Origin of the sequence: Henriciella barbarensis (assembly GCF_003576345.1) — a bacterium.
Classification (GTDB): Bacteria; Pseudomonadota; Alphaproteobacteria; order Caulobacterales; family Hyphomonadaceae; genus Henriciella; species Henriciella barbarensis.
Genome location: NZ_QWGB01000005.1, coordinates 1,068,401 through 1,123,226 on the forward strand (window position 1 = coordinate 1,068,401; position 54,826 = coordinate 1,123,226).

General features: G+C 59.6%; 58 protein-coding genes (2 of these 58 cut by a window edge). 32 read left to right on the plus strand and 26 right to left on the minus strand.

All coding sequences use genetic code 11. The features are described 5' to 3' along the window. Positions 1-418, plus strand: partial view of an SDR family NAD(P)-dependent oxidoreductase gene (locus D1224_RS08230; RefSeq protein ID WP_119379404.1) — the final stretch only. 470 nt of this gene lie to the left of the window's left edge; only the last 418 of its 888 coding nucleotides appear in the window; the start codon falls outside the window, past its left edge; its stop codon occupies positions 416-418. Between the two features lie 4 nt (positions 419-422). Here D1224_RS08230 and D1224_RS08235 read toward each other — a convergent pair whose 3' ends face one another. Continuing rightward, on the minus strand, positions 423-713 hold the full coding sequence (locus tag D1224_RS08235) for a hypothetical protein (protein ID WP_119379405.1): 291 nt from the start codon (positions 711-713) through the stop codon (positions 423-425). On the opposite strand from D1224_RS08235, the gene D1224_RS08240 reads away from it, so the two are divergent. Then, positions 712-1,692: a DMT family transporter gene (locus tag D1224_RS08240; RefSeq protein ID WP_119379406.1), complete on the plus strand. Its 981-nt coding sequence runs from the start codon at positions 712-714 to the stop codon at positions 1,690-1,692. The genes D1224_RS08235 and D1224_RS08240 overlap by 2 nt on opposite strands. 83 nt (positions 1,693-1,775) lie before the next feature. Beyond that, entirely contained in the window at positions 1,776-2,546 is a 771-nt protein-coding gene (locus tag D1224_RS08245) for a hypothetical protein (protein WP_119379407.1), read from the plus strand. 33 nt (positions 2,547-2,579) lie between these two features. Here D1224_RS08245 and D1224_RS08250 read toward each other — a convergent pair whose 3' ends face one another. Further along, positions 2,580-3,449 (minus strand): SLC41A family transporter, encoded by an 870-nt coding sequence (locus D1224_RS08250; protein WP_182482216.1) that lies wholly within the window; start codon positions 3,447-3,449, stop codon positions 2,580-2,582. A 180-nt stretch (positions 3,450-3,629) separates the two neighbouring features. Between D1224_RS08250 and D1224_RS08255 the strand changes: the two genes are divergently transcribed. Continuing rightward, the gene (locus D1224_RS08255) at positions 3,630-4,646 is read left to right on the plus strand and encodes an SDR family oxidoreductase (RefSeq protein ID WP_119379409.1); all 1,017 of its coding nucleotides are present in this window, start codon (positions 3,630-3,632) and stop codon (positions 4,644-4,646) included. A gap of 15 nt (positions 4,647-4,661) precedes the next feature. On the opposite strand, the gene D1224_RS08260 is transcribed toward D1224_RS08255, so the two are convergent. Beyond that, positions 4,662-5,507: a hypothetical protein gene (locus tag D1224_RS08260; protein ID WP_119379410.1), complete on the minus strand. Its 846-nt coding sequence runs from the start codon at positions 5,505-5,507 to the stop codon at positions 4,662-4,664. Between the two features lie 181 nt (positions 5,508-5,688). Then, positions 5,689-5,874, minus strand: a complete 186-nt coding sequence (locus tag D1224_RS08265; protein ID WP_119379411.1) for a DUF1674 domain-containing protein — start codon at positions 5,872-5,874, stop codon at positions 5,689-5,691. A 108-nt stretch (positions 5,875-5,982) separates the two neighbouring features. On the opposite strand from D1224_RS08265, the gene htpX reads away from it, so the two are divergent. The 15 genes from htpX to tilS all read left to right on the plus strand — a co-directional run bounded on the left by htpX (position 5,983) and on the right by tilS (position 21,858). Continuing rightward, the gene (htpX, locus tag D1224_RS08270; RefSeq protein WP_119379412.1) at positions 5,983-6,891 is read left to right on the plus strand and encodes a zinc metalloprotease HtpX; all 909 of its coding nucleotides are present in this window, start codon (positions 5,983-5,985) and stop codon (positions 6,889-6,891) included. Then, positions 6,888-8,171, plus strand: a complete 1,284-nt coding sequence (locus D1224_RS08275) for an RsmB/NOP family class I SAM-dependent RNA methyltransferase (protein ID WP_119379413.1) — start codon at positions 6,888-6,890, stop codon at positions 8,169-8,171. Before htpX ends, D1224_RS08275 begins: the two co-directional genes overlap by 4 nt. Positions 8,172-8,287: 116 nt before the next feature. Next, positions 8,288-8,794, plus strand: coding sequence for an outer membrane lipoprotein (locus D1224_RS08280; RefSeq protein ID WP_119379414.1), 507 nt, complete (start codon positions 8,288-8,290; stop codon positions 8,792-8,794). A gap of 96 nt (positions 8,795-8,890) precedes the next feature. Beyond that, the gene (gene rpe, locus D1224_RS08285) at positions 8,891-9,559 is read left to right on the plus strand and encodes a ribulose-phosphate 3-epimerase (RefSeq protein WP_119379415.1); all 669 of its coding nucleotides are present in this window, start codon (positions 8,891-8,893) and stop codon (positions 9,557-9,559) included. Beyond that, the gene (locus tag D1224_RS08290) at positions 9,510-11,309 is read left to right on the plus strand and encodes a heparinase II/III family protein (RefSeq protein WP_233350457.1); all 1,800 of its coding nucleotides are present in this window, start codon (positions 9,510-9,512) and stop codon (positions 11,307-11,309) included. The genes rpe and D1224_RS08290 overlap by 50 nt, the downstream gene beginning before the upstream one ends. After that, a complete protein-coding gene (locus D1224_RS08295) occupies positions 11,306-13,189 on the plus strand; it encodes a polysaccharide biosynthesis protein (protein ID WP_147372352.1) in 1,884 nt (627 codons plus the stop codon). The genes D1224_RS08290 and D1224_RS08295 overlap by 4 nt, the downstream gene beginning before the upstream one ends. A gap of 81 nt (positions 13,190-13,270) precedes the next feature. Beyond that, positions 13,271-14,857 (plus strand): bifunctional phosphoribosylaminoimidazolecarboxamide formyltransferase/IMP cyclohydrolase, encoded by a 1,587-nt coding sequence (gene purH, locus D1224_RS08300; protein ID WP_119379418.1) that lies wholly within the window; start codon positions 13,271-13,273, stop codon positions 14,855-14,857. 4 nt (positions 14,858-14,861) lie between these two features. Continuing rightward, the gene (locus tag D1224_RS08305) at positions 14,862-15,305 is read left to right on the plus strand and encodes a YbgC/FadM family acyl-CoA thioesterase (RefSeq protein ID WP_119379419.1); all 444 of its coding nucleotides are present in this window, start codon (positions 14,862-14,864) and stop codon (positions 15,303-15,305) included. Positions 15,306-15,484: 179 nt separating this feature from the next. Beyond that, on the plus strand, positions 15,485-16,192 hold the full coding sequence (tolQ, locus tag D1224_RS08310) for a protein TolQ (protein WP_119379942.1): 708 nt from the start codon (positions 15,485-15,487) through the stop codon (positions 16,190-16,192). A 3-nt stretch (positions 16,193-16,195) separates the two neighbouring features. After that, the gene (gene tolR / locus D1224_RS08315; protein ID WP_233350458.1) at positions 16,196-16,642 is read left to right on the plus strand and encodes a protein TolR; all 447 of its coding nucleotides are present in this window, start codon (positions 16,196-16,198) and stop codon (positions 16,640-16,642) included. Positions 16,643-16,645: 3 nt separating this feature from the next. Then, positions 16,646-17,539 (plus strand): hypothetical protein, encoded by an 894-nt coding sequence (locus D1224_RS08320; protein ID WP_119379421.1) that lies wholly within the window; start codon positions 16,646-16,648, stop codon positions 17,537-17,539. A 25-nt stretch (positions 17,540-17,564) separates the two neighbouring features. Continuing rightward, entirely contained in the window at positions 17,565-18,923 is a 1,359-nt protein-coding gene (gene tolB, locus D1224_RS08325; protein ID WP_119379422.1) for a Tol-Pal system beta propeller repeat protein TolB, read from the plus strand. A gap of 131 nt (positions 18,924-19,054) precedes the next feature. After that, positions 19,055-19,612, plus strand: a complete 558-nt coding sequence (gene pal, locus D1224_RS08330) for a peptidoglycan-associated lipoprotein Pal (RefSeq protein WP_119379423.1) — start codon at positions 19,055-19,057, stop codon at positions 19,610-19,612. A gap of 114 nt (positions 19,613-19,726) precedes the next feature. Beyond that, the gene (gene ybgF, locus D1224_RS08335; RefSeq protein WP_119379424.1) at positions 19,727-20,680 is read left to right on the plus strand and encodes a tol-pal system protein YbgF; all 954 of its coding nucleotides are present in this window, start codon (positions 19,727-19,729) and stop codon (positions 20,678-20,680) included. Further along, on the plus strand, positions 20,668-21,858 hold the full coding sequence (gene tilS / locus D1224_RS08340; protein WP_182482217.1) for a tRNA lysidine(34) synthetase TilS: 1,191 nt from the start codon (positions 20,668-20,670) through the stop codon (positions 21,856-21,858). Before ybgF ends, tilS begins: the two co-directional genes overlap by 13 nt. 12 nt (positions 21,859-21,870) lie before the next feature. Here the strand turns inward: tilS and D1224_RS08345 are convergent, their stop codons facing one another. Further along, entirely contained in the window at positions 21,871-22,641 is a 771-nt protein-coding gene (locus tag D1224_RS08345; protein ID WP_119379426.1) for a formyl transferase, read from the minus strand. Positions 22,642-22,714: 73 nt separating this feature from the next. Beyond that, on the minus strand, positions 22,715-24,061 hold the full coding sequence (glmM, locus tag D1224_RS08350; protein WP_119379427.1) for a phosphoglucosamine mutase: 1,347 nt from the start codon (positions 24,059-24,061) through the stop codon (positions 22,715-22,717). Positions 24,062-24,307: 246 nt separating this feature from the next. Here glmM and glmS point away from each other — a divergent pair, with 246 nt between their 5' ends. Continuing rightward, positions 24,308-26,146: a glutamine--fructose-6-phosphate transaminase (isomerizing) gene (gene glmS, locus D1224_RS08355; protein ID WP_119379428.1), complete on the plus strand. Its 1,839-nt coding sequence runs from the start codon at positions 24,308-24,310 to the stop codon at positions 26,144-26,146. A 308-nt stretch (positions 26,147-26,454) separates the two neighbouring features. On the opposite strand, the gene D1224_RS08360 is transcribed toward glmS, so the two are convergent. After that, a complete protein-coding gene (locus D1224_RS08360) occupies positions 26,455-27,069 on the minus strand; it encodes a TetR/AcrR family transcriptional regulator (protein WP_119379429.1) in 615 nt (204 codons plus the stop codon). A 72-nt stretch (positions 27,070-27,141) separates the two neighbouring features. On the opposite strand from D1224_RS08360, the gene D1224_RS08365 reads away from it, so the two are divergent. Genes D1224_RS08365 through D1224_RS08375 form a run of 3 tightly spaced genes read left to right on the plus strand, consistent with a single transcriptional unit; the run spans position 27,142 to position 29,119 of the window. Continuing rightward, a complete protein-coding gene (locus tag D1224_RS08365; RefSeq protein ID WP_119379430.1) occupies positions 27,142-28,131 on the plus strand; it encodes an NAD(P)H-dependent glycerol-3-phosphate dehydrogenase in 990 nt (329 codons plus the stop codon). 1 nt (position 28,132) lies between these two features. Further along, positions 28,133-28,429, plus strand: coding sequence for a YciI family protein (locus D1224_RS08370; protein WP_119379431.1), 297 nt, complete (start codon positions 28,133-28,135; stop codon positions 28,427-28,429). A gap of 12 nt (positions 28,430-28,441) precedes the next feature. Beyond that, a complete protein-coding gene (locus D1224_RS08375) occupies positions 28,442-29,119 on the plus strand; it encodes a glutathione S-transferase (protein ID WP_119379432.1) in 678 nt (225 codons plus the stop codon). Here the strand turns inward: D1224_RS08375 and D1224_RS08380 are convergent. From D1224_RS08380 to D1224_RS08405, 6 genes are all read right to left on the minus strand, one after another. Beyond that, a complete protein-coding gene (locus tag D1224_RS08380; protein ID WP_119379433.1) occupies positions 29,097-29,912 on the minus strand; it encodes a sulfotransferase family protein in 816 nt (271 codons plus the stop codon). The two genes, D1224_RS08375 and D1224_RS08380, sit on opposite strands and share 23 nt — an antisense overlap. A 43-nt stretch (positions 29,913-29,955) precedes the next feature. Then, complete coding sequence (locus D1224_RS08385; RefSeq protein ID WP_119379434.1) at positions 29,956-30,486, minus strand: TerB family tellurite resistance protein; 531 nt, start codon at positions 30,484-30,486, stop codon at positions 29,956-29,958. Between the two features lie 75 nt (positions 30,487-30,561). Next, entirely contained in the window at positions 30,562-32,838 is a 2,277-nt protein-coding gene (locus D1224_RS08390; protein WP_119379435.1) for a PQQ-dependent dehydrogenase, methanol/ethanol family, read from the minus strand. Positions 32,839-32,957: 119 nt separating this feature from the next. Then, the gene (gene pyrF / locus D1224_RS08395) at positions 32,958-33,836 is read right to left on the minus strand and encodes an orotidine-5'-phosphate decarboxylase (protein ID WP_119379436.1); all 879 of its coding nucleotides are present in this window, start codon (positions 33,834-33,836) and stop codon (positions 32,958-32,960) included. Continuing rightward, positions 33,833-34,621, minus strand: a complete 789-nt coding sequence (locus tag D1224_RS08400) for a S1 family peptidase (protein ID WP_233350459.1) — start codon at positions 34,619-34,621, stop codon at positions 33,833-33,835. Before D1224_RS08400 ends, pyrF begins: the two co-directional genes overlap by 4 nt. Before the next feature lie 66 nt (positions 34,622-34,687). Further along, on the minus strand, positions 34,688-35,122 hold the full coding sequence (locus tag D1224_RS08405) for a DUF350 domain-containing protein (RefSeq protein WP_119379438.1): 435 nt from the start codon (positions 35,120-35,122) through the stop codon (positions 34,688-34,690). 75 nt (positions 35,123-35,197) lie between these two features. Here D1224_RS08405 and D1224_RS08410 point away from each other — a divergent pair, with 75 nt between their 5' ends. After that, a complete protein-coding gene (locus D1224_RS08410; protein WP_119379439.1) occupies positions 35,198-35,983 on the plus strand; it encodes a 3-hydroxybutyrate dehydrogenase in 786 nt (261 codons plus the stop codon). Between the two features lie 30 nt (positions 35,984-36,013). On the opposite strand, the gene D1224_RS08415 is transcribed toward D1224_RS08410, so the two are convergent. Genes D1224_RS08415 through D1224_RS08425 form a run of 3 tightly spaced genes read right to left on the minus strand, consistent with a single transcriptional unit; the run spans position 36,014 to position 38,993 of the window. Next, positions 36,014-37,285, minus strand: coding sequence for an HlyC/CorC family transporter (locus D1224_RS08415; RefSeq protein ID WP_119379440.1), 1,272 nt, complete (start codon positions 37,283-37,285; stop codon positions 36,014-36,016). 3 nt (positions 37,286-37,288) lie between these two features. Further along, complete coding sequence (gene aroB, locus D1224_RS08420; RefSeq protein ID WP_407647456.1) at positions 37,289-38,422, minus strand: 3-dehydroquinate synthase; 1,134 nt, start codon at positions 38,420-38,422, stop codon at positions 37,289-37,291. Then, on the minus strand, positions 38,412-38,993 hold the full coding sequence (locus D1224_RS08425; protein ID WP_119379442.1) for a shikimate kinase: 582 nt from the start codon (positions 38,991-38,993) through the stop codon (positions 38,412-38,414). Before D1224_RS08425 ends, aroB begins: the two co-directional genes overlap by 11 nt. 93 nt (positions 38,994-39,086) lie before the next feature. Here D1224_RS08425 and D1224_RS16745 point away from each other — a divergent pair, with 93 nt between their 5' ends. Continuing rightward, positions 39,087-39,221, plus strand: a complete 135-nt coding sequence (locus D1224_RS16745; RefSeq protein ID WP_267897085.1) for a hypothetical protein — start codon at positions 39,087-39,089, stop codon at positions 39,219-39,221. Next, positions 39,211-40,890, plus strand: coding sequence for a hypothetical protein (locus D1224_RS08430; RefSeq protein ID WP_119379443.1), 1,680 nt, complete (start codon positions 39,211-39,213; stop codon positions 40,888-40,890). Before D1224_RS16745 ends, D1224_RS08430 begins: the two co-directional genes overlap by 11 nt. Before the next feature lie 6 nt (positions 40,891-40,896). Here D1224_RS08430 and D1224_RS08435 read toward each other — a convergent pair whose 3' ends face one another. From D1224_RS08435 to lepA, 4 genes are all read right to left on the minus strand, one after another. Then, positions 40,897-41,703, minus strand: a complete 807-nt coding sequence (locus tag D1224_RS08435; RefSeq protein WP_119379444.1) for an enoyl-CoA hydratase/isomerase family protein — start codon at positions 41,701-41,703, stop codon at positions 40,897-40,899. Positions 41,704-41,727: 24 nt separating this feature from the next. Continuing rightward, positions 41,728-42,819 carry an alkene reductase gene (locus tag D1224_RS08440; protein ID WP_119379445.1) on the minus strand — a complete coding sequence of 364 codons (1,092 nt, stop codon included), beginning with the start codon at positions 42,817-42,819 and terminating at the stop codon, positions 41,728-41,730. Between the two features lie 81 nt (positions 42,820-42,900). Then, positions 42,901-43,872 (minus strand): toll/interleukin-1 receptor domain-containing protein, encoded by a 972-nt coding sequence (locus D1224_RS08445; protein ID WP_119379446.1) that lies wholly within the window; start codon positions 43,870-43,872, stop codon positions 42,901-42,903. Between the two features lie 270 nt (positions 43,873-44,142). Then, positions 44,143-45,948, minus strand: coding sequence for a translation elongation factor 4 (gene lepA, locus D1224_RS08455; RefSeq protein WP_119379448.1), 1,806 nt, complete (start codon positions 45,946-45,948; stop codon positions 44,143-44,145). A gap of 105 nt (positions 45,949-46,053) precedes the next feature. On the opposite strand from lepA, the gene D1224_RS08460 reads away from it, so the two are divergent. Both D1224_RS08460 and D1224_RS08465 read left to right on the plus strand, forming a co-directional pair. Beyond that, positions 46,054-47,166 carry an aromatic ring-hydroxylating oxygenase subunit alpha gene (locus D1224_RS08460; protein ID WP_119379449.1) on the plus strand — a complete coding sequence of 371 codons (1,113 nt, stop codon included), beginning with the start codon at positions 46,054-46,056 and terminating at the stop codon, positions 47,164-47,166. A 147-nt stretch (positions 47,167-47,313) separates the two neighbouring features. Beyond that, complete coding sequence (locus D1224_RS08465; RefSeq protein WP_119379450.1) at positions 47,314-47,946, plus strand: MarC family protein; 633 nt, start codon at positions 47,314-47,316, stop codon at positions 47,944-47,946. Positions 47,947-47,960: 14 nt separating this feature from the next. Here D1224_RS08465 and D1224_RS08470 read toward each other — a convergent pair whose 3' ends face one another. Continuing rightward, the gene (locus tag D1224_RS08470; protein ID WP_119379451.1) at positions 47,961-48,839 is read right to left on the minus strand and encodes a 3-hydroxybutyryl-CoA dehydrogenase; all 879 of its coding nucleotides are present in this window, start codon (positions 48,837-48,839) and stop codon (positions 47,961-47,963) included. A gap of 89 nt (positions 48,840-48,928) precedes the next feature. Further along, entirely contained in the window at positions 48,929-49,663 is a 735-nt protein-coding gene (locus tag D1224_RS08475; protein ID WP_119379452.1) for a TMEM175 family protein, read from the minus strand. Positions 49,664-49,741: 78 nt separating this feature from the next. Here D1224_RS08475 and D1224_RS08480 point away from each other — a divergent pair, with 78 nt between their 5' ends. Beyond that, positions 49,742-50,260: a DUF305 domain-containing protein gene (locus tag D1224_RS08480; RefSeq protein WP_119379453.1), complete on the plus strand. Its 519-nt coding sequence runs from the start codon at positions 49,742-49,744 to the stop codon at positions 50,258-50,260. Between the two features lie 4 nt (positions 50,261-50,264). Here the strand turns inward: D1224_RS08480 and D1224_RS08485 are convergent, their stop codons facing one another. Then, positions 50,265-50,669: a MerR family transcriptional regulator gene (locus D1224_RS08485; protein ID WP_119379454.1), complete on the minus strand. Its 405-nt coding sequence runs from the start codon at positions 50,667-50,669 to the stop codon at positions 50,265-50,267. Between the two features lie 106 nt (positions 50,670-50,775). Here D1224_RS08485 and D1224_RS08490 point away from each other — a divergent pair, with 106 nt between their 5' ends. Next, positions 50,776-51,531 (plus strand): MauE/DoxX family redox-associated membrane protein, encoded by a 756-nt coding sequence (locus D1224_RS08490; protein ID WP_119379944.1) that lies wholly within the window; start codon positions 50,776-50,778, stop codon positions 51,529-51,531. A gap of 20 nt (positions 51,532-51,551) precedes the next feature. Then, on the plus strand, positions 51,552-52,304 hold the full coding sequence (locus tag D1224_RS08495; RefSeq protein ID WP_233350461.1) for an SIR2 family NAD-dependent protein deacylase: 753 nt from the start codon (positions 51,552-51,554) through the stop codon (positions 52,302-52,304). A gap of 57 nt (positions 52,305-52,361) precedes the next feature. Here D1224_RS08495 and D1224_RS08500 read toward each other — a convergent pair whose 3' ends face one another. The 3 genes from D1224_RS08500 to D1224_RS08510 form a co-directional block, all read right to left on the minus strand. Further along, positions 52,362-53,291 carry an electron transfer flavoprotein subunit alpha/FixB family protein gene (locus tag D1224_RS08500; protein WP_119379455.1) on the minus strand — a complete coding sequence of 310 codons (930 nt, stop codon included), beginning with the start codon at positions 53,289-53,291 and terminating at the stop codon, positions 52,362-52,364. Then, on the minus strand, positions 53,291-54,037 hold the full coding sequence (locus tag D1224_RS08505) for an electron transfer flavoprotein subunit beta/FixA family protein (RefSeq protein ID WP_119379456.1): 747 nt from the start codon (positions 54,035-54,037) through the stop codon (positions 53,291-53,293). Before D1224_RS08505 ends, D1224_RS08500 begins: the two co-directional genes overlap by 1 nt. A gap of 162 nt (positions 54,038-54,199) precedes the next feature. Continuing rightward, positions 54,200-54,454 (minus strand): DUF3297 family protein, encoded by a 255-nt coding sequence (locus D1224_RS08510; protein WP_119379457.1) that lies wholly within the window; start codon positions 54,452-54,454, stop codon positions 54,200-54,202. A 148-nt stretch (positions 54,455-54,602) separates the two neighbouring features. Here D1224_RS08510 and D1224_RS08515 point away from each other — a divergent pair, with 148 nt between their 5' ends. Continuing rightward, positions 54,603-54,826 carry the 5' portion of a MarR family winged helix-turn-helix transcriptional regulator gene (locus D1224_RS08515; protein WP_119379458.1) on the plus strand. Its footprint extends 253 nt past the window's final position, so the window shows 224 of its 477 coding nt (coding positions 1-224); the start codon lies at positions 54,603-54,605; its stop codon lies off the right edge, out of view.

Sequence of the window (54,826 nt, forward strand, 5' to 3'; positions counted from 1 at the left end):
GAAAGGCGTCGCGCACTTCTCCAAGCTCGCCGCCGCAGAGCTTTCCAAATACAAGATCCGGGTCAATTCGATTCTGCCAGGCTTTATCGCAACGTCGATCTTTGGCGCTTCGCTGGGCCTGTCGCGCGAGCAGGCAGACCAGATGGCCGCCCTGGTCGAGCAGCAGGGTGGGCGTATGCAGCCAGCCGGACGCACAGGTGCGGCCAAGGACATTGCGGATATGGCGCTCTTCCTGGCGGGTGACCGGTCAGGCTTTGTCACAGGCGGGGAATTCCTCGTCGATGGCGGTATGACGGTCGGCCCGCGCCATAGCTGGGATGAGAGCGATGGCGGTCCGCTTCTGGATGCACTTGGCATCTCGATCGAACAGGCAGAGCAGATGCGTCTTGCCATGGAGGCCGGCCAGGCAGGCAGCTGACTGGTCAGCCCTTGGCGGCCTCGCTGGCGGCGAGGGCAGGGATGCTCTCGACCGCCGTCAGGAGGTCATCGAGTGAGGCCGCCTCGGCGACGGGGCGGTCCTTTTCATCAAACAGCGCGAAACCGTCATCTGTTTTACGAAGCGGGAATTTGCGCCAGTGCGCCCGCGTGCGGTAGAGCCAGACCTCTTCCGGCTCTGCGCCGGCTGCTGACCATCCGGCCCACATATGGTCGGCCGGGACGCTTCGCCATAGCTTGTCGATCTCGTCGAGGTCAGATTGGGAAAAGGTCTTCATGAGCCGTGAAACAGAAATGGAAACTGAGGACGAGCCTAGTACAGGCAAGCTGTCAGGCAATGCCCTCGGCGCGGTTTTCATGCTGTTTTCGGCGGTCGGTTTCACTGCCTATACGGTGCTGTCCAAGACGCTGACAGAGGAAGTCCACCCGGTTTTCCTGGCCTTCTGGCGCGCCTTCTTTGCCTGTTTCATGTCGGTGCCGATCATCATGCGGGTCGGCATTTCGAAGATGAAGACAAAGCATCCGGGCCTGTTGTTGCTGCGCTCGCTGTTCGGGACGCTGGGCTTCACGCTGGCGATTGTGGCGCTGTCAGCTGACTTCAATCTGACCTTCTCGCAGTTCAATGCGATCAGTTTCTCGCGGTCACTCTTCGTGACGGTTCTGGCGGCGATCTTCCTTCGCGAAGTGGTGGGGCCGCATCGCTGGGGCGCGGTCATAATCGGCTTTTTCGGCGTGCTGATCATGGTGGTGCCGGGGGTGTTCGTCTTCTGGATGCCAGTGGCGCCGGGCGCGGGCTTTCACCTTGATACGGGTACGATTTGCGCAATCCTGAGCGCCTTCTTCCTCGCCTTCGCCATCGTGCTTGTGAAAACGCTTTCGGCAGAGCTGTCGGCCGTCGCGCTGCTGACCTATGCGAACGTGCTCTCGTCCATCCTGTTGCTGCCCTTCGCGATCTATTACTGGTCGATGCCGTCGCTGGAGACATGGGGCTGGATCGTGGTTATGGCGGGCGTCGGGTTCGTGGCGCAGTTCTGCTATATCTCGGCGGTGAGTATTGGTGATGCGTCCTTCCTGTCGCCGCTCGACTATCTTCGCCTGCCAATGGCGACGGGCGCGGACCTCGTCATTGTCGGCATGTTGCCGGGCGTGAATGTCTGGGTCGGCGCCGGGATCATCATCGCCTCGGCGGTCTACATCACCTGGCGCGATCGCAAGAAGAAAGCCCAAAAAGTGACCGTGCTGGAGAAGCGGGGTTAAGGGCGAGAATTTCGGCCCAGTCGGCTTGCCGCGTTCCGAACCTTGTGCTCCGCTGATGACTTTCCGGGATTTGCGAGGCTGGCATGGAAAAGACACTCAATATTGGCGCGGTCATTGGCGAGACGTTCAGCGTTATCGGCCGAAAATTTGCGGACCTTGTCGTGCTCGGCCTCGTTTTCGTAGGTGTGCCGACCTTGCTGGTCGCGCTGTTTTCCTCGCAGATGCTGGAGCGGACGCTTGAGGGCGGCACGTTCGAGATGAATTTCTCGTTCGGCTACTTCCTGGCGAACCTGCTCTACGCGCTCTTCCCGTTCATGCTGCAGGCAGCCGTCGTGCATACAACTGTTACCTCTCTTAACCGAGGAACAAGTGACACGGGTGAGGCCATTGGTACGGCGCTGCGCGCCCTCGTGCCGCTCTTCATTGTCTCCATCCTGATGAGCATCGGCCTGACGATCGGCTTCCTCTTGCTGATTATCCCCGGCCTCATCCTGCTCACGGTCTGGGCCGTGGTGGTGCCAGCGCTCGTGATCGACAAGGCCGGGATCTTTGGCAGCTTCGGGCGCAGTGCAGATCTCACACGCGGCTCGCGCTGGCAGATCTTCGGCCTGATCCTGATCGGCTATGTAATCCTGTTCATTCTCGGCGCTGTGCTGGGGCTGCTATCGATCGGTGTCGGCGCAGCCGGCGTCATCGCCAGCGGCGGGATCAGCATGCCAGCAATGCTGATGAGCGTCGTCGTCGATACGGCGCTCGCCATTGTTGGCGCGGTTGGCGTCTCTGTTCTCTATGTGCACCTTCGCGAGCTTAAAGACGGCACGCGGGTCGATCATATCGGCGACGTGTTTTCCTGACATTGACTGAATGATGTCGCCGACGCCCCAGGCTTACTCTGGGAAGAACGTACCGCCATATAATTTCAGCTCGCGTTTGACCCGCATGCAGGCGGGGCTCTCCTCGCAGGTCGAGACATCGAGCCGGGAAAGATACGCCTCGCGGGTCTCTTCAATGTCGATACCAAAAGCCTGTTCAGCATAGGCGCCGCAGACCGACCGGCCGGTGCGTTCTGCTTCCTTGAGGGCGCCTCTGTTCTTGCTCAGCAGGGGGACACTGGCGTGCCCACCATTAACGCAGCGGGCCATGTAGCCGAGCCAGTCGCCATGCTGCTTTGCGATCTGCCTGTAGCTTTCCACGAAAGCCTTTTCGGTCATGTCGACGTCTGGTGTAGCCAGATAATAGACGTAGGAGGGATCGTATTTTTTGGTATCCACCCGTGAGACGAAGCGTTTGTTGCCATGGAAGTCGGGCCGGTCGGAAATACTGTTGCCGCCTTGTGAGCCGGGCGTGAACTCAGCCAGCCAGGCGTTCAGCGGGCCGGGGAAAAGCACGGCGTATGCCGGATCGCGCCCAGCAACGCCGACATAGGCCGCCCGCGCCTCGCTCCCATCGCCCTGCTGGTGCGCGATATAGGCCCCCGTAAAATTTGTGATGAGGAAACCCAGCGTGAAAAAGGCGATCACTTTCCAGCGGAAGAAGAGAAGCGAGATGATCGTGCCCAGAAGGAACGCGGCGATTACGATGGCGAGCCACTGATATGACGTACCCCAGAGCGAGATCATCGACCCGAAAAAGAAGGCCAGGATAACAAGCAGGAATAGTAGCCTGACGAGATTTGGGACAAATCCATTGCCCAGATGTGTGCCGCGTGAACCCATCTTAACCCCCAGTGTTGTCGTCGGCCCAATATGCCGGGCCAAGCTGAACGTGAGATAAACGAAGACGGGTCCTGCGAAACTTATTTGCAATCAAAACAGACTGGTAACCAACGCTGCCTGGTTGCATGCAGGCGATGCGGTGGCGCTGACGGGCATCGCGCACCGATTTCGCTTGCCAAAGTCCGGCCGGAGATCAACCTTTGCGCCTGGAAGGGGATTTTCATGGCAAAGGTTCTGGTTACCGGGGCGACGGGTTTTATTGCGTCGCATCTGATTCTGCAGCTGATTGAGCGGGGCTATGAGGTTCGCGGCACGGCGCGCTCGACCGACAAGGCCGCACGGCTCAATCAGATCCTGTCTGACTATGCGGGCAAGCCCGTCGCCATCGAGATCGTTGCAGCTGATCTTAACAAGGATGAAGGCTGGGCTGAGGCGGTAAAGGGCGTGGACTTTGTTCAGCATGTCGCCTCGCCCTTTCCGACAGATGCGCCAAAGTCAGCCGATGAGCTGATCATTCCGGCGCGCGATGGGGCGTTGCGTGTGCTTCGGGCCGCGAAGGCCGAAGGGGTCAAACGGGTCGTGATGACGTCTTCCATGGCAGCGATCGGGTATGGCTGGGGCGAAAAGCGTCCCGAAACGCTGACCGAAGTTCACTGGTCGAATGCCGACAACCTCAAGGACAATACCGCCTATGCGCGGTCCAAGACGATCGCTGAGAAGGCGGCCTGGGACTATGTAAACGGTGAGGGGGCAGGGCTGGAGCTGTCGGTCATCAATCCGGTCGCCGTGCTCGGACCGGCCATGAGCGCGGATGTGTCGTCCTCGTTGCAGCTGGTCAGCCAGCCGCTGGAAGGAAAGCTGCCGGCTTTTCCGAAGCTGAGCTTTGGTGTCATTGATGTTCGGGATGTCGCGCGCGCACATATCGAGGCGATGGAGCGGCCGGAAGCGGTCGGCGAGCGCTTTATCTGCGGCGGCGACGTTCTCTGGATGGACGAGATGGGTGAGGTTCTGCGCAAGGCATTTCCAGACCAGAAGATCCCGAAAGGCACTCTGCCCAACTGGCTGGTCCGGCTGTTTGCACAGATCAATCCGCCGTTGAAACAGGTCTTGCCGGAGCTTGGCAAGAAGCGGGCTTATTCGAACAAGAAGCTGAAAACCGTGCTGGGTATTGACCCGATCCCGGCCGATGAGGCGATCATTGCGAGCGCGAAAAGCCTGATAGAGCTGGACGCCGTCTAGCCTGGCAAGGCGGACCTAATGTCCGCCGCCGCCGTGACCGCCACCTTTATGGCCGCCGCGGCGTCCACTATGGCCACCACCTTTGTTGCCGCCATGGCCGCCGCCTTTCCAGCCGCCGCCCTTATGGCCACCACCGCAGGTATTGCACCCGCCGCCGTGATGCTTGCCGCCGCCACCACCGCGGAAACTGCCATTGAAGGTGAATGAGGCGGCTGCATGGGACAAGGCGCTCGCCGAGGAGCTGGCGCTGGCATAGGCAAAGCCGCCCCCGCCGCCATAATAGCCACCGTCGACCCCGTTGCCGACGCCGCCATCAAAACCAGAAATGTCGAGGTCCACATCGCGTCTTGCATGTCGCGATGTGCGCGCGGCGGAGCGCGTCGTATAGCCGGTGCTACGCGTCGCTGTGCGTGAGACGGAGACCGGGCGCGGTGCCGGACGAGACACTGCGCGAGTCGTATAGCTAACCTGCGCCGGACGTGCCGCGATGGCGTTGTAACCGCACGCTGCACCATAGGCATGCGCGTGTCCAGCATGGGCTGCGGCGTAGGAATGAGAAACAGACCCCGAGGCGTAGCCGCCATGCGCCGCAACGTGGCGGGCCGGTGTGCTGGTATAACCGTGATGGCTGGCGTGAGAGGTTGCGTGTGTGCGCCTGGCCGTCTGCGGCAGTGGCGGGCACGACCAGGTGTCGTGGCCGACCAGATAGCAGCCTGGCTCTGGCGGTGTCTGCTGGGCGTGGGCCTGAAGCGGCGCGGGGCCCCTGTTGATCGGACGATTTTCGTACCCGTCTGCAAGTGCAGGGGTCGCCAGAAGCGCGGCAGATGCAGCGAACAAAGCGGCCTTGTACCGATATGGCATAGTATTCGCCTCCTGAGCGAAAGTCCGGTCGATCTAGGCAGTCCTGCAGCAAATGCAGGGCCAATCATCAGTAAACGTCATACGCAGCAGCGAATCAAACAGCTTAACCGGAGAGGGGAAAGGCGCTCGCGTAGCACGTGCAGAGCGCTTTGGAGACGGGTTGTCGGTGCGGTCTACAAACCTAGAAGTCGTAGGTAATCCCCTTGCGTTCCCAGTCGCCAAAACGCGTAGGTTCACGGTGTCGGGGGCCGCCTTTTTCCTTTTCCCGCTCTGCCTCGAGCGCTTTTTCGTGCTCTATCTGGGCCTCGCGGCGAGCTTTTGCTTCGTCGAGGGCGCGTTGAGCTTCGGGAGAAAGGGGCTTTTTCATTATAATATTGTCATGCTTGCGGCGATGCGCTTCTCAGGCGTGTTAACTCTTTCCATATAGTTCAACGCAAAATATTAAAAAGTCTGCCTTCAGCATCAAGGAGCCCCGATGCCGGGAACAATGAAGACATTTGTCTTGCTCGCTGCAATGACAGCGCTGTTCATGGCTGTTGGCTATCTCGTGGGCGGTGTTGTCGGCATGGCGATCGCATTTGCCATTGCCCTGATGCTCAACGTTTATTCCTGGTGGAATGCCGACAAGATCGTGTTGCGCATGCAGGGCGCGCGCGAAATCTCGCCGGATGAGCGATCCCCCATCTTCCGCACGTTCGCCAATGACACGCGGGCGCTCGCCGCTCATGCCGGCCTTCCTACGCCGCGCATCTATATCATCGACACCCCGCAGCCGAACGCATTCGCGACGGGGCGTAACCCGAAGAATGCCGCCGTTTGTGCGACGACGGGCCTGCTCAATACGCTGACGCGTGAGGAAGTCTCCGGCGTCATGGCGCATGAGCTCGCACATGTGGCGCACCGCGACACGCTGACCATGACGGTGACGGCGACGCTGGCTGGTGCCATCGGCATGCTGGCCAATTTCGCGATCTTCTTCGGTGACCGCTCGCGCGGAGGGATTTTCGCCTCCATTGCCATCATGATCTTTGCGCCAATGGCGGCAGGCCTTGTGCAGATGGCGATCAGCCGGTCACGCGAATATGAGGCGGACAAGCGCGGCGCGGAAATCTGCGGTAACCCTTACTGGCTTGCCTCCGCGCTCGAAAAGATAGACAGGGGCGCACGTTCCAATCTCAACCAGCGTGCCGAGGCCAATCCGGCCATGGCGCACGTCTACATCATGAACCCGCTTGCCGGGCGCAAAGGTGACAATCTGTTTTCCACCCATCCATCTACCGCCAACCGTGTCGAGGCGCTGCACAAGCTTGCCATGGACATGAATGTGGCGCCGCCGGAGCGGCTCTATCCTGAAACGGTCACAGCGCGTGGGCCCTGGGGATGAGCGCATCCAGATCAAGACAAGCTGCCGCCGACCTCCTCATTGAAACACTCGACAATCGCCGCACGCTGGACGAGGCGATGGAGCTGTCAGAGACTTATGGCGCGCTGACGGGCCCCGACAGGGGCTTTGCCCGGGCTATGGCGAGCGCGGCGTTGCGCCAGCTCGGCCGTATCGACAAGGGGCTCGCGCCTTTCCTCAACCGTCCAATAGAGACAGCTGTGCCGCCAGCGCGGGCGCTGCTGCGCATCGGGGCGGCGCAGAGCTGGATCCTCGATACGCCGGCCCATGCCGTCGTCAGTGAAACGGTGAACGCCGCAAAGCAATGGGCCCGCGCGCGGTCAGCCTCGGGCTTTCTGAATGCGGTGTTGCGCAAGGCAGTGAATGACCGCACCGCCTTCGATGCGGCGCCGACAACCTCGGTCTGGCCGGACTGGCTGACGGTGGAGCTTATGACCTCTCTCGGTGTAGAGGGTGCCTCGGCGCTCGCGCGCCTGCAGATGGAAGAGCCGGACCTCGACCTCACAGTGCGTGATGAGGGGTTTGCGGAGGATCTTGCCAAGCGGATCGGTGCGAAACGCGTTGGACTTGGCAGTCTGCGGGTGGCGTCTGGCGATGTGGCTGGCGTTGAAGGCTACCGCGCCGGGGACTGGTGGGTGCAGGATGCCGCGGCAGCCATACCTGCACAGCTTCTGGGCATAGAATCCGGTCAGACCGTGTTCGATCTCTGCGCTGCGCCGGGCGGCAAGACGATGCAGATTGCTGCCATGGGCGCGAAAACGGTCGCTGTCGACCGGTCCCGGACGCGGCTTCAGCGGCTTGAAGAAAACCTTGAACGCATAGGCTTGCAGGACCGCGTGGAGATCGTTGCAGACAATGCAGAGACGTGGTCTCCGGACGCGCTAGCCGACGCAGTCCTGCTGGATGCACCGTGCTCGGCCTTTGGGACGCTGCGGCGTCATCCGGAAGGCGCATGGATCAAGGGCCCTGACGATATTGCGCGCTTTCCTGGCGTTCAGCTTCGTCTCCTGAAGGCGGCCGCACGTCTTGTGAAACCGGGGGGCACCATTGTCTATTGTGTCTGTACGCCGCTGAAACGCGAGGGCGCTGATGTCCTGGATGCTGCCTTGAAAGAGACCGGCCTGCAACGCGCACCAATCAACGCTGAAGAAGCTGGAGCTTTTGCGGACGGTCTGACGGGGAAAGGTGACCTCCTCACCCTGCCTCAAGAGGGGTTCGCGCACGACGCTTTCTTTATTTCCAGGCTTCGCCGAACCGCTTGAGGCGCCTAGTCACCGAAAAGTATTCGCATGCCATCTTCTTGCCGCCCGTAATTCATATTCTGTTCAGCATGAGGGGCGGATACCTAATGCTGTCCCGTTGTCAAAGGATCCGGATAATGAATACGAACATCCCTCAAGTCACCAAGCCTGGCCGTCTGATGGCAGGCGCCTTTGTTGCGCTTACGATGACGCTGGCCGGGTGTGCGAGCACTTATGGTGCAAATACGGTCAGCCCGAATGAGATCGGCTATGCCTCACAGGTCGAGCCCGGCACGATCAGCGATGTACGCGAAGTGACGATCCGACCTGACAACAGCATCCTTGGCGCCGCGACCGGTGCAGTGCTCGGCGGGCTTGCAGGGTCTGAGCTCGGCGGCGGTGACAAGGCGCAGACTGCGGGCGCGGTTGGCGGTGCGGTCCTCGGTGGCCTTGCCGGTAATGAGCTCGGCAAGGGCATGAATACACGCCGCGGCTTTGCCTATACCGTACAGCTCGATAGCGGGCGCACGATTGAAGTGGTGCAGGGCGCTGACATCGCGATGTATCCCGGCCAGCGCGTGAACGTCACCTATGGCGGCGGGCGCACGACGGTGTCTCCGGCACAGGGCTATCCGCGCTACTAGGGCGTTGCCAGGTCTCTCGCTGAGGCTGCTGAAATTGAAGCTTCCATGCCGCCGTGAGCCTTGTGCTTGCGGCGGTTAGGCCTTACCCAGCGTGCCATGTCACGCGTCATGATCTCCCCCTCCATACTGTCCGCAGATTTCGCCTGTCTGGGCGAAGAAATTCGCGCTATCGATACCGCTGGCGCTGACATGATCCATGTCGATGTGATGGATGGGCATTTCGTACCCAACCTCACTTTCGGCGCGCCAGTGATCAAGAAGCTGCGTCCGCATACGGACAAGCCGTTCGACGTTCACCTGATGATCGCGCCGGTCGATCCCTACATCCAGGACTTCGCCGATGCCGGCGCTGATATTCTGACCGTGCACCCGGAAGCCGGGCCGCACATTCACCGCACGCTCCAGTCGATCCGGGCAGCAGGCATGAGGCCGGGCGTCGCCATCAATCCCGGGACCCCTGCCGAAGTGGTCGATCCGATCATTGATGACATTGACCTCATTCTTGTCATGTCGGTGAATCCGGGCTTCGGGGGGCAGAGTTTCATTGACAGCCAGCTCAGAAAGATTGAGTCATTCCGTAGGAAGATAGACGCCTGTGGACGCGATATCATTCTTGAGGTCGATGGCGGACTGACTCCGGAAACGGCGCCTCGTGCAATCGAGGCTGGGGTAACAGCGATCGTTGCAGGATCGGCTGTATTCAAGGGGGGTGCGGATGCTTATGCTCGCAACATCGCCGCGCTTCGTGGAGAAGACGGCCAGTAGAGCTATTAGCACCAGGCGAGTGACCGCAGTGGAGTACGCCAAATCGACCCCACCCCCACGCCGCACACCTGAAGAGGATGCGGATCTGTGGATGCGTCTCGCTGGCATCAGCGGGCAGGACATCGCCGCGTCCCCTATTCACCGGCTGAAGATTTCCGGTGCCGCGCCAGACAGTTTTACCATCTATCCGGAGCCGATAGCCCCGCCTGACCACATGCGCGGTGAGAGCCTGATGAAAGATGTCTGGCGTATCGGTGCTGACAAGATCGAGATGAACGAAGGCCTGCCGCCATGGACGGCGCCGCTTCCGTCACGCCATTTTGCTGACAGGGTGCACCGGTTCGACTGGTTGGCGGATGTGTTCGCCCAGGGCGAGGCGGGGGCAGAGCGCGCCTGCTATCTTGTCGATGACTGGATGGCAAACTTCGGCCGCTTCAACGGGTTCGCCTGGCGCATCGGTTGCGCGGCTGACCGCGTCTGGAACTGGATGCTGTGCGGGTCGGTGCTGTTCACCCGGGGCGAGCCTGCCGATATCGAACGCCGGCTTGAGACGCTCGCGCGGCATCAGCGCCATATCGAGGCGTTACATCCAGACTGCGTGGACTTCATAGCGCGCTGGCGTGTCGCGTGCGTCATGGTGCTCGATAGCCTGTGCCTCAAGCAAGGAGAAGGCCTTGAAGAGGCGCTTGAGCTTCTGGAAAGTGAGTGCACGGCACAGATCCTGCCCGATGGTGGTCATGTGACCCGAGCGCCGGCGCGCGGCCTGCGAGCCATGCTGGACCTCTGCATTCTGGCGGACGCGTTCGGGAAAGCGGGAAAGCCGGTCCCGGACTTTGTAAGCAAATGGATTGAGCGGCTGGGCGGTATGGTCGCCTTTTTTCGCGGCGGGGATGGCGCGTTGCCGCCATTCAATGACAGCGATGAGAGCCTGCCGCAGATTGTCGATGCGGTTCTGGGGCGCATGAAGCGTAAGCCGCGCGGTTTCATGGTGGCGCCCAGGTCAGGCTTTCATAAAATACTCAAGGCCGGGGCATGCCTCATCCTTGATGCCGGCGAAGCGCCTGCGCAACCATTCGGTGATGGCGCGCATGCCGGTGCGCTGAGTTTCGAATTCCAGGATGGCGAGTCGCGCCTGGTGACGTCATGCGGTTTCAGCCCTGAAGCAGATATTGACTGGCGCGCAGCTGTGCGCCGGACTGGCGCGCATTCGACGCTGGTCCTGGCGACAGAGGATTCGGCTCCCTTCCAGCGCAATGAAGAAACCGGGCTGACCTTCCCTGAAGGTCCGGATGGTATCTTTGCCAAGCGTATGGAAGAGAATGAGGAAATCTGGCTGGATGCCCAGCATGGCGGCTATAAGCGGCTTTTCGGCCTACTGCACCGCCGCCGCCTTTTCATGTCTTCCGACGGCAGCCGTCTGACGGGCGAGGATTCACTTGCGCGTCCGCTCTCGCAAGGGCCGGGCAAGCTGGAAAAGCCCATCCCGTTCGCTGTGCGGTTTCATCTACATCCGACGGTTTCGGCGACGATGAAAGACAGCTACATCCGGCTTCGCACCGATTCTGGTGATATCTGGCAGTTCAAGACGAGCCACCCTGGTGCGAAACTTGAAAAGACCGTTTACCTGAGCCGCGGTGTGGTAGAAAAAAGCAGGCAGATCGTTCTTTCTGGTCGTGCGGACCCGAATAGTGATGGTTCTACGCCGCCAAATTGCCTTAGGTGGGCATTCTTGAAGGAAAAGGCAGATTGACGCCACGCGATGAAGCCCGAAGAGCCATGGCGATCACGCTTGGCTTCGATACCGCCGCTGCTGCGGTGTCGATGGCCGTTGCGCTGGTTACACGCTGGCTGATGACGGGAGGCGCGCCTCCTGACAGCTTCTTCGGCGGCATCGTCACAACAGCCATCTTCGCAGGTGTTGGCTTCGTTTCATTCTATATGCTGGGCGTACACAAGCAGGTCTGGCGTCACTCTGGCTGGCGGGACGCTGTTCGCATCGTTCAGGCCGTTGGTCTCGCCACGCTATTCTTCCTGCCGCTCGTGTTCCTCTGGAACAGGCTAGTAGGTGTGCCGCGAACGGCAATCGTGATCGCTGTGATCATCTGGCTTACGATCATTTTTTCAGGCCGCATGGTGGCGCTGTGGCGCTCGACGCAGCGGCCGCTGCAGATCTTTTTTTCGCGCGCCCGTCCAGATGCGCCCATGGTGCTGCTGATTGCCCAATCCGAAGAGGCGGCGCGTATCGACTCGCTGATGGGCAAGGATGAGAAGGGTGCAAAGGTTCGTATCTTGGGCCTGCTCGAGCCTGAGGGCGCCGAGTTCGGCCGCAAGATCCGCGGCATACCCGTGCTCGGGGGCCTCGAAGACCTGAGCAAGGTGCTCGACCTACTGACCCTTCGTTACGAAAAGACGCCGCTGGTGGCTGTGGCCGGCATCGCGCGAGAACGTCATTACATGACGCAGGTTCTGGAAGTTGCGGCGAGCCGTAAGACAGAGGTCATGTCTCTAGGCGCTGCCGCCGATCAGACATCGGCTTCGATGCTGCCAGTGCGCGCTGCAGACCTGTTGCGGCGACGCGAACGCGAGCTCGACGTTGAACCCGTAGCCGACATGATCGAGGGCATGCGCGTATTCGTCACCGGCGGCGGCGGTACGATCGGCTCTGAGCTGGCGCGCCAGTGCGCGAGCATGAACCCGCAATCGCTGACCCTGTTCGATTCATCCGAATACAATCTCTACGAAGCCGATCTTTCGCTGCGCGAGCAGTTTCCGAACCTGCCAATTAATTCCGAACTTGGTGATGTGCGCGACGTCGCCCGGGTGACACGAGCGATTGAACAGTTCGAGCCAGACATCATTATCCACGCGGCCGCGCTAAAACATGTGCCCCTGATGGAGCAGAATGTCTGTGAGGCGATCCTGACCAATGTCGGCGGCGCGCTGATCACGGCGAAGGCCGCCCAGACCTCATCGGTTCAGAAGTTCGTTTTCGTCTCGACCGACAAGGCGGTGCATCCTGACAATGTCATGGGGGCCACCAAAAGGCTGGCAGAGCTGACGGTGACGCGGCAGGCCGTGTCCTCGAACTTCTCCGTCTCGATGGTGCGTTTCGGCAATGTGCTTGGCTCTTCCGGCTCTGTGGTGCCGCTCTTCGAGCGCCAGATTGCCAAGGGCGGCCCGGTGACGCTGACCCATCCGGAAGTCACGCGCTACTTCATGACAGTGGAGGAGGCGTCAGCGCTGGTTCTTCAATCGGCGACGCATAATGGCAGCCCGGGCTCTGCATCTCTTTACGTGCTCGACATGGGGGAGCCTGTCCGGATCAAGGCGTTGGCCGAGGCCATGATCAGGCTCAAAGGCCTGGTGCCCGGACAGGATATTGAAATTCGCACGACAGGTCTCCGCCCCGGCGAGAAGATGCACGAGAAGCTCACCTATAATCATGAAGAAGTGAACGTGATCGGCATCGAGGGCATCTACAAGGTTGCCTCCAAGCAGGTCGTTGCAAATGACTTCGATGAGAAGCTCGATGAGTTGCTCGATCATGCCCGTCATCGCCGCCGCGACGAGGCGATCAAAATGCTTGCCGAGCTCGTGCCAGAGTACCGTCCGCGCCGGGCAGCGGAGTAACCGGCCACACACGGTTGACCAATCAAATTGCGGTGCTACCCACTGGCGCCGGTTTCCAGAAGAATGAAAGTCGCCGAGCCCATGACTGAGCGTTTCAAGGTCCGCCGTGCCCTGCTGTCGGTTTCAGACAAGTCGGGGCTTGTCGAACATGGCCAGAGGCTCGCCTCTCATGGTGTCGAACTTGTCTCAACCGGCGGGACGGCGCGTGCCCTCAAGGAAGCAGGCCTCGACGTCATTGATGTCGCCGACCTTACCGGTTTCCCGGAAATGATGGACGGCCGGGTCAAGACGCTGCACCCGGCGGTGCATGGCGGTCTGCTCTATCGCCGCGACCTTGAGAGCCACCGCGAGGACGCAGAGCGCCACGGCATCGAAGCCATCGATCTCGTCTACATCAATCTCTATCCGTTTGAAGCGACCGTTGCCTCGAATGCCGATTTCGACACCTGTATCGAGAATATCGATATTGGCGGACCTGCAATGCTGCGCGCGGCGGCCAAGAATGGCGAATCGGTCGCCGTTTGTACGGATGCGGGCGATGTGGCGCGGGCCCTGTCGGAGATGGATGCCAATGAGGGTCAGGTGAGCCGCGATCTCAGCATCCGCCTTGCGGCAAAGACCTATGCGCGCACGGCGGCCTATGATGCGGCCATTTCTGGTTGGTATGCCGACCAGCTAAACGATGCGACGCCGGATTGGGCGGGCTTTGGCGGCAAGCTGGCGCAGGAGCTTCGTTACGGCGAAAACCCGCACCAGTCGGCAGCATTCTACGTCACGGGTGACAAGCGTCCCGGCGTTGCCAATGCACGCCAGGTGCAGGGCAAGGAGCTCTCCTACAACAATATCAACGATACCGATGCAGCCTTCGAGCTGATCGGTGAGCTGGGTGATGAGCGCCCGGCCGTTGCGATCATCAAGCACGCCAATCCGTGCGGGGTTGCGATGGGTGATACGCCGCTCGAAGCCTACCGGGCAGCGCTGGAATGCGACTCGACCTCAGCTTTTGGCGGTATCGTTGCGCTGAACCGCCTGCTGGACGAGGAAACGGCGCAGGAGATCACGAAGATATTTACCGAAGTCGTCATCGCGCCGGGCGCTGACCAGGGCGCGCTTTCCGTCTTTGAGAAGAAGAAGAACCTTCGCCTGCTTTTGACGAGCGGGATTCCCGACCCGCTGGCGCGTGGCCGCGTCGTGAAGAGCGTCGCGGGCGGCCTTCTTGTACAGGACCGTGATTTCGGGCGTGTCTCGCAGGAGGATCTTCGCGTTGTCACGGACAAGGCGCCGAGCGAGGCAGAGCTGGAAGACATGCTGTTTGCCTGGCGCGTCGCCAAGCATGTGAAGTCCAATACGATTGTCTACGTGAAAGATGGGGCGACTGTCGGCATCGGCGCTGGCCAGATGAGCCGGATAGATTCAGCGCGCATCGCTGCCCGCAAGGCGGTCGACGCCGCTGAAGTCGCTGGCTGGGACGCGCCGAAGACGCGCGGCTGCGTCGCCGCGTCTGATGCGTTCTTCCCATTCCCTGACGGCTTGCTGCAGGCCGCGGAAGCCGGTGCAACCGCGGTCATCCAGCCGGGCGGCTCTATCCGTGATGAGGACGTTATCAAGGCGGCTGACGAGGCAGGTCTTGCCATGGTCTTCACCGGCATGCGGCACTTCAGGCACTAGTCCGATGGCAGAGGCCGTCTCCCCTTTCGATGCCGCCATGCAGCACTGGCTGCCGGTCAGGGTCTACTATGAAGACACTGACTTTACCGGCATGGTCTACCACGCAAACTATCTTCGTTTTTTTGAGCGGGGGCGGTCTGAATTCCTGCGCGATGCCGGGGTTTCGCACCAGTCGCTTCTGGCGCTGCCTGAACCGGCGGCCTTCACGCTGACCAATGTTCAGGTGGACTATAAGCGGGCCGCGCGGATCGATGACGCGCTGATGATCTGTTCACGCTATATCGGCATAAAAGGCGCAAAAGTCCTGTTTGAGCAGACGGCGCGGCGCGGCGACGAAGTCATTGCCGAGGCGCTGATCACGGCGATCATGATCCATGCGGACGGGCGACCGCGTCGCCCAATTCCGCACGTGGTCGATCAGCTTCGTCCCTATATCTTCAAGTCCTGAGCGACCGACCGGCCTTTTTGTGGCTCAGTCCCTCCTGTCCGAGGCCCTCCGGCACATATTCTGCTTCAGATGCCAAGTTTCCGCCTGATTTCCGTTGGATAGGGGGAACAGATTGATCGTGCGGTCTGATGGGGGTCGTGCGCAAAGGCTGTGCTGCAGCCAGCAAGAAGAGGAATTTCATGGAAAGCGACGTCACCGCACCGATTGTAAACGATGCCGGCTTCTCCCTTCTCGGTCTCCTTCTGGAAGCCGATATTGTGGTCAAACTCGTCCTTATTATCCTGCTCATTGCCAGCCTCTGGTCCTGGGCCGTCATTATCGAGAAGTCCTTCGCGGTTTCGAGCGCACGTCGCCGGGCGAAGGCTTTCGAAAACGCTTTCTGGTCAGGCCGGGCAGACGATCTTGATCGCCGCGGCCCTCCTTCGGGCAGCGACGCGGCCTCCCGCATCTATGCGTCCATCTCCCGTGAGTGGAGCGATGCGCGCCGGGCACCTGAAGCAAATGATCACATGATGATGATTGACCGGGCAGAGCGCTCGCTGCGCGCAGGTGTCGACCGGGAAGTAGGCCGGGTCAGCAATGGTCTCGGCGTCCTGGCGACCATCGGCTCTGCCTCCCCGTTTATCGGTCTTTTTGGCACGGTCTGGGGCATCATGAACGCGTTTCTCAACATTGCCGAGAAACAAGATACCAGCCTGACTAACGTCGCAGGACCGATCGCAGAAGCCCTGTTCGCCACCGGCCTTGGCCTTGTGGCGGCTATTCCAGCGGTCATCTTCTACAACAAGTTCACCGGCGACGTGAACCGGTTTGCCGATCAGCTCGATACGTTCAGCCAGGATCTTCTGGTGCGCCTTTCGCGCCGCGCGTCGGACCTCGGAGCGTAAGTCATGGCTGGAGGATTTGCTGCTGGCCCGTCAGGGCGAAACCGTGGCCGCCGTGCGATGGCCGCAGAAATCAATGTGACGCCGCTCGTCGACGTGATGCTGGTGCTGCTCATCGTCTTCATGATCACCGCGCCATTGCTGACGACCGGCGTAGAGGTCTCTCTGCCGAAAGCGTCGGCTGAAAACCTGCGCGCGCCACAGAGCCAGCCACTATCGGTGTCGCTTGACCGCAGCGGGGCGATCTACATCCAGGAGACGCGGGTAAACCCGGAAGAACTCGTCTCGACGCTCTATGCGATTGCTGGCGAGGGGTATGAGGAGCGTATTTTCCTGCGTGCTGACGAGGGTGTGAATTACGGCCAGGTCATGAGTGTAATGACCCGTATGCAGCGCGCCGGATATCGCAACATCGCGCTTGTCACCGACCCGCAGGCCGAGGAGTCGCGCTAGGATATGATCCGAGGCCTTCCGGCATCCATCATGCTGCACGCTGCAGTGATTGGCGCAGGCTATATCGCCTGGCCCTATGTCGCGACGACCGTGACAGAGGATGAGTTCGTCGTAGTGCCGGTGGAACTGGTGGATGTCGGCGAAATGACCAATGTCGCGCCGGTCATCGAACCGCAGGAGCCGGAGGAAGACGAGCTCGAGCCAGAGCCGGAACCCGAGCCGGAAGAAGACGAAGAGCTTCCTGTCGAGGACATTCCTGACGAGCGGGATATTCCGGTCGATGAAGTCGAGACCGCGCGTGAGGCCGCTCCGCCAGAGGAAGAAGACGATATCCTTCCAAACTTCGAGGCAGAGGCTGACGAAGAGGAAGAAGCGCCGCCGGAAGAACCCAAGGAAGAGCGCCCGGCAACGCCAAACCCGAAGCGCGATAGCAGTGCGCTCGACAATCTACTGAATTCAGCCGAGTCGACCTTCCAGAGTGAGCGTGAGACCCGCAGGGAAACGCAGGCACCGCGCCGTGAGCCACCGCCGCGCGAGGAAACGCCTGCACCGCAGGAGCAGCGCGCCGGGGCCGGCGAACGTACAGCTAACACTGTCCGGATCGAGCAGTTGCTCTACAATCAGATCTATCCATGCTGGGATGGCGTCGGAGATCAGCCAGAACCCGAGCGGCTTAATGTCAGCATGCGGGCAAGACTGGATGCCGAAGGTAACGTGATCGATCTTGATCTGCTGCGCCCGTCGCGCGCGCCGATCGGGGACCGGCCAATGCAGCTCGCCATCGAACGCGCGCAGCGTGCGGTCCAGAAGTGCCAACCTTACAGGCTTCCAAGAGACGACTACGATCTCTGGAAGGAAGCCAACATCAATCTCGGCCCGGCTTTTACGGGTAACTAGACGACAGGAAAGGGCGATAAGCCAGATGATGAAATCAATTGCCGCCTATCTCTTTGCTGCCTTGGTGGCGGTCATTCCCGCCGCGACGGCGCAGGTGACCGTGAACATTTCCGAAGGTACGCTGAAGCCAACACCGATCGCCATTCCTGTGTTCGAGGCCGAAGGCGCAGACCGGCAGCTGGCGACCGACATCACGTCCGTTATCCAGAACGACCTACTTTCGACGGGCCTTTTCGAGATCACGCCTCAGAGTGCCTTTATCCAGCGCGACCTGTCTATCAACACACAGCCCCGTTTCGCCGATTGGAAGATCATCCAGACCGACGCGCTGGTCGTGGGCGAGGTTGACCGCGTGACAATTGAAGGTGTGGAATTCATTCGCGCATCTGTCCGCCTCTGGGACGTTTATGGCGAGGAAGTCATGCGTCTTGAGGGTCAGGCTGGCCGCCGCTTTACAGCGAAGCCCGAAGACTGGCGTCGCATCGCCCACAAGATCGCTGACACGATCTATGCGCGCCTGACCGGTGAAGACCCCTATTTCGACTCACGCATTGTTTATGTCGCTGAGACCGGTCCGAAGGATGACCGCACCAAACGCCTCGCAATCATGGATTCCGACGGCGCAAACGTGAAGTACCTGACGTCCGGTACGTTCACGGTGCTGACGCCGCGCTTTTCGCCGTCGAACCAGCAGATCACTTACATGTCGTTCGAAAATAACCGTCCGCGCGTCTACCTGTTCGACATCCAGAGCGGTCGCCAGGAAGTGCTGGGCAATTTCCAGAGCATGACTTTTGCGCCGCGTTTTTCGCGTGACGGCCAATCGGTCCTGCTGACCCAGGCAGTGAATGGTAATTCCGATATATATCTGCGCGACCTCGTCACTCAGAGCACGCGCAGGCTTACCGACCATCCAGCGATCGATACCTCGCCATCCATGTCCCCGAATGGACGCCAGATCGTCTTCAACTCTGACCGAGGCGGCAGCCCACAGCTTTACGTAATGAACACGGACGGCTCGCCGCTGACCTGCCCGTCGGGTGGGCGCGACACCGCCTGCCGTATTACTTTCGGTTCGGGTCGGTATTCGACACCGGTCTGGAGCCCGCGAGGTGATCTCATCGCCTTCACGAAACAATCCCGTGGCCGCTTCTCGATCGGCGTTATCGGTACCGATGGCGAAGGCGAGCGCGTCCTGACCGAATCCTATCTCGATGAAGGGCCGGAATGGTCGCCGAACGGCCGCGTCATCACCTTCTTCCGCGAGCGTGCCCCCGGGGCTGGTCCACAGCTCTGGTCGGTTGACCTTACGGGCCGGAACCTCCGTCAGATTCCGACGCCAACGCAGGCGTCTGACCCGGCTTGGTCGCCACTTCTAAACTAGAATCCGAGATGCCTGACCGGTCCTAAGCGCCGAGAAGGCAAATAATTTTTTCAGGAACCAATCGTCAGCCACGAAGTTGACAAATTCCGTCACTAATGGGTCGCGCCAACGACCTTACGAAGGAGTAACCAATGCGTCGTCTAGTTCTCTCTACTGCTTCCCTCGCCCTGATACTCGGCGCCGCTGCTTGCGCTTCGAAGCCAGATCCGGTCGACAATTCGGCGTCGCAAGTTTCCGATACCGGTAATACCAATACCGGCCCGGTGCGCGAGTCCGATATCGAAACGCCAAACCGTGTCATTGATTCCGGTCCGGCAGCAGGTTCGCTCGAAGACTTCCGCGTCAACGTCGGCGACCGCGTCTACTTTAACCTCGACCAGTATCGCCTCGACGCGGACGACCAGGCTGTTCTGCAACGTCAGGCCGCCTGGCTGGAAAACTATCCGAACGTCCGCATCCTGGTTGCTGGCAATGCCGACGAGCGCGGCACCCGCGAGTACAACCTCGCCCTGGGCGAGCGCCGCGCCTCTGTGGTCCGTGACTACCTCGTGAATCTCGGTGTCAGCCAGTCGCGCATCGACACGGTCTCTTACGGCAAGGAGCGTCCAATCGCACCAGAGTCGAACGAAGCTGCATGGGCGATGAACCGCAACGCCTTCACCCAGATCATGGGCGGTCCGAGCAGCTAATCGCTGCTAACTGACAATAACTGATACAGAAAGCCGGGCGTCATAATTTGGCCCCGGCTTTTTTCTTATCTATATGCTGAAATTGTGCATCTACTGCCCCGAAGAGGCCCTTTCATGATCCGTATGGTTCCGCTCATTGCCGCGCTCGCCCTGTTTGCCCCGATAGAAGCAGGCGCCCAATCCAATCGCGCGCCTATTACCCGCGGCGCGACAAGCGGCGACCTTGCAGCAACCGTCACCGATATGCGCCAGCGTATGGCGCAGATGGATCTGGAGCAGAAGCGCCTCGGCGATGAGATCAATCGTCTGAATGGTGAGGTTGAGACATTGCGGTTCCTCCTGTCGCAGTCGCGCGATGAGTCCGAGCGGATGCAGCAGGATGATCAGCGGATCGGCCAGTCGATCCGCGAGCTGACCGAGCAGAATGAACGCATGCGGCGCCAGATTTCCGCATTGCAGGAAGATGTCAGCCAGAACCGCGTTGAGATCGGCGATGTCGAAGAGAACGCGGAGACCCCTCCTCGCAGTGAGGCCGGCACGTCATCTGATAGTGAAGTGCGTGAAGCTGGCACCGGCAGCAATGCGCAGGCGCGTGCCGCAGACACGGCTCAGACGGCGACGATGGGCAATCCAGATTACCAAGGGTCACTTGGTACGCTGCGTGCCAGCGACCTTCCCGGCGAGGCAGGCCCGCTTTTCGCGGCCGCAAAGTCGCGTCTTCTGAAGTTTGACTATGCCGGCGCTGAAGAAGCGTTCCGCGCTTTCCTTGACCAGTTCTCCGACGACCCGCAGGCGGGCGAGGCGCAGTACTGGCTGGCCGAAACCCTGTTCCAGCAGGAAGCTTATGGCGAATCCGGTGAGGCCTATCTCAAAATGATTCGGGAATATCCAGACGATGCGCGCGCACCAGATGCGCTCGTCAAACTTGCCCGGTCCATGCGCCTTGTCGGTGATACCGATCGGGCCTGCGAGGCGCTCGATGTCCTGCCGCAGCAGTATCCAAATGCATCAGGTGTGACGCGCAATCTCGCGGCCCTGGAACGCACGCGGGCAGGGTGCAGCGCCTAGACCATCATAACCATCAGCTTCTCGATGCGGTGACAGCCGGGTCTAAAGGCCCGGTTTGCGTGGCCGTGTCCGGCGGAAGCGACTCGCTCAGCCTGCTGAACCTTGCAGAGGCATGGACCGAAAAGAGTAGGCGCGAACTGCTGGTCCTGACGATTGACCATGGGCTTCGGCCCGAAGCGGCCGATGAGGCCTGTTGGGTTGCGGATCTGGCCCGCAGTCGCGGAATCAGGGTGGAGATCCTGACCTGGTCACCCGACAAACGCAGCCAGAATGCTGCGCGACAAGCACGTCATTCCTTGCTGGCAGAAGCGGCGAGGCGCGCGGGCGCGAGTGTCGTTCTGCTTGGCCACACGCTAACCGATGTTGTGGAGACGCTGTTGATGCGTCTGATGCGGCCAGCGCGGCTGGCAGGGGCAGTGGGCCCGCAGCCGGTTTCGGTGTCACCGGTGTGGCCTCAAGGGCGGGGTATCATGCTTGCCCGACCTCTCCTCAACCTTCGGCGTGAGGACCTTGCGACTGATCTGCGGGGGCAGGGGCAGAGCTGGATCAATGATCCGAGCAATGATGCTGACTACTATGAGCGCGGGCGTATCCGAAAACTTGTGAATGCCTTGGATCCGGCGCGGCTGGAGCGTATCTGCTTCGACGCAATGCGCCTTCGAGCAATAGAGGACCTGCAGCTTTCGCGTTTTCTGACGAACAGGGTACGCGTGGACCAGAGTGGCTTGATCGAGGCCAACGTTCAGCACATCGAGGCCTCGCCAGCCGTGCGCGCCCGGTTTCTGGACATTTTGCTGCAGGCCGCTTCTGGCGCAAGCCAGGGCGCGGCGGCGCCATCGGTTTCTGCGTTGGCCGAAACCGTTTTCGACGATGGGCCAAAGAGCCGGGTAACGCTGGGCGGTGCGTGGGTCCAGAGGCGCGGGAACAGCCTGTTGATGGGTAGGGACCCCGGCGAAGCGCGAAAAGGCTGGACAGGTGGTGTCTGGGACGGGCGCTATGTGGGTAGAGGGGCTGTTGCAGACATCCCAGTCCTTCAGGCGTCGGACTTGCCGTTCCTTGTGCGTGACAGTGCGCCTGATGAACCCGCTCGGGAAATCATCTCAGACCGGCTAGTGCACTGGAGTCGGGCGCTCATGCTCAGTGCCCGCTTCAGCGCGGTGATGACGCTGGATCGCTGAGAAACGCCTGATCTACCATACACCCCGGCTGAGCCCGCTCCAGAGATAGCCGCCAAGGGTCGGCGCGAAATACTGTTTCGAAGGCAGGTCCAGCTTTTTAGGGCGAAGCGTGCCGTTCAGCGCGTCTTCCATGGCCTGCACGACAATATCGCGGCTGCCAGCGGCGAGGCGCCAAAGATAGGTGTGGAAATTGTCGTCAGCTTCTGCTCTGAGGCGCGACTGGTAGAGAATGTCGCCTGTGTCGACCCCCTGATCAACGAGGTGCACCGTGGCGCCGAAATGTTCTGGCTCACCATTCGCGAGTGCGAAATAGCCGCCGAACATACCGCGATAGGCCGGGTTAATGCCCGAGTGATAGTTGATGAAGGGCGCATCGACGCTGGCGAGCGTCTTCTTCGAGATCATACGCGTTGATACGACGAAGACTGCTTCTGGGTTCAATGATTTCAGCGTGGCGCGGCATTGGTCGGAATTGACCGATGGGACGTCGATAAGGGTGGTGTCCGTCCGCGGTTCAGGTTCCAGTTTTTCGCGGGCGATCAGACTTGCGATCGTATCCTGACTGCCCCTGCTGGTGAGCTTGATCGGTATGCGTGCGGCCTGCATGCTTGCGACTGTCAGTAGGCCAAGCAGCTTTCGGCGGCGGCGCCACAGAGTGGCCTGCGACTCGCCCTCCTCGCGGATGACTGGAAAGTCTCCGAACCGCTCTCTCAGCGTGTTGATCATGATCCAGGCGTGCGGGCCGCCTGCGGTGAGTGCAACGATCTTCGGTGCCGTAGCCATGTCAGCCTCTCTCCCTGAATTGGACAGTCTGACAAGAATGATGCAAGTATCAGGCTAGTTTCCGCTAGGCCAGCTAGCCTAGGGAGCGAACCGCGTCGGCGACTTCGTTGACCGCAGACTCCATGTCGGCGGCATCTTCGGCCTCGGCCATGACCCTGATCAACGGCTCTGTCCCGGACTTGCGAATGACGAGTCGGCCAGTGCTGCCAAGCCGTTCTTCAACGGCGCTGATGGCCTGTTTGACGCTGTGCTGCTCCAGCGGTGCTTCGCTGTGATAGCGGATATTCACCAGCTTCTGCGGCACCGGCTCAAAGACCCTCGAGATTTCTGATAGCGGCTTTCCGGTCTCTACCATGACAGCAAGCGCCTGTAGCGCCGCGATCATGCCGTCACCCGTGGTGACGTGGTCGGAAACGACAATATGCCCGGACTGCTCACCGCCAAGATTGAAACCGCCTTCCCGCATCCGTTCGACGACATAACGGTCGCCGACTTTGGTGCGCTCAAGATTGATGCTTCTGGATTTGAGATAATTCTCCAGGCCGAGATTGGACATGACGGTCGTGACAACGCCATCGCGGGCGAGCAGGCCGCGTTTTTGCCAGTCGCTGGCGATGAGGCCGATCAGCTGGTCGCCATCAATCTCATTTCCCTTCTCGTCGATGAGGATGCAGCGGTCCGCATCGCCATCAAGGGCGATACCGATATCGGCGCGATACTTTATAACTGCTTCCCGGAGAGCGAGGGTATGAGTGCTGCCGACTTCCTGGTTGATGTTGAAGCCATCCGGATTGACACCGATCGGAAAAACTTCTGCGCCCAGTTCGTAAAGGGCAGTCGGGGCGACCTTGTAGGCAGCGCCATTGGCGCAATCGACGCAGACGCGCAGGCCCGATAGCCGCACGCCGCGTGGGAAGGTTGCTTTGACAATCTCGATATAGCGCGCTTGGGCGTCATCGACGCGGCGGGTGCGGCCAAGGGCAGAGGGCGCGGCCAGCTTGTCATCAAGCGCACGGTCCATTCGGCTTTCGATTTCCAGTTCGATGTCGTCCGACAGTTTGTAGCCATCCGGCCCAAACAGTTTGAGGCCGTTATCTTCAAAGGCGTTGTGGCTGGCAGAGATCATCACGCCAAGGTCTGCGCGAAGCGAGCGGGTCATCATCGCGACGCCGGGCGTTGGCAGCGGACCGAACAGGGTCACGTCCATGCCGACCGAAGTGAAGCCAGCAACGAGGGCAGGCTCGATCATGTAGCCAGATAGGCGCGTATCCTTGCCGATTACGACAGAATGGCGCCGTGTGCCGCCACGGCGAAAATATTTCCCAGCGGCCATACCGAGGCGCATCGCGATTTCGGGGGTCATTGGCGGGGTGTTCGCTGTCCCGCGGATCCCGTCAGTGCCAAAATATTTGCGCGTCATAGCCCACCTTCCGTGTTCTGAACTCGATTGGCATACATTCATCGCTCATGCCAACTCCAAGAAAGTCTCTAAACGACCGGGTTGCAACAATAGCTTTAACCTTAGCGGGTAATCGCCTTATGAAGCATAATAATTGCGATGCTGTTCCGGCGAGGCCGCTGACATAAATCGTCACGCTTTTTGCAATGACCTGCGGCCTTCCGGTTTTCTAGAGGAAGGCTGAGCACTCAAGGAGGCGACACACATATGTGCGGCATTATCGGCATCCTCGGCAACGAACCGGCAGCACCACGACTCGTCGACGCGTTGAAGCGACTTGAGTATCGCGGCTATGACAGCGCAGGCATTGCGACGATCGATGCCACCGGGAAGATGGACAGGCGCCGTGCCCCGGGCAAGCTTATCAATCTGGACGAAGCGATTGCTGCTGATCCGCTGGAAGGTGATCAGGGCATTGGTCACACGCGCTGGGCAACGCATGGCTCACCCACGGTTGGAAATGCGCATCCACACGTCTCCGGACCGGTTGCGGTGGTTCATAATGGGATCATCGAGAATTTCCGCGAGCTGCGCCAAGAACTGGAAGCCGAGGGGCACCAGTTTGAAACCGAGACTGATACAGAAACGATCGCGCACCTCATTGCGTCCAACCTCAAGAAGGGCATGAGCGAGGTTGAAGCCGTAAAGGCCGGTGTCGCGCGGCTTCACGGTGCGTTCGCGCTTGCGCTTTTGTTCAACGGTCGTTCAGACCTTCTGATCGGTGCGCGCAAGGGGTCGCCACTGGCGATCGGTGTCGGTGAGGGCGAAATGTTCCTTGGGTCAGATGCGCTGGCTGTCGCGCCGTTTACCAACCGCGTCATTTATCTTGAAGAAGGCGACGTATGTGTTCTCAGCCATGAGAGCTATGAGATCTTCGATCGCAAGGACAAGCCGGTCAACCGCGCGGTCAGCATCGTTCAGGGCGCGGGTGCGGCCGCCGAAAAGGGCAATTATCGCCACTTCATGCAGAAAGAGATCTTTGAGCAGCCGGATTCCTGTGGCCGCACAATTGGCGCCTATACGAACATCCTGCGCCAGACTGTTGAGCTGCCCGGCGAAGGCGCAGACGCAATCGACTGGTCGGAGATCAAGCATCTGTACATGATCGCCTGCGGGACCGCCCACTATGCCACACGGGTCGCCGAATACTGGTTCGAGCAGTGCGCAGGTCTGCCAGTCAAAACCGACATTGCGTCTGAGTTCCGCTATCGCGAGCCAGCGCTCGCGAAGGAAGGCGGCCTCGCGCTTTTCGTCAGCCAGTCTGGCGAAACGGCTGATACGCTGGCGGCGCTTCGCTATTGCAAGGAACAAGGGCTCAAGACGGCGGCGGTCGTCAACGTGCCGACCTCGTCGATTGCGCGAGAGGCAGATCTTGTCCTGCCAACCTTGGCAGGCCCTGAGATTGGTGTGGCATCGACCAAGGCGTTTACCGCGCAGCTCGCCGCGCTGGCGGCTGTAGCGATTTCAGCGGGCCGGGCACGCGAACAGATTTCGCGGGATGCAGAAATTCGTCTGGTTCGGGCCCTGACGGAACTGCCGCGCCTCATGTCGACGACGCTGCAACTCGATGAGCGTATTGCCGAGCTTTCGCGCGACATGGCGAAGGCCAGTGACGTCATCTATCTCGGTCGCGGCGTTCATTACCCGATTGCCCTGGAAGGCGCGCTGAAGCTGAAAGAAGTCAGCTATATTCACGCTGAAGGCTATGCCTCCGGTGAGCTGAAGCATGGACCAATCGCCTTGATCGATGAGGAAACACCCGTCGTCTTCGTTGCACCTTTCGACGGCCTTTTTGATAAGTCGCTTTCCAATCTGCAGGAAGTGGCGGCCCGGCGCGGTGAGGTCATCTTGATCTCCGATGCGGCCGGCGTGCGTGCGGCGGGCGAAACGCCGGCCAGCCGAATCGAGCTGCCGGACTGTGACCCATTCATTGCGCCGATCCTGTACTCGCTGCCCATCCAGCTGCTGGCCTATCATGTCGCTGTTGAGAAGGGGACGGATGTGGACCAGCCGCGCAATCTGGCGAAGTCGGTCACCGTCGAGTAGCGACCAGCTTTTCAGTCATAGACCCAGAGACGAAAAAGCCCCGTCAGTGTTGTGCTGCCGGGGCTTCGTCTCGTTTGCCTGATGTTTTCTAGATCAAGAGCCCTGATCCGAGCATCACGCAAACGCAGAGGCTGGCAGTCATCGGGAGGCTGACCAGGAGTGCGAAGATACCCTGACGGGTTTCAGTGGAGGAAACGCTCATTGTTTTCTGTCCTTCTCGAAAGAGCCGGGCAGGCGAGCCTGTCTGCTCCGGTGCATAGGATATAGCACCGGTCAGTCTTGTGATCAATGAATGATTTCAAAAATATTTAGTATTCAGTCTCCGGCGTCTTTTCGATGCCTTTGGCAAGGCCCGCAATGATGATGTCGAGGACGCCATTCAGCTCGCGGCGAAGCTTCGGAAGGGTGAGACGCGAAAAAAGCTGCGGAAACCGGTACTTCATCAGCGCTGACTGGATCATTTCGGCGGTGTAGTTGCAGTCGGCGATTGGCGCGAAGTCGCCGCGCTCAATACCGTCTTCCAGAATAGTGCAGAGATAAATTCGCTCCTGGGCGAGCCCTTCATTCATGAAGAGCGGGCGCTCTTCACCAAGCACTTCGGCAACCTCTAGAATCTTGGCTTCCCGCTCAATAGCATCGAACGTCTGGCTCAAGCCGTAATGAAAAACCTGGCGCAGGCGCTGGGCGGGACGCGCATCGCTGCGAGAGATTTCGGAGTAAGTCTGGTAGAGATCGGAATTGAATTTGCGGGCCATCGCCTCGGCGATATCCAGCTTGGACGCAAAGAAACGATAGATATTACCCGCAGACATATCGCAATCGCGCGCAATTTCGGACATGGTCGTTTTGCCATAGCCGTAGTGTTTGATACGGTTCATGGCCGCATCGAGGATCTGCTCACGGGTCTTGGATTTATCGCTCATGGGCTGAAGATACGGAAATAGATTGAATGATCAATAAATTCTTCAGCGGCCTGTTGGCGCAGGAGGCCTGACATGCAGACCATCGGAGTTCTAGGCGCTGGCGCCTGGGGTACGGCACTCGCGGCCACAGCCGTGAAAGCTGGAAGAAACGTCCGCGTCTGGGCACTTGAAGCGGAGGTTGCCGAAGCGCTGAGCGCGGGGAAAGGCAACCCCGTTTACCTTCCAGGCATTGAACTGCCCAGGGTCCAGGCGTCAAGCGACATGTCCATTCTGGCGGACTGCGAGGCGATCCTCTCCGTCGTTCCAGCGCAGCATGCGCGAGCATGCTTCAATGAGCTGGCTGAGCACCTCTCACCGGGCGTACCCGTGCTTCTCTGTTCGAAGGGCATCGAAAAGAAGACGCTGAGCCTCATGACGGACGTCGTGCATGAGACCATGCCGAAAGCGACGCCAGCGGTCTTGTCGGGTCCGAGCTTCGCCGCGGATGTTGCGCGAGGCCTGCCGACTGCGGTGACACTGGCTTGTGCTGATGAGAAACTGGGGCAGACGCTCATGCAGGCTATAGGGCGCAGCGCTTTTCGCCCCTACTGGTCGAATGACCTGATTGGCGCCGAGATTGGCGGGGCGGTGAAAAATGTACTCGCCATTGCTTGCGGTATTGTCGAGGGGCTGGAGCTTGGTAAATCAGCCCACGCAGCACTTATCTCCCGCGGCTTCGCAGAGATGACACGGCTGGCGGTTGCGATGGGCGCACAGCAACAGACCCTGGCCGGCCTTTGTGGTCTTGGAGACCTGGTCCTTACATGCTCGTCCCCGCAATCGCGGAATATGAGCTTCGGAATGGCGCTCGGTCAGGGCCGTCTGGCGAAAGACGTTCTTGCAGAACGCAACTCGGTGACAGAGGGCGTTGCCACCGCTCCGGCATTGACAGAGCTGGCAGCCCGGGAGGGTGTGGCCATGCCTATCTGTCAGGCTGTCCATGAAATTCTCGCCGGTCAGAAAAATGTCGACGAGGCAATGACCGCGCTCCTCAATCGTCCATTCAAGCACGAAGGTTTCTGACATGGCGCAATTCCTGATCAATGCCCGCGACAAGTCCGGTGCGCTCTCCCTGCGCATGGAAAACAGGCCGGCCCACCTGGACTGGGCGAAAGCGCATGCGGACAGGATTTTGATGGCAGGGCCCGTTTTTGCCGATGATGGCGAGACGTTTGCAGGCTCGACCTTTGTGGTGGAGTTTCCCACGCTTGCCGACGTGAAAGCGTGGGCGGCTGACGACCCCTATGCGAAGGCCGGCCTGTTCGAGACGGTTGAGATCCGGCCGTTCAAATGGCTGATCGGTGGCGGAAAGCCGGAATAAGGGCGAGCTGACATGCGAAAGTTCGTCAGTGGGAACCTGAACTATTCGAGCTGGTCGATCAGGGCGCTCCTGATGGTTCGGTATCTGGGGCTTGAGGTTGAGGAAGAGATCGTCCCGCTGGACTTTCCCGATACGACGGCGCGTCTGGCCGAGATTAGCCCGACGCGGAAAGTACCGCTTCTCATCTGGGACGATGAATCCATCTGGGATTCGCTTGCCATCATAGAATGGCTGAACGACCGGTACCCTGAAGCAGGGGTCTGGCCCGTTGAACCGAAAGCCCGGGCGAAGGCGCGTGCTATTTCAGCCGAGATGCATTCAGGCTTCCCGACGCTTCGCCGCGAATGTCCGATGGATATCCGCTCACGACATGTTCGCCCAGAGATGTCAGAGGCTCTCGCCAATGACGTCCTGCGCGTTGATGAGATCTGGAGCAGCGCCTTGGAGGCCTCCGGCGGGCCGTATCTATTTGGTGAATGGAGCGCGGCCGATGCAGTGTATGCACCCGTCGTCACGCGCTTCCTGACCTATGATCTGCCGCGTTCAACGACGTCGCAGGCCTATATGGTGGCCGTAATGTCCCATCCGCTGATGGTTGAGCTGGCGGGGCAGGCGACTGCGGAACCCTGGTGGATCAAGTATGACAAGAACGGACGCAGCGCGGGCTTCAGGCCTTCGGAGGATTCATGAGGTCATAGCCGAGATTGTGGCGGAAGAGCTCTTTCACGCGATTGCGGTAGATTTCCAGCGCTTCGCCTGAGAATTGTTCTGCGAGCGGTGTCCTGCGGAACTGAAGCACGTTGGCTTCTGCTTCCGGATCCACCTTTTTCGCCATGGCTTCCTTGGTTCCCGCCTTGAGCGCGCCGTCCAGCGCCTTCGAGGTCAGGCTGATCTGCCAATGAGCGGCCATGCCACCGAGAATGGCGCGCGGATTTGCTCGCGTGTCCTCATAATGAACGCGGTAGATGCGGTCGCCTGCCTTTTCGAGGATGTCGCCCCAGCGATTCCAGAATCGGGCAAGCCAGTAGAGGTCACAGCGATAGATGGACCCCGACGGGTCCCCGCGAAGGTAGTCCAGCCAGTCGACTTCAAGCTCATGGTTCCATTTGGCATGGTGGCTGGCGAGGATGGACATCGGGTGGCGCACGAAAAGGACGTAAGGCGGCAGGCCAGCGACGCCGCGTGCCCAGGTCCAGTCGGCCAGCTTGTGCGGAATAGTGTGGCTGAAAGCGAGGCGCGGAAGCTCTGGAAAGGTCGGCTTGTCCTTGGGCCAGCCGATATAGGGGCGCACGGCATTTTCGGAGAAGTATTCCGGGCGCGGCACGCTATAGGTGTCCGCGAGCGCCACCGAGAACATGTATTTTACCCAGTGGGTGCCGGAATTCTTTGACGTGACCAGTACGCCATCGAAGGCGCGGTGGCGCAGGACGGAGAAATTTCCCCAATTGTCCTTGCGGACACGTTTTTCGTAGGCGTCGCTCATAGGCAAAGCTTGTACAGCGCCGCGCCCGCTCCTGCCAAGCGGTTCAGTTCAGGCCGGCCTTTCGGCGCCAGATCTGGATGAGGTCGCGGTGGTTCGTATTTGCCCGGCCATCCGCGACGGCCACATTTTCGAGCATGGCGCAGAGATCATCGAATTCCTTTGGACCCATGCCAGGTGCATGGATGACAACGTCGCTCATTCGCGCCATCACCCTCTGCGGGGGCGGAGCATTGCGAACGGCCCATCCGGCCTTCGCGATCAGGTCTTCGGCATCCATTTCCGAGTAGCCGAAGTGTGCCTTTATCTCGTCCCGGATCGCTGTATCCTGACGGTCCGAGAGCGCGCCGTGGGAACCAGCGACCTGCATCATCATGATAACGGCCGCCTGACGTGGGTCGGTCACCGAGCCCAACGGGGTTCCGTCTGGCGTCGGTGGTGTGCCCTTGCGCGTCCGTCCGGCGATGCCGCGGGCGGCGCGATAGGAGCCACGCGCTGCGCTCGAGATCATCCGGATGCGATGATACCAGAGCGCTAGCGCTGTCACGACGCCGAATATCGCCAGCAGAATGTGCATTAAAAAACTCCCCGGCTGGCCTGCCGGGGAGTTTAGGATTTCCTGCTTTGCAGCGAAAGCTGAAAGCGCTGCGGCTTACTGTTCGTCAGCTTCCAGCTCAGGCTCTGCGTCAGGGTCCATGCCCGGGCCGACAGCCTCTTCCTGAATATTCTGACCGCTGACTTCTTCGCGGTTCATATGCGCCTGGGTAACGACATAGGCGCGGATCGCTTCGGAATCTTCAGGGGTCAGGACATCGCTGAAGGACACCATGCCATTGCTGGCAAGGGCGCCGTTCATGACGACATTGTTCCAGGCATCGGCGCTGGCTGTGTAGGTCGACCAGCGAAGGTCCGGTAGTACGCCCGAGCTGATGCCGAGGAGGCCGTGGCAAACACCGCAATTGCGCGAGTAGTGAACGAGACCTGCCTGAAGCATCTCTTCATCGCCAAATGGCTCAGTCTTCGGTTCCGGCTCAACGATGAGGTCAGTATCCAGCGGCGGAATTTCCGCTTCACCGCCAAGCTTGAAGGTAATGACCTTGCCAAGCGCTGGCGGGACCGCGTCCTTGAACAGCATGCCCGCGGCCAACCCATAGGCATGGCCCCAGCCTGTCGTGATGGTCACGTATTGCTCTCCATCCACTTCGTAGGTCATTGGGCCAGAGAGGGCACCCGAGTGAAGTTGCTCAGTCCAGAGTTCCTCACCAGTGGCTGCATCATAAGCGATGAAGCTGCCGTCGAGCTTGCCCTGGAAGACGATACCGCTTGCGGTGGAGAGGATGCCGCCATTCCAGCCGGCTTCGTGCTCGACCGTCCAGCGGGCTTCCTGTGCAACCGGATCCCAGGCCACGAGCGTGCCTTTTGCCGCCGCACGAAGGGCCTGGACCGTGCCTTCCGGATAGCGAAGCGGCATGCCGGCGGAGAAATCCATGCCGGTATTCCACTTGGAAGGTTTCGACTTGAAGCGAGGATCCGTAATGTAGGCTTGGCCAAGCTCCATCGCGGGGATGTAAACGAGGCCAAGATCCGGGTTCATCGCCATCGGGTGCCAGTTATGGGCGCCGTAAGGGGCAGGGACCTGGACGAAACCAGCATAGGTCTCCGGGTCGTTATTACGCGCTTCCGGATTCTCGATCGGACGGCCGTCTTCATCCAGACCTTCGGCCCAGTTAATGGCCGCGTATGGCTCACCGGAGATCAGCTCACCAGTGGCCGCGTCGACGACATAGAAGAAGCCGTTCTTCGGGGCCTGCATGGCAACGCGGCGGGTTTCGCCATTGTCACCAAGCGGAAGGTCTGCCAGCATGATGTGCTGGGTCGCGGTATAGTCCCAATTGTCGCGCGGCGTGGTCTGATAGTGCCACTTGTACTCGCCTGTCGTGGCATCGACCGCGACAATGGAGGAGACAAACAGATTGTCGCCGTCGCTATTGGGGTCTCGCAGATCGGCATTCCACGGAGAACCGTTGCCGACACCGAAGATGATCTGGTCGTTCACTTCGTCATAGACGATCGCGTCCCAGACCGTGCCGCCGCCGCCATCACTGACCCATGCGCCATCATCGCCCCATGTGTCATTGGCGAGTTCTGCGAAGATCGCGTCGGAGGCTGCGCCGTCTGGTTCCTTGTTCGGGTTCGGGACCGTGTAGAAGCGCCAGTCGAGGTCGCCCGTCTCGGCGTCATAAGCCGAAAGGTAGCCGCGTACACCAAGTTCAGCGCCGCCATTACCGATAAGGACATTGCCTTTGACGATCCGCGGGGCGCCCGTGATCGTGTAGGGCTTGGACTGGTCGACTGTGACGATGCTCCATTCGACTTCGCCGGTCTCCGCATCGAGGGCCTGGAGGCGTCCGTCGATCACACCGACATAGACCTTGCCGTCATAGACAGCGACGCCGCGGTTCACGACGTCACAGCAGGCCTTCACGCCAATGGCGCGGTCAACTTCGGGATCGTGGACCCAAAGCTCTTCACCGGTGACGGGATCAAGCGCGTAGACCACGGACCATGAGGAGGTGAGATACATCACGCCGTCAACGACGATCGGCGTCGATTCAATGCCGCGGCCAGTGTTGAGCTCATAGGTCCAGGCCGGCGCAAGCTCCGAGATGTTCTCAGCAGAGATGCCGGTCAGGGCCGAGTGGCGCTGCTCTTCATAGGTGCCATTATAGGTCAGCCATTCGGCGGGTGTTGAAGCGGCATTCGAGAGGCGCGCCTCATCTACAGCTGCAGCGCCTCTCAGCGATTCATCGCTATCGGCTTCAGGCGGGTTTGGGGCTTCGACATTGGCCGCGTCCTCAGACGGGTTCCCACATGCCGTCAGCCAGAATGCAGACAGCGCAGCCGTCGCAGCAAGGCGCACAGGTTTCATGATCCCTCCAGTGTTTCCTCTAGACCGACCTTATCATATTCATGGCCGATACGCGCTTCATGCTACGGTTTTCGAGGGTCTTGTCGAGCCGGACGCAACGTCAGGGCAGGCCGGCAAACTCAGCGTTTTGCAGCGGTCATCAGGTCGGCCTGCGCGGCATTGATGGCCCCTGCGATTGCAGTGCGCCATTCGCCGAGGGTCGAGGCTGACTGAGCCTCCGGGGGGAAACTGACCGAGCGCGAGGCGCTGACTACACCGCCGCAGAGACGGTCGCCCTGCCGTACGAAGCCGCTCATCGCATCAGCCGCGCCGGCGCCCTGAGCGCCATAGCCAGGGACGAGGAAAAGAGCGTCCGGTGCGAGCTCTCTGAGGCGGCGGGCTTCCTGCGGGCCGGTGGCGCCCGTGACCAGCATCAGGCCCGACCAGCCGCTGTCGCCCTTGAGGCGCTCGATCATCGGGGCAAGCGCTTCGACGATGCGTTCGAACAAGGGGGCGCCTTCTAGCGATTTCGACTGGAAGTCCGCTGAACCCGGATTGGAAGTACGGGCCAGAACGATGACGCCTTTCCCGTTCTCTGCAGCCGCTTTCACGTGAGGCTCAAGCGTGTCGAGACCCATATAGGGGTTCACTGTAAGCGCATCGCTGGGAAACGGCGCATCTTTCGCAAGGAAGGCCGCTGCATAGCCTGCTGCGGTAGAGCCGATGTCGCCTCGCTTTGCATCCATCAGAACAGTCAGACCTGCGTCGCGCGCAGCTTCGAGTATGCGGGTCAGCGCGCGCATGCCCTGCCAGCCGTGGCGTTCGTAAAAGGCCGACTGGGGCTTGATGACGCCCGTGCGACCCTTGGCGACCTCCACCATAGCAAGACCCCAGGCTTCGACACCGTCTGGAGTGTCACCGCCGAACAGGTCCGGGATGCGCCCAGCATGTGGATCGAGGCCGACGCAGAGCGGGCCGTATTCATCTGCTGCTGCGACAAGCCGATCAGCGAAATTCATGAGTCTGCTTCCGGTTCGCCGACCTTGCAGGCCACCTTCACGACTTGAAGGCTCTGGCGCACGCGGTCTGCAGCGCCGCCATAGGTGCCAGGTTCAAACGGTGTCGGGCGTTCGCCGAGCGGAATGACATCCTGCTCGGCAAGGAAGGTTCGAATGGTTTCAGGTGAGGCGCTGTACAGACGGCCACGGCGCGGGCTTTCAGCGATGATCACACCGCGCACCTTGCCTTCGGCGTCGTAGACGGGGCCGCCGCTCAGGCCGCCGAGCGTGCCTTCAAGGTCAGACGTGCGGCCGGTTTCCGCCCAGGCCAGTACGGATTCTTCGCCGCTCCGGCGCCCGCGCGTGATCAGGCGCGACCGAGAAATGAGCCGGCTCGCTGCCTCTCCGGGGCGTCCCTGCGGATAGCCGACATGATAACCATAGCTACCAACGCGCAGGTCGTTGGAAATGTCGAGGGCAACGGGGGCAAGGCTTGGCGGGGCGTAGAGCAGCGCAAGGTCGTTTGTGTCGGACACGGAAAAGTCGCGCACGGGCAGATACCGGTTCGGCGCAACCAGCAACCAGACATCGTCGCAACCATCGACAACGTGGCGCGCGGTCAGCCAGTAACCGTCGGTATTGATAGAGAAGGCTGTGCCGATGCCGTCGCGCGGAGCCTCGACGCGCACAAGGACGGCTTCGTCAAAGGCTGATGGCGGCGGTAGGGTTGCACCTTCGCGTTCAACGGAATCAGGGGTTGCGGGCGGCGCGTCCTGATCCGGTGACAGGGAGAAGACGCCAATCACCAGCGCGGCGAGCGCGAGCAGGTAGAAAACCCAGTCTGGAAGATGGCGTAGTATAGCTCGCTCCCTTTATCCGAGGCGCTGAAGGGCCGGATCCCATAGACCGGCTGCCAGTAACATGGCGCTGGCGAGCTTCGTTCCGATGAGAACAATTGCCGCGCCGGCTTCGTCTTCCTGGATGCGCCGGGGCAGGTCCCGCAGCAGAAGATCGGTGAAACGGTAGGCCAGAAGCTGGAGGATCAGGGAGACCATGCCCCAGAGGATCAGGTCTGGCAGCGAAACGCTCGAGGCCAGACACGAGGCGAGAGGAATTGCGAGACCGACAATTGCGCCGGAGAGCGCCAGGCCGGCCGTTCCGTTTCCGCCGCGCACGAGCGCAAGCTCTTTCCATGGCGTCAGGAGAATGTAGATCGCCACGGCGACAATCAGCATGAGACCGGCGGTGCCGGTCCACATCAGGAATGTCGGGAAGCCTTCCTGAAAAGACTGAAAAACCGCGCCCATGGAAACCTCTACTATGCTGTTTTAAGGGTCTGTCCTAAACAAGCCGGACCAACCACTCAAGCAGGACGGATGCCAATGTTGCACAGCGGGAAAACGGCCCTCATCACCGGTTCAACCAGCGGTATCGGCAAGGCGGTTGCCAGAGCCCTGGCCAAGGAAGGCGCGAATGTTGTGCTGAACGGCCTGATCAGGCCCGGCGAGGATGAGAAGCTCGTCGCGGAGTTCAGGTCCGAGTTCGGTGTGGACGTTGGGTTTTCAGGTGCAGACCTGACGGATCCTGCTGCAATTGAAGGACTGATCGAATACGCACAGCGCGACTTCGGCGGTGTCGATATTCTCGTCAACAATGCGGGCGTTCAGCACGTCGCGCCGGTCGACGAGTTTCCGGTCGACAAGTGGAATCTCATCATCGCACTCAATTTGAGTGCGGCGTTCCACACGACGCGTCTCGTTATGGGACAGATGAAGGAGAAGGGTTGGGGGCGTATCATCAATACGGCAAGTGCCCATGCGCTGGTCGCTTCGCCCTACAAGTCAGCCTATGTCGCGGCCAAGCATGGAATTGCCGGTTTGACCAAGGTCGTCGCACTGGAAGGTGCCCAGCAAGGCGTTCGTTGCAATGCGATCTGTCCCGGCTATGTCCACACGCCTCTGGTCGATGCTCAAATCACTGATACCGCCAAGGCGCGCGGCATCAGTGAGGAAGAGGTCAAGCAGAACGTCCTGCTGGCGGCTCAGCCGACCAAGGAGTTCGTGACGGCCGAGCAGGTTGGTGCAATGGCGGTGTTTCTTACAAGCCCTGCCGCAAACCAGATCAACGGCGCGCTCATGCAGATGGATGGCGGATGGGTCGCTCAATAGGCGACATTCGCGACCGCGCTACTGAGCGTTTTAGTCGTCCTCTGGCTCGTCGGGCATGGGGGCGACCCGCAGACCTGTGATCTGGTTGCGGGTCTTGCGGATGATGTCAAAGCGGTGACCGTGAAAGGCGAAACGCTGACCCGGTTCCGGGATCGTCTGAGCTTCGTGAATGACGAGGCCTGCGACCGTGACGGCTTCCTCGTCCGGAAGCTGCCAGCCCGTTGCCCTATTGAGGTCCCGGATAGTGACCCAACCTTCGGTCATGACAGAGCCGTCTGACTGCGGACGAACACCCTGAACAGGCACGTCATGTTCGTCGCGAATATCGCCGACGATCTCTTCGAGGATATCCTCAAGCGTCAAGAGACCCTGCAATTCGCCGTATTCGTCGATGACGAGAGCGAAGTGATTGCGTTGTTTCAGGAAGAGGTCGAGTTGGTCCTGCAGCGGTGTCGTTTCCGGGACGAACCACGGTTCGCGCAGCAGCTCGGTCAGGTCGAGCCCATCAATATTGCCCTTGTGCTGGACAACGGCACGCAGAAGATCCTTCACGTGCAGGATGCCGATGATCTCGTCGTCATCAGCTTGGTAAAGTGGAATGCGCGTATGCGGGCTTTTCAGCGCCTGACGGATAATTTCACCTGATGGCAGGGTGGCGTCCAGCATGGTAATGTTCTTGCGGTGGATCATGACCTCCTCGACGGTCATGTCCTTGAGATCGAGTGCGCCAACAAGACGATGGCGGTCAGCTTCGTCCACACCGCCCTCGAAATGGTGATAGTCGATCGCGCCCCGAATTTCTTCTTCAGCTGTGAAGTCGGCATCAGGAGCGCTTGCCCCGATCATGCGAAGGGTGAAGTTTACGATGCCCTGAATGATCGTGACGATCCAGGCTGCGCCGGCGACAAGCCACGAAATCGGCTTGGCGACCGACATCGCCATACGGTCTGCGCGAGTGATTGCGTAGGTTTTTGGCAGGACTTCCGCGAAAATCAGAACCAGAATGGTCATGACGGCGGTGGCGGTCGCCACACCTGCCGCGCCTGGCATGAGCGACGCAAAGAGCGTGGTCGCGAGGGCCGATGCGAGAATATTAACGAGATTGTTTCCGAGCAGGATCGCCCCGATCAGTTTTTCCCGATCTGAAATCAGCGTCGTAACCTTGGTCGCGCGTTTGTCGCCATCGCGCTCCAGCTGATGCATCCGGGTGCGAGAGGCGGCGGTGAGCGCTGTCTCGGAGCCTGAAAAGAAAGCCGACATCCCGAGCAGGCAGAGGATGGCGATAAATGTTCCAATAATCATGGCTTAGCTCCGATGGAGCTCCCCTTCTAAAAATTCGGCGACATCGGCGAGATCGGCGTCCGGCAGGATGAAAGCCTTGCCAAGACCGCGCGCGAGAATGAGCGGAATCTTTCCGGCGCGGCCCTTCTTGTCCTGCTTCATCGCTTCGACGAGCGCGCTGGATGTGTATGGTCCCCCCGGCACGCGATTTAGCTGTGTTACAAGGCCCGCTTTTTCAAGAAGGGCTTCGGCGCGACCAGCATCAGTGATATCCATCAGCCCGAGGCGCGCGGAATAGCGAAGGGCAAGTGTCATGCCGGCAGCGACAGCTTCGCCATGAAGCAGCGAAGACTGAAATCCGTTCACAGCCTCGAGCGCGTGACCGAATGTGTGGCCAAGATTGAGCAGTGCGCGGACGCCAGATTCACGCTCGTCCTGCGAAACAATGCGGGCCTTGGCGCGGCAGGATATGGCGACCGCTTCAGCCAGCGCGTCCTGTTTGAGCGCGACAACGTCGAGGCCATGCTTTTCGAGCCAGTCGAAAAAAGCGGGATCGTCAATCAGGGCGTACTTTACGATCTCGGCATAGCCGGCGAGACGTTCTCGCGCCGGTAGGGTGGCCAGAAGTCCCGTGTCGGCGAGCACCAGAGCAGGTTGATAGAACGCGCCGACAAGATTCTTGCCCTGCGTGGCATTCACCGCCGTTTTGCCGCCTACAGAACTATCCACTTGTGCCAGAAGCGTGGTCGGCATTTGAACGAAAGTCATGCCGCGTTTCATCAGCGAAGCGGCAAGGCCGGTCAGGTCACCCACGATCCCTCCGCCAAGCGCGACGAGGACATCATCGCGACCAGCCCCTTCGGAGAGCAGCCAGTCGAGAACCTCTCCGAGGATGGCCCAGCTTTTGGCGCCTTCGCCTGGAGAGACAGCCTTGAGGCGCATTTCAAGGCCGGCGGCACTGAGGCTCTTTTCAAGGTCACCAGCATAGAGGCCGCCAACTGTGCCATCGGTCAGGACGAATACGCGCGGCTGACTTGTGAGGGGCGCAAGCGCTGTCCCGGCGCCCTGGATGAGGCTGGCACCGATGCGGATGTCATAGCTGCGGGCGTCCAGCTCAACGCGCACCGAGTGAAGGGCGGCGGTGGTATCAGTCATTATGTGTCTGGCTCCACTCATCGAGGGCTTTCAGAATTGCGTTCACAGTTGCGCGGTGAGGGCCCTCCTCACTCGTCACGACCAGATCGGCCTTCTCATAGATGGGGGTGCGCTCATCGAGAAGTCGACTGAGGACGCCCTTCGGATTGTCGGCCTTCAGGAGCGGGCGGTGGCTGCGTCGAGAGACGCGTCGCCAGAGGGTCTCCAGGTCGGCATTGAGCCAGATTGTGATGGCTTTCTCGCGTAGCAGGTCACGCGTGTCCGGGTTGAGGTAGGCGCCGCCCCCCGTCGCGAGGACGTGAGGTGCTTCGTTGAGCAGCCGCTCAAGGACGCGGCGCTCGCCGCGCCTGAATTCTTCTTCGCCATGCAGGGCGAAGATATCGGAGATCGAGAGGCTGGCTGCCTTTTCAATCTCATTGTCGCTATCGTAAAACTGGCGCCCCAGCGTATCTGCCAGCCGACGCCCCACGGTCGATTTGCCAGCGCCCATCAGTCCGACAAGCGCGACTGTGCGTTTAGAGATGGCTTGCCCTATTCGTGCCGGATCTGCGGTGTAGCTACTCTTTGTGGTCATGGGCTTTTAAGCTCGCTCATGAGTGTCCTATACAGGCTCGACGTTGCTGGGCAACAATCGCGGTCATGCTAATGCCAATGAGGTTTCTTTCGAATGCGCAAATGGTTCATCCTGTTCGCTGTCCTGATCATCGCCATTGTTGGCGCTCTTTGGTGGCTGGGCACCGAAGTCGATAATTCGCGCCCGGAAGCTGGCGAAGTGCGGATGGAGGTCGAGAATGTTTTCTAGACCAGTTCAGGCGCTGCTTCTGGCAGCGTCGATCAGTTTGGGGGCAGAGGCCCAGATCCGTTCAAGCGGTCTCGACGACGTGAACGCCTGGAACACCACGTTTCTGTCGCGCGGTGAGCGAGCGCTGACCGATCGGTTCTGGATATCTTCGGACCCGGATTTCCTGCTCGAGCTGATGCAGTCGCTCGACGTTGAGACAATGTCAGAGCCAGAGCGCGACCTGTTGAGCCGCGCGCTTCGTTCGCCATCGGTCGCGCCTCGGGGGGAAGGCTCCGGGAAGCTTCAGACGATGCGCCTTGAGTTGCTGGCCGCGCTGAACGAACGCCAGGCCGTCTCCGAGCTTGGTCGTCAGGTAGACACGCTGCCAGAGGGCATCGACCCGGATGCTATCACGTCGGACAATCGACTTGCGCGCGGTGAGCTTGGCCTTGTCTGCGACCAGATGAACCCAGAGGCCGCCGAAAAGTTCTGGCTGGAGCTGCGCATCATTTGCGCGATCGAAGGTGACAATCTTGCCGAGGCAGAGCTGGCGCTTGAGCTGGCCGCCATCGAGGAGGGCGCCGATCCATGGGTCACCGAGACGGCGATTGCTATCATAGCTGAGTCTGAAGAACGCCCGGACGCGAGGCTTGGCTCCGGGCTGCAGGTTGCGTTTTCAGAGCTTGCTGATCTGGAAGTGACCCCGGAAGCACTCGCGACAGCGCGGCCCGACCTCGCCATGGCATATGCCAATGACCGCGATAATCCTCTGGAGCTCCGCGTTCTGGCGGCCCGCCGGGCTGTGACCGAGGGTCTGCTGGATGCCCCGCAGTACCGCTCGCTTTTTGTCGATTATGTTTCCGCGCCGGATTTTGAGCCGCTGTCCGCGACCGAAGAGGCGTTTTTCCTTCTGACCCAAGTCGAGGAAGCGCCGGTGATTCTGCGCCCCGGTGACCTGACGGCGCTCGACCCGCTTGTCATCAAACAAGAGCTTGAAGCCGGCGAAGACGAGACCGAAGCTGTTGTGTCCCTAGAGCGCCGCCAGATAGAAGCGCTTGCCGCGGCTCTGGAGGAAGCGCGTGCAAGTGATGAGGGCATCGCCACGATCGCCAGCCTGTTCGAGGACGACCTGAAACGCTTTCCCGCAGATGCAGTCGAGCAGGAAGAAGCGCTGAACTTTGCCCGCGCCGCCATGGCCGTTGGGAACATGTCGCTCGCCAGTTTCTGGCTCGACGCAGCTGGTGTCGGGGCGGGTGACGCCTCCTACGAGGTGGATCTTATGCGTGGATATGGCTTGATCATGTCGCGTGAGCGCAATCGTGCAACGATAGAGCGTGTGGCCGGAAACCTTGTGGGCGAAGATGCGAGTGACGCAGTGCGCGCGCAGGCGCTGTCCCTTTTCGCCGTCTGGGCGGCTTTTGATGTTTCGCTTCCAGTGGAGGCGCGTCAGGCTCTCGCAGCGCAGGTCGACGAGGAGGAAGTCCAGCCCTCATCGGGACAGATCGTTGCCATTGAGGCGGCAGCCCGCAACGGCGCGCATGGAGAGGCTCTATTGCTTGCGCTTAACGCAGTGGGCGGTCACCCGGCTGAGCTTTCTTCGGCCGGCCTGCAAAGCGTGCTTTCCACGCTTCGCAGGCTTGGCGCTGAAGATGAGGCACGCGAACTTGCGCTGGCAACAGGCGGCTTCTAGCGCCCTCTAGCGGCCCTTGAAGTTCGCTTCGCGCTTTTCGAGGAAGGCCATCATGCCTTCGCGGGCGTCTTCTGACCGCATGAGCGGTAGCAGCTGCAGGAAGACGTGGTGGACGTGTTCGGTGAACGGCTCTGAAAGGCCCATGCGCATCAGGCGTTTGGACGCCTGAACCGCGAGCGGCGCATTGGCGGTTATCTCCTTCGCCAGCGCGCGAGCTTCATTCATAAGCTCGTCATGCGCAACGACTTTGGAGCAGAGCCCCTCGTCGAGGCATTCATCGGCCTTGAGCGTGCGTCCTGTGAAGATGAGCTCGCATGCTTTTTCCCAGCCCAGCATGCGCGGCAGGAACCAGGTGCCACCGCTTTCCGGCAGGATACCGCGCTTGGTAAAGGCGGCCGCCATCTTGGCTTTGTCAGACATGATGCGGATATCGCAGCCGAGCGCTGTATCCATGCCATAGCCTGCCGCGCCGCCATTGATGGCGCAGATCGTCGGCGTATCCATGTTGAAGAGGATGGTTGGCGGCGTATTGCGAAGGTCCAGATTGGCCGACGAGACCGCACCGGAGCCCATTCCTTCGCCCTTGGTTGCACTTTCGAGGTTGAGGCCTGCGCAGAAGGCGCGGCCCGCGCCGGTCAGGATCACGCAGCGCACATCCGTGTCGGCATCCGCTTTCAGTAGTGCGCTGGAAAGACCGTCCAGCATCGGTCCGGAGATGGTGTTCATACGGTCCGGGGCGTTCAGCGTGATCGTCGCGATATGATCGCTCACCTCGTAGAGGATTTCTTCAAATGTCGTGGCGGTATCTGGCATTGTCTGTCTCCCTTGGGCGCTGGTTTACGCCTCTTCCATCGTTGGAAAGTCGGTGTAGCCGCGAGCGCCGCCGCCATAATAGGCGTTTAGCGGGGCTTCATGCAGCTCGGCATTGGCTTTCAGGCGCTCGACGAGGTCTGGATTGCCAATGAACGGCCGCCCAAAAGCGATGATGTCGCCGGTGTTCTTGGCGCGGGCGTCGACCGCCATGTCGCGGGTGTAGAGATTGTTGAGGATAGTCGGGCCTTTGAAGCGCGTCCGAAGTTTCAGGACGTCGAAATAGGGCTCTGGCGTGCGAGTGACGCCGGTATCGCCCTCGACCAGATCGAGCCAGCCAATCCCAAGCTCATTCATCATGTCGATGACGTGATTGAAGAGCGGCTCCGGGTCTGTGTCCCATGTCCCGTAGGCATGAGCGAGGGGGGCCAGCCGCACCATGATGCGTTTGCCGTCCCAGACTTTCAGGCAAGCCTCTAGTATTTCTTTGAGGAAGCGAGCGCGGTTCTCGATGGAGCCGCCATATTCGTCATCCCGCTGGTTCGTCATGTCATTGAGGAAGGCGGAGATCAGGTAGGAGTGCGCGGCATGAAGCTCAATGCCATCAAAGCCTGCCTTCTTGGCGCGGGTGGCGGCAGCTTCATAGGCCCCGATCATGCCCTTGATATCCGCCGTGGTCATGACGTGGATCGGCTCATAGGGCTTCGGGCCCTGTTCGGTAAAAATTTCACCGGGCTGGCTATACTCTGACGGCGAGACGGGCGGTGTCCGGCCATCGGCGCTCAGCGATGAATGGCTGAGGCGGCCCGCATGCCAGAGCTGGCTGAAGATGAGGCCATCCTTGGCGTGGACCGCATCGGTAACCTCTTTCCAACCTGCGATCTGATCGTCTTCCCAGAGGCCGGGGAGCATGGGGCCGCCGCGCCCGCCGGGCGTCACGGCAGTTGCCTCTGTAATGAGCAGGCCTGCGCCCGCACGCTGGGAGTAATAGGCCGCCTGTAAATCGCCTGCCTTGCCGTCCTGCGTCGCGCGGGCGCGCGTAAGTGGCGAGAGGGCAATACGGTTTTTGAGCGTCAGACCGTTAAAGCTGACGGGGTCGAAAAGATCGGTCTTGGACATGTGGCAGGCCTCCCGGAGATTATGTTTTCCGGCAAAGTATCAGGCAAAAGCGGCCTGCCTATCAGTGACGTGGGGGAGGGTCTACTCCAACCGACTAACGAAGCTATCCCAGATGCGCTCGGCAGCCTGCTGACTATCTAGGTATTCATTTCCGCCCATCATCCAAGACCCCATAGTCGATTTCAAATATGGCACTCCGTTATTGAGCGCTACTTCGAGAACACCGTTCATGGTGTCAATTCTTCCATCGTCACTCATGTGGAATTTGATTCCGTTGCCAAAGTGGCGACCGTCCACGTAGACTGTAATGCCAGATTTCTTCGATCCGGATTGGTAAAGGGTTGCCACAAAACGATTGGCATCTAGGCGCCGGAAGCGACCAGACGTTGCTCCATTGAGGGCATTTATGGACGCTTCAAAGCGTTGTGATATTTCGTCGAAAGCTTGATGTTTAAAGTCATCGCGTTCTTCGTCCGTAAGCTTGCGCCTGCGCGAAACACGCATCGGCGACAGCGGGACGCTTTGCGTAGCTCCCTTCGGCAGAGAAGCGGGAGCGGGCGCATTTGAAGGCTTAGTTTCGCCAAGCGCCGGCGACACTTCACTAGCTTCAGCTGAAGCAGCGGCCTTGATGCCCTTGGCTACAATATCCCACGCTTCATCCTTATCCGCCCAATGCAAAGACATGATGGCCTTGGCGTCGGTAGGAAGCCCGGCCAATCTTCCAAACGGTTCTTCTTGCCAACCACACTTCCTGAGAATGATGGGAATTACCCGCGCGGTACCTTCTTGGTGCCGCCGTATTGCCTCAGAAAGTTCAGTGTGGATGCAATAGTCCGAAGCTAAAAAATCTGGACTCACCAACAGGGCCACTATTTGAGCTTGCCGAAGGGCGTCGCCTACCTTCTCGTCAATATCGTCACCCGGAATGATATGCCCGTCAAACCATGGGGAGATGACTCCCCTACGTTCAAGAGGTTTGATGTGAGTTTTTAGCGTTTCTAGATGGCTGCTATCTGCATGCGAGTATGAGATGAAAAGAGACTTGGCCGACATCAATCACAGGTATCCCAACCGGATTCGGAACAAAAAGAGAATCGTGCCTTATATAAGACGATCCCGAAAGACAATGAAAGGAATTGATGGTCCGATGCCAGTCAACACAATATACGTCTGCTTAAAATGTCAGCACGACTTCAACGTCCCAATCTACTCTGTTGAAGAGCAGAAGGAAGAGGTGCGGCGAGACCCAAGCATGAGCTTTGGGAAGGCGAATTGTCCTCGCTGTGACAGTTTCGATGTCTTGGAGCAAGCGAAACTCGTGGCTTAATCATCATCCATACGCAGGGCGGCCACGAAGGCTTCCTGCGGGATTTCGACCTTGCCGAACTGGCGCATGCGCTGTTTGCCGGCTTTCTGCTTTTCCAGCAGTTTCTTCTTCCGGGTCGCGTCGCCGCCATAGCATTTCGAGGTCACATCCTTGCGGAGCGCCGAAATGGTTTCGCGTGCGATGACGCGGCCACCAATGGCGGCCTGGATCGGGATCTTGAACATCTGGCGGGGGATGAGGTCCTTGAGGCGCTCGCACATCTGGCGTCCCCGGCCTTCAGCGCGGTCACGGTGGACCAGCATGGAAAGCGCATCGACCGGCTCATCATTCACCAGGATCGACATCTTCACGAGGTTTTCGGCGCGGTGGCCGATGATCTCATAGTCGAAGCTCGCATAGCCCTTGGAGATGGATTTCAGGCGGTCATAGAAGTCGAAGACGATCTCATTGAGCGGCAGCTCATACTTCACCATGGCGCGCCCACCGACATAGGAGAGCTCTTTTTGAATGCCGCGGCGGTCCTGACAAAGTTGCAGGATGGAGCCGAGATAATCGTCCGGTGTGTAGATCGTCGCATTGATCCACGGCTCACGGATTTCGCTGATGCGCACAACATCGGGCATGTCTGCCGGATTGTGCAGCTCCATCTCGGTGCCATCCGTCATGGTCATTTCGTAGACCACGGATGGAGCGGTTGCGATCAGGTCGAGGTCAAACTCGCGGCTGAGGCGTTCCTGAATGATCTCCAAGTGAAGAAGGCCGAGGAAACCGCAGCGAAAGCCCATGCCAAGCGCTGCCGAGGTTTCCATTTCCCAGGTGAAGCTGGCGTCATTCAGGCGCAGCTTCGACATGGCCGCGCGCAGGTCATCAAAATCACCTGCATCGACCGGGAAGAGGCCGCAGAAGACCATCGGCACGACTTCCTTATAGCCCGGAAGCGGCGTGTCAGTCTGGTTCTTTTCTTCGGTGATGGTGTCGCCGACAGCGGTGTCAGCCACTTCCTTGATCGAGGCAACGAAGAAGCCGACTTCGCCGGGGCCAAGTTCGTCGACATCTGTTGGTTTCGGTCCGAAGACGCCAACCTTGTCGATCTCATAGGTCGACTTGGCGCGCATCATGCGGATCTTCTGCTTCTTCTTCATCACGCCGTCGACGATGCGCACGATGACGACCACGCCGAGATAGGGGTCGTAATAGGCATCAATCAGCGAGGCTTTCAGCGGCTTGTCGCGGTCGCCTTCATGCGGTGGGGGCAGGCGCGTGACGATAGCTTCAAGGACGTCCTCGATGCCGATATTATTCTTGGCAGACGTCATGATGGCGTCTGAAGCATCGAGGCCGATAATGTCCTCAATCTGCTCCTTCACGCGGTCGGGCTCTGCGGCTGGCAGGTCAATCTTGTTGAGGACCGGGACGATTTCGTGGTCCTGCTCGATCGCCTGATAGACGTTGGCGAGCGTCTGGGCCTCAACGCCCTGAGAGGCGTCCACGACGAGGAGCGAGCCTTCACAGGCGGCAAGGCAGCGGCTGACCTCGTAGGAGAAGTCAACGTGGCCGGGCGTATCCATCAGGTTCAGGACGTAGGTCTCGCCATCTTTGGCAGTGTAGTTCAGGCGGACCGTTTGTGCCTTGATCGTGATGCCGCGTTCCTGCTCGATATCCATGGAATCGAGCACCTGTTCGCGCATCTCACGATCAGTGAGACCGCCCGTGACCTGGATGAGCCGGTCAGCGAGGGTGGACTTGCCGTGGTCGATATGCGCCACGATGGAAAAATTGCGGATCTTTTCGCGGGGTGTCATGGCCCGCCATATAGCGGGGCTTGCCGTCCCCGACTAGCGGCTGCGTGCTGTCAATGCGGGGTGTTTCAGGCTTTCTGTAAGGGTTTGCGCAGTATAGAAGGCCACATGGCCGACACGCAGACGCTGATCGACAAGACAACAGAGACCCAGCCGGGCATCACAGCCGAGGGCTGGCTGACCGATAGCTGGTATCTAGCCTGTCCATCGAAAGCGCTCAAACCCGGCGGGTTGAAGCATGTCATCATGCTGGATCAGCCGATCGTGGTTGGCCGGACAGAGGCCGGCGAAGCCTTCGCGTTGCGTGATATATGCCCGCACCGGCTGGTGCCGTTGTCAGCTGGAAAGCAGGTCGACACCAATGGTGAGCCGACGGTCGAGTGCCCCTACCATGGTTGGCGTTTTGGCACAGACGGGGTCTGCCGCCACATGCCGAGCGTTCTGGAAGACCAGCCTTATGAGCCGGGCAGGTTCAGGGTGCGCCGCTATCCCGTGCATGAAAAGAACGGGATGATCTTTATCTTCATCCCACATGATCCAAAGTTCGATGGCGAGCCGGACGTACCGCCGCCTGATTTCGGTCAGCTGCCCGACAAGCCGAAATTCGTGATCGAAGAGACGTTCAACGCGCATATGGATGACGCGGTCGTCGGCCTGATGGACCCGGCGCATGTCGCGTTTGTCCATTCACAGTGGTGGTGGCGCCCGCCGAGTGTTGGCCTAAAGCTAAAAGAAAAGCCCTTTGTGCCGCGCGACCGTGGCTGGGCAATCGACCGCCACCAGCCCTCATCCAATTCGCTCGCCTACAAGGCTTTATTCGGCGGTAAAGTCACGACGCAGATCATTTTCCAGCTGCCCGGCTACCGCTGGGAGATCGTCGAGAATGACACCGCTCGCCTGCTGACGCTGACCTGCCTGACACCGGTCTACAAGAAGCAGACGCGCATTACGCAGGTGACCTGGTTCTTCGGGGCACCGTTGCTGAACCTTGCTATCCCGATCTTCAAGCCGGCAGCACGGAAATTTCTGAGGCAGGACGGCGACATCGTCGACTTGCAGAATGAAGGCATGAAGTATCAGAAGGCGATGATCTGGATCGACGATATCGATGTGCAGGCCAAATGGTACCGCACGCTGAAGAAGGAATGGGCAGCTTCGCGCACCGAAGGCCGCCCGTTCGATAATCCGATCAAGCCAGTGACGCTCCGGTGGCGCAGCTAGGTCCCGCTAGCTGCGGTCTACGATAGGCCGGAAATATTTCTTTGCAGGCACGCGCACCGGCGCACTTGTAATCGTGCTGCGTTCAGCAATCTCTGAAGCAGCTCCGCTAAAAATTTGGATCTTACAGGAAAGGCGCGCCAGCCAAGCATGACGCACACCCTCGTTGAACAATTCATCCTGCTATGGGTCGTGATTGATCCGATCGGGACTATCCCGGTCTTCATCGCGGTCGTCGCAGGCGTGGCGGCGGCAGACCGATGGAAGATTGCGTTGAAGGCCACAATTGCGGCAACCGTTGTTTTGCTTCTGTTTCTGGTTGGCGGGCAGTTTCTGATTAATGCGCTGGGCATCAGCCTGCCGGCGTTTCAGATTGCAGGCGGTATCGTGCTGCTTCTCTTCGCGCTTACAATGATCTTTGGTGATTCAAAGCCTGAAAGCGAGGCGCAACAATGGTCAGCTGAAGAAGATGGGTACTCGTCTGTCGCGATCTTCCCGCTCGCCATGCCGTCGCTCGCCTCACCAGGGGCAATTCTCGCCGTTGTCGTACTGACCGATAATAACCGCTTCTCAATTCAGGAGCAGGCGATGACCGGCGGAATCATGTTAGCCGTCATGGCCTGCGCGTTCATTCTGATGCTGGCGGCTACGCCCATTCTTCGTATCATCAAGATCGCGGGTGCCGCACTGGTCAGCCGGATTATGGGCATGATCCTCGCGGCTGTTGCCGTGAACACGGTCATCCTCGCCGTGATCGAACTGATCCGGACAGTCGAAATTTAGATTGAAGTGAAGCCCTAGCGCGTCGGGACCGGCGCGTCACCGCGATAGTCGTAGAAGCCGCGGCCAGCCTTGCGGCCAACCCATCCAGCCTCGACATATTTCACCAGAAGCGGACAAGGCCGATACTTGGTGTCAGCGAGGCCGTCATGGAGCACCTGCATGATGGAAAGGCAGGTATCGAGACCGATAAAGTCTGCCAGCTGAAGCGGGCCCATCGGATGGTTCGCGCCGAGCTTCATGGCGGTGTCGATGCTGTCGACCGTGCCGACGCCTTCATAGAGCGCGTAGACTGCCTCATTGATCATCGGGACGAGGACGCGGTTCACGATGAAGGCCGGATAGTCCTCGGCATTCGTGGTTGTCTTCTCGAGACGCCTCGCAAAGGCGAGCGCCATTTCATAGGTGTCCTGATCGGTGGCGAGGCCGCGGATAACCTCCATCAGCTTCATCAGCGGAACCGGGTTCATGAAGTGAAGGCCGATGAATTTTTCAGGGCGGTCCGTGGTCGCTGCCAGACGGGTGATTGAAATGGACGAGGTGTTGGTCGCTAGATAGGCGTCGGCGGGGACCGCCTCGCATAGCGACTTGAAGATGCTTTCCTTGATCTCGCGCTTCTCAGTTGCGGCTTCGAGGGCGAGGTTCACATCGCCAAAACCCTCGAGTGAAGTGCTTGTATGAATGCGTGACATCGCCCCGGACATCTCCTCATGGGAGATCATGTCGCGAGATACCTGCCGGGTCATATTGGCTTCAATCGTCTGCATGCCAGCAGACAGAGCGTCTTCAGAAATGTCGTTTAGCTGAACCTCGTAACCGGCCAGCGCGCAGACATGGGCGATGCCGTTGCCCATCTGGCCAGCGCCTACGACACCAATGCGTGCGATCTCAGTCATTCCGCCCTCCAATTGGCGAAGATACGTAACTCACTGCTTCTAGAGTGATTGTGCAGCGCGTCAAATTTCAAGCCTTGTGCGCACATGGCTCAGGCAGTCGAAGGTGCGTCAGGGTCGGCTTCCGGGACGGGTATGAGCCGGTCGACAAGCAGGGCGGCCGGCCAGATCAGTCCCATTATCCAGCCGGAGAAGGCGTACATCGGCGTCCAGACCGCGCAAGCGCCGGTCAGCGCGACGATTAGGATCTGTACGCGAAATATCCAGATAGACTGACGGGTCATCGCGATTTCACTGCTGTTCAGCCCAAGCAGATCAGCTTTGCTGAGCGCATGAGCGTACATCTGGCTGATGATAAAATAGATGAGGCCGTAACCGAGCGCGAAATATCCCATGATGATACCAGCTTCGCGGAAATTGATCCCCGCAGCTTGCAGCCTGCTCCAGTCGCCCATGACGCCTTCGATATAGCCGTAAAGACTGTCGAAAATGAACCGGAGAGGATAGGCGGTGAAGAGTACGAGCAGGAGAAGGATGCAATTCAACAGGATGATGCGTCCATCCGCGACGCCGTAGCGGCGGAAGAAGATGTAATGCGCGTTCCATATCATGAAGAGAATGCCGAACGCCGCGGTCACTGGAATGATTGTCAGCAGGTTCGCGGTAAGCTGGTCGAATGTCTCCGGCCGCGCCGCCGAGGAGACGATCATGCCAAGCGCAAGCGCAAAAACGATATCTGACAAGTTTTCGATGCGCGTGACCGATCCACCTCGCCAGGTAAAGCGCGGATCGTGGTCCAGCTCCCGGTCTATTGTTTCACGCAGCATGGCCCTCTCCCTTGAATTTTTCGGAACCTAGCCAAGTGCGATTCCTTCTCCAATGAGAAACCCATTGGAGGACGTCCGATGAACACTTCATCTTCCTATATCCGTTTTGGCGCGATGATATTGACGTCCATGGTCGTCATGTTCGCGCTGATGTACTTCAACACTTACGCGTTTGAGCACGTTCGCTGGAGCGAAACGCGCTTCTACATGACCCTTGTTATGGGCGGCGCAATGGCGATCGTGATGCTCGGCTACATGCTGGGCATGTACAAGAACACCAAAGTGAACATCACCATTTTCGCAGCCGGCGCGCTGATGCTTCTGGGCGCGCTCTACCTTGTCCGGAGCCAGGCCACAGTCGGTGATCGTTCGTACATGAAAGCCATGATTCCGCACCATTCCATCGCTATTATGACAAGTGAACGGGCGAATATAGAGGATGTGCGTGTGCGTAAGCTCGCGGACGAGATCATCCGGGCACAGCGCAGGGAGATCAAGGAGATGAACTGGTTGATCTCCGACATCGCGACGAATGGGGTTGCGGCGACAGCAGAAGAGGCCGAGACCCGCCCACCCCCAGAGTTCGGGGAGAACTGAACCCTCAGTGATCAAAGGCAGAAAGTATCGGGCATGGGCCAGAAGGGCCTTCGGCGCAGGCGTTCGATAGTTTGACCAGACTAAGACGTGCCGCCTGCAACGCGCTGATTTCAGCATCTAGCGCGGCCACCCTCCCTAGCGCAATTTCCCGGGCGCGGCGCCTGTCCTGGCTGGCGTCTAGCTCGAGGAGTTCTTCGATCTGCGAAAGAGCAAATCCGGCACGCTGCGCAGACCGAATGAATCTAAGCGTCTTCAGATCGTCGGCATTGTAGCGTCTGAACGCCTTTGTATGGGCGGCTTGAGAGGTCGTATCAGGAACTTTCAGCAGGCCCCGGCGCTGGTAATAGCGAATAGTTTCTACGCCAACGCCACCTGCCTGGGCGAACTGGCCAATCGTCATATCATTCATCTCTTGACTCCGTACCATAGTACAGACCCGATATAGGGGCCATCGACTGCACTGAAAGGAAGCTGTGACACCGATGTCTGACGCTGTGAAAGAGCATGACAACGCAATGGGACCCGCGGCACGCAGTGGACCGAACAAGGCTGTGCTTTACCGCATGGTGATGGACAAGCATATCTGTCCGTTCGGCCTGAAGTCGCGCGACCTGTTGAAACGCGAAGGTTTCGAGATCGAAGACAACCACCTCACGAGTCGCGCAGAGACCGACGCGTTCAAACAGGAACATGACGTAAAAACGACGCCGCAGACCTGGATCAATGGCGAGCGGATCGGCGGCCATGACGATCTTCGTCGATATTTTGGAAAATCCACAGCTGCCGACAGGGAAGGCAAGACGAGCTACACGCCGGTCATCGCGATCTTTGCGACCTCCTTCCTGATGGCGTTGGCGGTGAGCTATTTCGCGTCGGGGACAGTCTTCACTGTTCGCGCTCTGGAGCTCTTCATTGCTATCGCGATGTGTGTCCTCGGGATCCAGAAACTTCAGGACCTCACCGCCTTCCAGAACCAGTTTCTTGGCTATGATCTCCTCGCCCAGCGCGATGTGAGATACGCTTTCGTCTATCCGTTCGCCGAAGCCTTTGCGGGCATTCTGATGATCGCGGGGGCTCTCATTTGGCTGGCCGCGCCTGTGGCCATCTTTATAGGTACCATTGGAGCGGTCTCTGTCTTCAAGGCGGTCTATATTGACAAGCGGGAACTGAAGTGCGCCTGCGTCGGGGGTAATTCGAACGTGCCACTTGGCTTTGTTTCGCTGACAGAGAATCTCATGATGATCGCCATGGGCCTCTGGATGCTGTTCTGACGCTGGGATAAGGTCAGGCAATGAGCAATGCGAAATCACTTGCGGAAATGATCCGCGCCGCCGACCGCGTCCTTGTTTTTACGGGCGCGGGTATCTCAACCGAAAGCGGTATTCCTGACTTCAGAAGCCCGGGCGGCGTCTGGTCGAAGATGAAGCCCATTTATTTCCAGGACTTTGTTTCGGACCGCGATGCCCGCCGAGAAGCCTGGAAACGGGTCTTCAACCGTACCGCAGGCTGGGTCGGCGCAACGCCGAATACCGGCCATCTTGCAATCGCTGAACTGGTCAAACAGGGCAAAGTGGGCGCGGTCGTCACGCAGAACGTCGACAACCTCCATCAGGATGCCGGGGTTCCCGATGACAAGGTCATCGAAGTTCACGGTAATGCGTCCTACGCTAAATGCCTCGAATGCGGCATGCGCCACGAATTCGAAGAACTTCGTGCGCCATGGGAGAATGACGAAGAGATTATCTGCGCGGCATGTGCGGGGCTGCTCAAGACAGCTACCATATCGTTTGGTCAGGCGATGCCTGAAGACAAGATGGCCCGGGCAACAGCAGAGGCAGAATCCTGTGATCTCTGCATTGTGCTTGGCTCATCCCTGGCGGTGTACCCGGCAGCAGGTATCCCGGTGCTCGCCGCACGCGCAGGCGCGCGGCTTGTCATTATCAATCGTGAGCCGACCGACCTCGACCCCTATGCGAGCCTCGTTCTGAACACAGAGATCGGCACGCTCATGGATGAAGTGATGTTGGAGCTTGAGACAGCATAGAAAAAGCCCCGGACGCAAAACGCCCGGGGCTCTTCAATTGTGGGGTTCCGTCTAAATCTAGACCGCTTCGGTCAGCTCCGGAACGGCGCTGAAGAGATCAGCAACCAAGCCGTAATCGGCAACCTGGAAGATTGGTGCCTCTTCATCCTTGTTGATCGCAACAATGATCTTCGAGTCCTTCATACCAGCAAGGTGCTGGATAGCGCCCGATATGCCGATCGCAATGTAGAGTTCCGGTGCGACGATCTTGCCGGTCTGGCCGACCTGATAGTCGTTTGGTGCATAGCCTGCATCCACGGCTGCGCGCGAAGCACCGATACCGGCACCAAGCTTGTCAGCAAGTGGGATCATCAGGCGGTCAAACTCTTCCTTCGAGCCGAGTGCGCGGCCACCAGACACGATGGTCTTGGCAGAGGTGAGCTCTGGGCGGTCCGACTGGACGATCTTCTCTTCGACGAAGGCCGCCTTGAATGGGCCAGCTGGTGCATCAATGGTCTCAACCGAAGCAGAGCCGCCTTCACCAGCGGCGTCGAATGCCGTACCGCGAACGGTGACGACCTTCTTCGCGTCGGCCGACTTGACGGTCATGATCGCATTACCGGCATAGATTGGGCGCTCGAACGTGTCGGTGCCTTCAATGCCGGTAATGTCTGAGATCTGCATGACATCAAGCTTTGCCGCGATGCGCGGGGTGACGTTCTTGCCCATCGTTGTAGCGGGCGAGAAGAGGGCGTCATAGCCGTCCATCAGCGGCACGATCAGTGCTTCCATGGCTTCGGCGAGCTGTTTTTCATAAGCATCGCCATCGGCGTGGAGAACCTTGCGCACACCGTCGATCTTTGCAGCCGCAGCGGCAACATCGCCTGCGCCCTTGCCGGCAACGAGGACGTCGATGTCCCCGCCAAAGGCCTTGGCAGCGGTCACGGTCTTGTGCGTCGCATCCGTCAGCGTTGCGTTGTCGTGATCAGCAATAACGAGAACAGCCATTAGATCGCTCCCTTAGCTTTGAGTTTGGTGACCAGTTCAGCCACGTCTTCGACCTTCTCACCGGCTTCGCGAACCGGCGGCTCGGTGACCTTGACGACGCTGAGGCGGGCGGCGGTATCAACACCATAGTCGCCCGGCGCCTTCTCATCGATCGGCTTTTTCTTTGCCTTCATAATGTTCGGCAGAGACGCATAGCGCGGCTCGTTCAAGCGAAGGTCGGTGGTGACGATTGCGGGGGTCTGGAGCGAAAGCGTTTGGAGACCGCCATCAATCTCGCGGGTGACGTTGATCTTGCCGTCTTCCAGAACGACTTCCGAGGCGAACGTGCCTTGGGGCCAACCAAGAAGCGCAGCCAGCATCTGGCCGGTCTGGTTGGAATCGTCATCGATCGCCTGCTTGCCGAGAATCACGAGTTCCGGGCCCTCTTCACCAATCACCTTCTCAAGGATCTTGGCAACGGCGAGTGGCTCGACGTTGTCGTCGGTCTTGATCAGAATGCCACGGTCAGCTCCCATTGCGAGTGCGGTCCGCAGGGTTTCCTGAGCCTGTTGCGGCCCAATGGAAACAACCACGATTTCCTCAACCGCGCCTTTTTCCTTCAGGCGTACGGCTTCTTCGACGGAAATTTCGTCGAATGGGTTCATGGACATTTTGACGTTGGCGAGGTCTACGCCGCTCTGGTCGGACTTGACGCGAACCTTCACGTTGTAGTCGATGACCCGCTTCACGGGTACGAGCACCTTCATAGGCTGGCTCCTGTTTCTATCCCTGTTAAACTGGTGATGACCTAGAGAAGTGCACTGCAACAATCAAGCGCTGCGACGGCTTCGAGGTCATTTCGCCGCTGCGGCGCCAGCATCCCGAATTTGATCGGCTGACGGTCCGCAGCTTCTTAAGCCGGGCAAGGACTATTCGGTCTCGCCTTCGACATCCTCAAACCACACCTCGATCGGACCCTTGAGCGTCAGAGTCAGCGGATTGCCCTTCCGATCCAGCGACTTGCCCGCGGCCACCTTAATCCAGCCTTCAGAAAGGCAGTATTCGACAACATTGGTCCGCTCCAAGCCCTTGAATCGAACGCCGACGCCGCGGCGGATCAGGGTCTCATCATAAAAGCGGCTTCGCGGGTTCAGGCTCAGCCTGTCTGGAGGAGTGTCTGTCATGGCGCTTCAATGCCTTTAATGCTGTTGCAACTCAACCCGGATTTGGCGGCTTCCGGTGCGGCAGGTTTCATCGGTAAAGTTTCAAAACTTACTTCTTACTTCGCGCCACACGGCAGTATCCCCTCACCTAGGCAGGGGGTAGATTAACATGACGGATGAGAGATGCGCAGGAATTGCGACTGACGACCATGACGCAATTTCGGTGTTGCGAGAGGTGGGCAGGCTCGCACATATGACTGATTGCGCGGTTGCCGCGTGCCTGCCAAGCCCCGTTACCGTGGCTCAGTATGCCGTGCTCAACACGCTTGCGGCCGGTGACGGGCTTTCGATCACCCAACTCGCTGAAATACACACGGTGTCTCAGCCCACGAT

Bases quoted from the DNA above. Each gene is read 5' to 3' on its own strand.
- lepA (WP_119379448.1), bottom strand. From the start codon at position 45,948: ATGACACCCCGCGAAAAGATCCGCAATTTTTCCATCGTGGCGCATATC.
- D1224_RS08265 (WP_119379411.1), bottom strand. From the start codon at position 5,874: ATGAAAAAGCCCCTTTCTCCCGAAGCTCAACGCGCCCTCGACGAAGCA.
- D1224_RS08255 (WP_119379409.1), top strand. From the start codon at position 3,630: ATGGCAAAGGTTCTGGTTACCGGGGCGACGGGTTTTATTGCGTCGCAT.
- D1224_RS08470 (WP_119379451.1), bottom strand. From the start codon at position 48,839: ATGACTGAGATCGCACGCATTGGTGTCGTAGGCGCTGGCCAGATGGGC.
- tolQ (WP_119379942.1), top strand. From the start codon at position 15,485: ATGGAAAGCGACGTCACCGCACCGATTGTAAACGATGCCGGCTTCTCC.
- D1224_RS08510 (WP_119379457.1), bottom strand. From the start codon at position 54,454: ATGACAGACACTCCTCCAGACAGGCTGAGCCTGAACCCGCGAAGCCGC.
- D1224_RS08485 (WP_119379454.1), bottom strand. From the start codon at position 50,669: ATGAATGATATGACGATTGGCCAGTTCGCCCAGGCAGGTGGCGTTGGC.
- tolR (WP_233350458.1), top strand. From the start codon at position 16,196: ATGGCTGGAGGATTTGCTGCTGGCCCGTCAGGGCGAAACCGTGGCCGC.
- D1224_RS08445 (WP_119379446.1), bottom strand. From the start codon at position 43,872: ATGTCGGCCAAGTCTCTTTTCATCTCATACTCGCATGCAGATAGCAGC.
- htpX (WP_119379412.1), top strand. From the start codon at position 5,983: ATGCCGGGAACAATGAAGACATTTGTCTTGCTCGCTGCAATGACAGCG.
- D1224_RS08490 (WP_119379944.1), top strand. From the start codon at position 50,776: ATGGGACCCGCGGCACGCAGTGGACCGAACAAGGCTGTGCTTTACCGC.
- ybgF (WP_119379424.1), top strand. From the start codon at position 19,727: ATGATCCGTATGGTTCCGCTCATTGCCGCGCTCGCCCTGTTTGCCCCG.
- D1224_RS08385 (WP_119379434.1), bottom strand. From the start codon at position 30,486: ATGCACATTCTGCTGGCGATATTCGGCGTCGTGACAGCGCTAGCGCTC.
- D1224_RS08460 (WP_119379449.1), top strand. From the start codon at position 46,054: ATGGCCGACACGCAGACGCTGATCGACAAGACAACAGAGACCCAGCCG.
- D1224_RS08465 (WP_119379450.1), top strand. From the start codon at position 47,314: ATGACGCACACCCTCGTTGAACAATTCATCCTGCTATGGGTCGTGATT.
- D1224_RS08305 (WP_119379419.1), top strand. From the start codon at position 14,862: ATGGCAGAGGCCGTCTCCCCTTTCGATGCCGCCATGCAGCACTGGCTG.
- D1224_RS08240 (WP_119379406.1), top strand. From the start codon at position 712: ATGAGCCGTGAAACAGAAATGGAAACTGAGGACGAGCCTAGTACAGGC.
- D1224_RS08260 (WP_119379410.1), bottom strand. From the start codon at position 5,507: ATGCCATATCGGTACAAGGCCGCTTTGTTCGCTGCATCTGCCGCGCTT.
- D1224_RS08280 (WP_119379414.1), top strand. From the start codon at position 8,288: ATGAATACGAACATCCCTCAAGTCACCAAGCCTGGCCGTCTGATGGCA.
- D1224_RS08375 (WP_119379432.1), top strand. From the start codon at position 28,442: ATGCGAAAGTTCGTCAGTGGGAACCTGAACTATTCGAGCTGGTCGATC.
- glmM (WP_119379427.1), bottom strand. From the start codon at position 24,061: ATGACGCGCAAATATTTTGGCACTGACGGGATCCGCGGGACAGCGAAC.
- D1224_RS08245 (WP_119379407.1), top strand. From the start codon at position 1,776: ATGGAAAAGACACTCAATATTGGCGCGGTCATTGGCGAGACGTTCAGC.
- glmS (WP_119379428.1), top strand. From the start codon at position 24,308: ATGTGCGGCATTATCGGCATCCTCGGCAACGAACCGGCAGCACCACGA.
- D1224_RS08365 (WP_119379430.1), top strand. From the start codon at position 27,142: ATGCAGACCATCGGAGTTCTAGGCGCTGGCGCCTGGGGTACGGCACTC.
- purH (WP_119379418.1), top strand. From the start codon at position 13,271: ATGACTGAGCGTTTCAAGGTCCGCCGTGCCCTGCTGTCGGTTTCAGAC.
- tolB (WP_119379422.1), top strand. From the start codon at position 17,565: ATGATGAAATCAATTGCCGCCTATCTCTTTGCTGCCTTGGTGGCGGTC.
- D1224_RS16745 (WP_267897085.1), top strand. From the start codon at position 39,087: ATGCGCAAATGGTTCATCCTGTTCGCTGTCCTGATCATCGCCATTGTT.
- D1224_RS08500 (WP_119379455.1), bottom strand. From the start codon at position 53,291: ATGGCTGTTCTCGTTATTGCTGATCACGACAACGCAACGCTGACGGAT.
- D1224_RS08415 (WP_119379440.1), bottom strand. From the start codon at position 37,285: ATGATTATTGGAACATTTATCGCCATCCTCTGCCTGCTCGGGATGTCG.
- D1224_RS08440 (WP_119379445.1), bottom strand. From the start codon at position 42,819: ATGTCCAAGACCGATCTTTTCGACCCCGTCAGCTTTAACGGTCTGACG.
- pyrF (WP_119379436.1), bottom strand. From the start codon at position 33,836: ATGAATTTCGCTGATCGGCTTGTCGCAGCAGCAGATGAATACGGCCCG.
- D1224_RS08370 (WP_119379431.1), top strand. From the start codon at position 28,133: ATGGCGCAATTCCTGATCAATGCCCGCGACAAGTCCGGTGCGCTCTCC.
- D1224_RS08505 (WP_119379456.1), bottom strand. From the start codon at position 54,037: ATGAAGGTGCTCGTACCCGTGAAGCGGGTCATCGACTACAACGTGAAG.
- D1224_RS08495 (WP_233350461.1), top strand. From the start codon at position 51,552: ATGAGCAATGCGAAATCACTTGCGGAAATGATCCGCGCCGCCGACCGC.
- rpe (WP_119379415.1), top strand. From the start codon at position 8,891: ATGTCACGCGTCATGATCTCCCCCTCCATACTGTCCGCAGATTTCGCC.
- D1224_RS08405 (WP_119379438.1), bottom strand. From the start codon at position 35,122: ATGGGCGCGGTTTTTCAGTCTTTTCAGGAAGGCTTCCCGACATTCCTG.
- D1224_RS08275 (WP_119379413.1), top strand. From the start codon at position 6,888: ATGAGCGCATCCAGATCAAGACAAGCTGCCGCCGACCTCCTCATTGAA.
- D1224_RS08345 (WP_119379426.1), bottom strand. From the start codon at position 22,641: ATGGCTACGGCACCGAAGATCGTTGCACTCACCGCAGGCGGCCCGCAC.
- D1224_RS08380 (WP_119379433.1), bottom strand. From the start codon at position 29,912: ATGAGCGACGCCTACGAAAAACGTGTCCGCAAGGACAATTGGGGAAAT.
- D1224_RS08360 (WP_119379429.1), bottom strand. From the start codon at position 27,069: ATGAGCGATAAATCCAAGACCCGTGAGCAGATCCTCGATGCGGCCATG.
- D1224_RS08475 (WP_119379452.1), bottom strand. From the start codon at position 49,663: ATGCTGCGTGAAACAATAGACCGGGAGCTGGACCACGATCCGCGCTTT.
- D1224_RS08480 (WP_119379453.1), top strand. From the start codon at position 49,742: ATGAACACTTCATCTTCCTATATCCGTTTTGGCGCGATGATATTGACG.
- D1224_RS08425 (WP_119379442.1), bottom strand. From the start codon at position 38,993: ATGACCACAAAGAGTAGCTACACCGCAGATCCGGCACGAATAGGGCAA.
- D1224_RS08410 (WP_119379439.1), top strand. From the start codon at position 35,198: ATGTTGCACAGCGGGAAAACGGCCCTCATCACCGGTTCAACCAGCGGT.
- pal (WP_119379423.1), top strand. From the start codon at position 19,055: ATGCGTCGTCTAGTTCTCTCTACTGCTTCCCTCGCCCTGATACTCGGC.
- D1224_RS08430 (WP_119379443.1), top strand. From the start codon at position 39,211: ATGTTTTCTAGACCAGTTCAGGCGCTGCTTCTGGCAGCGTCGATCAGT.
- D1224_RS08320 (WP_119379421.1), top strand. From the start codon at position 16,646: ATGATCCGAGGCCTTCCGGCATCCATCATGCTGCACGCTGCAGTGATT.
- D1224_RS08435 (WP_119379444.1), bottom strand. From the start codon at position 41,703: ATGCCAGATACCGCCACGACATTTGAAGAAATCCTCTACGAGGTGAGC.
- D1224_RS08390 (WP_119379435.1), bottom strand. From the start codon at position 32,838: ATGAAACCTGTGCGCCTTGCTGCGACGGCTGCGCTGTCTGCATTCTGG.
- D1224_RS08235 (WP_119379405.1), bottom strand. From the start codon at position 713: ATGAAGACCTTTTCCCAATCTGACCTCGACGAGATCGACAAGCTATGG.
- D1224_RS08290 (WP_233350457.1), top strand. From the start codon at position 9,510: ATGCTTATGCTCGCAACATCGCCGCGCTTCGTGGAGAAGACGGCCAGT.